At 38.7% G+C, this 57671-nt stretch carries 47 protein-coding genes and 1 pseudogene (2 of these 48 running past the window's edge); 11 read left to right on the top strand and 37 right to left on the bottom strand.

The annotated features are described in order from the left end of the window. From recG to B6D67_RS08420, 20 genes and pseudogenes are all read right to left on the bottom strand, one after another. Window positions 1-732: the start of an ATP-dependent DNA helicase RecG gene (recG, locus tag B6D67_RS08315; RefSeq protein WP_010922609.1), read on the bottom strand. The gene continues 1284 nt to the left of window position 1, outside the view; only the first 732 of its 2016 coding nucleotides appear in the window; it begins with the start codon at window positions 730-732; its stop codon lies beyond the left edge, outside the window. Between the two features lie 374 nt (window positions 733-1106). Next, window positions 1107-2561: an ABC transporter ATP-binding protein gene (locus B6D67_RS08325; protein WP_011285690.1), complete on the bottom strand. Its 1455-nt coding sequence runs from the start codon at window positions 2559-2561 to the stop codon at window positions 1107-1109. Continuing rightward, window positions 2498-3178, bottom strand: a complete 681-nt coding sequence (locus B6D67_RS08330) for an energy-coupling factor transporter transmembrane component T (protein WP_010922610.1) — start codon at window positions 3176-3178, stop codon at window positions 2498-2500. The genes B6D67_RS08325 and B6D67_RS08330 overlap by 64 nt, the downstream gene beginning before the upstream one ends. Further along, window positions 3175-3768, bottom strand: a complete 594-nt coding sequence (locus B6D67_RS08335; protein WP_010922611.1) for an MptD family putative ECF transporter S component — start codon at window positions 3766-3768, stop codon at window positions 3175-3177. The genes B6D67_RS08330 and B6D67_RS08335 overlap by 4 nt, the downstream gene beginning before the upstream one ends. Continuing rightward, window positions 3765-5435, bottom strand: coding sequence for an amino acid ABC transporter ATP-binding/permease protein (locus B6D67_RS08340; protein WP_010922612.1), 1671 nt, complete (start codon window positions 5433-5435; stop codon window positions 3765-3767). The genes B6D67_RS08335 and B6D67_RS08340 overlap by 4 nt, the downstream gene beginning before the upstream one ends. Next, the gene (locus tag B6D67_RS08345) at window positions 5428-7191 is read right to left on the bottom strand and encodes an ABC transporter ATP-binding protein/permease (protein WP_011018172.1); all 1764 of its coding nucleotides are present in this window, start codon (window positions 7189-7191) and stop codon (window positions 5428-5430) included. Before B6D67_RS08345 ends, B6D67_RS08340 begins: the two co-directional genes overlap by 8 nt. Beyond that, window positions 7188-8024: an ABC transporter ATP-binding protein gene (locus B6D67_RS08350; RefSeq protein ID WP_010922614.1), complete on the bottom strand. Its 837-nt coding sequence runs from the start codon at window positions 8022-8024 to the stop codon at window positions 7188-7190. Before B6D67_RS08350 ends, B6D67_RS08345 begins: the two co-directional genes overlap by 4 nt. After that, window positions 8021-9043 carry a FecCD family ABC transporter permease gene (locus B6D67_RS08355; protein ID WP_002995381.1) on the bottom strand — a complete coding sequence of 341 codons (1023 nt, stop codon included), beginning with the start codon at window positions 9041-9043 and terminating at the stop codon, window positions 8021-8023. Before B6D67_RS08355 ends, B6D67_RS08350 begins: the two co-directional genes overlap by 4 nt. Window position 9044: 1 nt before the next feature. Further along, window positions 9045-9929 (bottom strand): heme ABC transporter substrate-binding protein IsdE, encoded by an 885-nt coding sequence (gene isdE / locus B6D67_RS08360; RefSeq protein ID WP_010922615.1) that lies wholly within the window; start codon window positions 9927-9929, stop codon window positions 9045-9047. Beyond that, complete coding sequence (locus tag B6D67_RS08365; RefSeq protein ID WP_010922616.1) at window positions 9913-10788, bottom strand: heme-binding Shp domain-containing protein; 876 nt, start codon at window positions 10786-10788, stop codon at window positions 9913-9915. Before B6D67_RS08365 ends, isdE begins: the two co-directional genes overlap by 17 nt. A gap of 196 nt (window positions 10789-10984) precedes the next feature. After that, on the bottom strand, window positions 10985-14812 hold the full coding sequence (gene shr, locus B6D67_RS08370) for a heme-binding protein Shr (protein ID WP_010922617.1): 3828 nt from the start codon (window positions 14810-14812) through the stop codon (window positions 10985-10987). Window positions 14813-15300: 488 nt separating this feature from the next. After that, a complete protein-coding gene (locus B6D67_RS08375; protein WP_010922618.1) occupies window positions 15301-16812 on the bottom strand; it encodes a CHAP domain-containing protein in 1512 nt (503 codons plus the stop codon). 86 nt (window positions 16813-16898) lie between these two features. Then, window positions 16899-17999: an alanine racemase gene (alr, locus tag B6D67_RS08380; protein ID WP_010922619.1), complete on the bottom strand. Its 1101-nt coding sequence runs from the start codon at window positions 17997-17999 to the stop codon at window positions 16899-16901. After that, on the bottom strand, window positions 17996-18352 hold the full coding sequence (gene acpS, locus B6D67_RS08385; protein WP_010922620.1) for a holo-ACP synthase: 357 nt from the start codon (window positions 18350-18352) through the stop codon (window positions 17996-17998). The genes alr and acpS overlap by 4 nt, the downstream gene beginning before the upstream one ends. A gap of 115 nt (window positions 18353-18467) precedes the next feature. Further along, on the bottom strand, window positions 18468-20987 hold the full coding sequence (gene secA, locus B6D67_RS08390) for a preprotein translocase subunit SecA (RefSeq protein WP_002988523.1): 2520 nt from the start codon (window positions 20985-20987) through the stop codon (window positions 18468-18470). A gap of 165 nt (window positions 20988-21152) precedes the next feature. Continuing rightward, window positions 21153-22275: pseudogene (locus B6D67_RS08400) on the bottom strand (ISAs1-like element IS1548 family transposase). A 161-nt stretch (window positions 22276-22436) separates the two neighbouring features. Continuing rightward, window positions 22437-23390: a mannose-6-phosphate isomerase, class I gene (gene manA, locus B6D67_RS08405; RefSeq protein WP_002983189.1), complete on the bottom strand. Its 954-nt coding sequence runs from the start codon at window positions 23388-23390 to the stop codon at window positions 22437-22439. 94 nt (window positions 23391-23484) lie between these two features. Next, entirely contained in the window at window positions 23485-24369 is an 885-nt protein-coding gene (gene scrK / locus B6D67_RS08410; RefSeq protein ID WP_010922622.1) for a fructokinase ScrK, read from the bottom strand. A gap of 263 nt (window positions 24370-24632) precedes the next feature. After that, a complete protein-coding gene (gene endoS / locus B6D67_RS08415) occupies window positions 24633-27620 on the bottom strand; it encodes an endo-beta-N-acetylglucosaminidase EndoS (RefSeq protein ID WP_011285695.1) in 2988 nt (995 codons plus the stop codon). Window positions 27621-27850: 230 nt separating this feature from the next. Next, the gene (locus tag B6D67_RS08420; protein WP_011285697.1) at window positions 27851-29734 is read right to left on the bottom strand and encodes a sucrose-specific PTS transporter subunit IIBC; all 1884 of its coding nucleotides are present in this window, start codon (window positions 29732-29734) and stop codon (window positions 27851-27853) included. Between the two features lie 241 nt (window positions 29735-29975). On the opposite strand from B6D67_RS08420, the gene B6D67_RS08425 reads away from it, so the two are divergent. Both B6D67_RS08425 and B6D67_RS08430 read left to right on the top strand, forming a co-directional pair. Then, complete coding sequence (locus B6D67_RS08425; RefSeq protein WP_010922625.1) at window positions 29976-31415, top strand: sucrose-6-phosphate hydrolase; 1440 nt, start codon at window positions 29976-29978, stop codon at window positions 31413-31415. Between the two features lie 4 nt (window positions 31416-31419). After that, a complete protein-coding gene (locus tag B6D67_RS08430; RefSeq protein WP_002988504.1) occupies window positions 31420-32385 on the top strand; it encodes a LacI family DNA-binding transcriptional regulator in 966 nt (321 codons plus the stop codon). A 140-nt stretch (window positions 32386-32525) separates the two neighbouring features. Here B6D67_RS08430 and nusB read toward each other — a convergent pair whose 3' ends face one another. From nusB to uvrA, 6 genes are all read right to left on the bottom strand, one after another. Then, window positions 32526-32978 (bottom strand): transcription antitermination factor NusB, encoded by a 453-nt coding sequence (gene nusB, locus B6D67_RS08435; RefSeq protein ID WP_011285698.1) that lies wholly within the window; start codon window positions 32976-32978, stop codon window positions 32526-32528. Then, entirely contained in the window at window positions 32971-33360 is a 390-nt protein-coding gene (locus tag B6D67_RS08440; RefSeq protein ID WP_002983163.1) for an Asp23/Gls24 family envelope stress response protein, read from the bottom strand. Before B6D67_RS08440 ends, nusB begins: the two co-directional genes overlap by 8 nt. Window positions 33361-33405: 45 nt before the next feature. Then, complete coding sequence (gene efp, locus B6D67_RS08445; protein ID WP_002988496.1) at window positions 33406-33963, bottom strand: elongation factor P; 558 nt, start codon at window positions 33961-33963, stop codon at window positions 33406-33408. Between the two features lie 95 nt (window positions 33964-34058). Further along, window positions 34059-34520, bottom strand: coding sequence for a deoxycytidylate deaminase (locus B6D67_RS08450; protein WP_002988493.1), 462 nt, complete (start codon window positions 34518-34520; stop codon window positions 34059-34061). A gap of 34 nt (window positions 34521-34554) precedes the next feature. Further along, entirely contained in the window at window positions 34555-35628 is a 1074-nt protein-coding gene (locus tag B6D67_RS08455) for a M24 family metallopeptidase (RefSeq protein ID WP_010922627.1), read from the bottom strand. Between the two features lie 114 nt (window positions 35629-35742). After that, a complete protein-coding gene (gene uvrA / locus B6D67_RS08460; protein WP_015055996.1) occupies window positions 35743-38571 on the bottom strand; it encodes an excinuclease ABC subunit UvrA in 2829 nt (942 codons plus the stop codon). 202 nt (window positions 38572-38773) lie between these two features. Between uvrA and B6D67_RS08465 the strand changes: the two genes are divergently transcribed. Both B6D67_RS08465 and B6D67_RS08470 read left to right on the top strand, forming a co-directional pair. Continuing rightward, a complete protein-coding gene (locus tag B6D67_RS08465; RefSeq protein ID WP_002983147.1) occupies window positions 38774-39718 on the top strand; it encodes a magnesium transporter CorA family protein in 945 nt (314 codons plus the stop codon). 132 nt (window positions 39719-39850) lie between these two features. After that, a complete protein-coding gene (locus tag B6D67_RS08470; protein WP_010922629.1) occupies window positions 39851-40507 on the top strand; it encodes a DUF1129 domain-containing protein in 657 nt (218 codons plus the stop codon). A gap of 132 nt (window positions 40508-40639) precedes the next feature. Here B6D67_RS08470 and rpsR read toward each other — a convergent pair whose 3' ends face one another. The 4 genes from rpsR to B6D67_RS08490 all read right to left on the bottom strand — a co-directional run bounded on the left by rpsR (window position 40640) and on the right by B6D67_RS08490 (window position 42313). Continuing rightward, window positions 40640-40879 carry a 30S ribosomal protein S18 gene (gene rpsR, locus B6D67_RS08475; RefSeq protein WP_002983142.1) on the bottom strand — a complete coding sequence of 80 codons (240 nt, stop codon included), beginning with the start codon at window positions 40877-40879 and terminating at the stop codon, window positions 40640-40642. A 164-nt stretch (window positions 40880-41043) separates the two neighbouring features. After that, complete coding sequence (locus B6D67_RS08480; RefSeq protein ID WP_002983122.1) at window positions 41044-41535, bottom strand: single-stranded DNA-binding protein; 492 nt, start codon at window positions 41533-41535, stop codon at window positions 41044-41046. A 21-nt stretch (window positions 41536-41556) separates the two neighbouring features. Further along, window positions 41557-41847, bottom strand: coding sequence for a 30S ribosomal protein S6 (gene rpsF, locus B6D67_RS08485; protein ID WP_002983117.1), 291 nt, complete (start codon window positions 41845-41847; stop codon window positions 41557-41559). Window positions 41848-42019: 172 nt separating this feature from the next. Beyond that, on the bottom strand, window positions 42020-42313 hold the full coding sequence (locus tag B6D67_RS08490) for a hypothetical protein (RefSeq protein ID WP_002983113.1): 294 nt from the start codon (window positions 42311-42313) through the stop codon (window positions 42020-42022). A 167-nt stretch (window positions 42314-42480) separates the two neighbouring features. Here B6D67_RS08490 and mutY point away from each other — a divergent pair, with 167 nt between their 5' ends. Together mutY and B6D67_RS08500 are read left to right on the top strand one after the other, a co-directional pair. Then, window positions 42481-43635 (top strand): A/G-specific adenine glycosylase, encoded by a 1155-nt coding sequence (gene mutY / locus B6D67_RS08495; RefSeq protein WP_015055997.1) that lies wholly within the window; start codon window positions 42481-42483, stop codon window positions 43633-43635. A 75-nt stretch (window positions 43636-43710) separates the two neighbouring features. Beyond that, window positions 43711-44298 (top strand): helix-turn-helix domain-containing protein, encoded by a 588-nt coding sequence (locus B6D67_RS08500; protein ID WP_010922631.1) that lies wholly within the window; start codon window positions 43711-43713, stop codon window positions 44296-44298. A 51-nt stretch (window positions 44299-44349) separates the two neighbouring features. On the opposite strand, the gene trxA is transcribed toward B6D67_RS08500, so the two are convergent. From trxA to B6D67_RS08525, 5 genes are all read right to left on the bottom strand, one after another. Next, the gene (trxA, locus tag B6D67_RS08505) at window positions 44350-44682 is read right to left on the bottom strand and encodes a thioredoxin (protein ID WP_001932060.1); all 333 of its coding nucleotides are present in this window, start codon (window positions 44680-44682) and stop codon (window positions 44350-44352) included. A gap of 62 nt (window positions 44683-44744) precedes the next feature. Beyond that, entirely contained in the window at window positions 44745-45245 is a 501-nt protein-coding gene (locus B6D67_RS08510; RefSeq protein WP_015055998.1) for a phosphatase PAP2 family protein, read from the bottom strand. Between the two features lie 3 nt (window positions 45246-45248). After that, a complete protein-coding gene (locus B6D67_RS08515; RefSeq protein WP_010922633.1) occupies window positions 45249-47588 on the bottom strand; it encodes an endonuclease MutS2 in 2340 nt (779 codons plus the stop codon). Window positions 47589-47736: 148 nt separating this feature from the next. Next, window positions 47737-48282 (bottom strand): CvpA family protein, encoded by a 546-nt coding sequence (locus B6D67_RS08520; protein WP_010922634.1) that lies wholly within the window; start codon window positions 48280-48282, stop codon window positions 47737-47739. Between the two features lie 2 nt (window positions 48283-48284). After that, a complete protein-coding gene (locus tag B6D67_RS08525; protein WP_002993251.1) occupies window positions 48285-48593 on the bottom strand; it encodes a hypothetical protein in 309 nt (102 codons plus the stop codon). Window positions 48594-48749: 156 nt separating this feature from the next. On the opposite strand from B6D67_RS08525, the gene rnhC reads away from it, so the two are divergent. The 4 genes from rnhC (at window position 48750) to B6D67_RS08545 (ending at window position 53340) form a co-directional block, all read left to right on the top strand. Next, window positions 48750-49652: a ribonuclease HIII gene (gene rnhC / locus B6D67_RS08530; protein WP_010922635.1), complete on the top strand. Its 903-nt coding sequence runs from the start codon at window positions 48750-48752 to the stop codon at window positions 49650-49652. A 10-nt stretch (window positions 49653-49662) separates the two neighbouring features. Continuing rightward, entirely contained in the window at window positions 49663-50256 is a 594-nt protein-coding gene (lepB, locus tag B6D67_RS08535) for a signal peptidase I (RefSeq protein WP_002983074.1), read from the top strand. A 57-nt stretch (window positions 50257-50313) separates the two neighbouring features. Next, window positions 50314-52767 carry an SF1B family DNA helicase RecD2 gene (recD2, locus tag B6D67_RS08540; protein WP_010922636.1) on the top strand — a complete coding sequence of 818 codons (2454 nt, stop codon included), beginning with the start codon at window positions 50314-50316 and terminating at the stop codon, window positions 52765-52767. Between the two features lie 90 nt (window positions 52768-52857). Continuing rightward, window positions 52858-53340, top strand: coding sequence for a hypothetical protein (locus B6D67_RS08545; protein ID WP_002983066.1), 483 nt, complete (start codon window positions 52858-52860; stop codon window positions 53338-53340). Window positions 53341-53432: 92 nt separating this feature from the next. Here the strand turns inward: B6D67_RS08545 and dinB are convergent, their stop codons facing one another. Beyond that, on the bottom strand, window positions 53433-54527 hold the full coding sequence (dinB, locus tag B6D67_RS08550) for a DNA polymerase IV (protein ID WP_011285702.1): 1095 nt from the start codon (window positions 54525-54527) through the stop codon (window positions 53433-53435). Window positions 54528-54735: 208 nt separating this feature from the next. On the opposite strand from dinB, the gene pflB reads away from it, so the two are divergent. After that, window positions 54736-57063 (top strand): formate C-acetyltransferase, encoded by a 2328-nt coding sequence (gene pflB, locus B6D67_RS08555; protein WP_002988233.1) that lies wholly within the window; start codon window positions 54736-54738, stop codon window positions 57061-57063. Window positions 57064-57240: 177 nt separating this feature from the next. Here pflB and B6D67_RS08560 read toward each other — a convergent pair whose 3' ends face one another. Then, window positions 57241-57671 carry the final stretch of a serine hydrolase domain-containing protein gene (locus B6D67_RS08560; RefSeq protein WP_010922638.1) on the bottom strand. The gene runs 520 nt beyond the window's last position, so the window shows 431 of its 951 coding nt (coding positions 521-951); the start codon falls outside the window, past its right edge; its stop codon occupies window positions 57241-57243.

Below are 57671 nucleotides of genomic sequence, written 5' to 3' on the forward strand. Positions count from 1 at the left end.
TGTCTCCATAGCACGTTTACTATAAAGAATAGGCAAACCATTTGTTTCAGATTTATTTTCGGCTTTCAAAACTTGAAGGTTCATTTGAAAGTAAAATAATTCTTCAAATTTAATCCGACGGAGCGCTTGCTTATACTCTGTGATATCTTTTGGGAAATGCATAGCTAAACAAGCCTGACTACGACCCATCAATCGGTATTTTTCCAATAAAGTAGCTGGTAAATTTTCCTTCAATTCCAAATGCGCATCGATTTCAAAAGCTGACTTAATAGCTTTAATCAAAGTAGACTGTGAAATTCCCTGAGCTACGCGATAAACAGGTTGCATGTCATCTTCAACTTGAGCTAAAACCTTCATCCCAGTAATAGCCGATTTAGTGGCATCCCATTTACCAAAAACAGCTACCTCTTGACCAAGTTCTATTTTATCAGCTAAATAGGGTTGATTAAAAAAACTAACATTTAAGACAGCTTCCCCTTGACGCAATTTGAAACTTAAACGGTTACGTTTAAAACCATAATATTGTACATTAGCTGGAGTAACGACTAAGCCTGTAATGACTGCTTTTTCACCATCCACTAAATCAAAAACAGATTTTGATTTAAAATCTTCATAGCGAAACGGATAATAAAGCAGTAAATCTTCTACTGTATAAATATCTAATTTCTGAAATTTTTCTGCTGATTTTGGTCCAAATCCCTTTAAGTTGGACATAGGAGCTGTTAATATCATTATCTTTTTCCCTTCACAAAAACTCTTGTCAGATTGAAGACAAAGTTTGTCGTGATACTTTCCTTAGGTGGTGCTTACGGCAGCGACGTTCTTTGGAATTCCATGCCTTTATTTTTGAGCCTGAGGTCTCAAAAATCCCGAGTGGCGTCAATACGAGATTGACGCCACTCTTTTACCACAGCAAAAAGCATCTGTTTTGGCTCACTTTGTGTGTAAAAATCGGAAACCGAATGTCAAATCAGCAGAGCTATTCATGCTTTTTGAGCATAAAACTGGGGTTGTCTACGTTCTGACTCTTGTATCTATTATACAAGAGTTCCTATTTATTTTCAGATAAAAGCCTTTTAGTACTTTTAAACAGTTCTAGGGGCTCGTTAAGGTAGCATTTGATAAATGGTATCGCAGACACTACTTAGAAGTTCTTCATCATGTGAAATGAGGATGACAACCTTATGTTGGGTCTTCAGCTGCATGAGAAGATTAGCTAAAGCCTTCATTTGTAACAAATCAAGTCCGCTACTTGGCTCATCAAAAATTAAGATATCTTTATCAGCCAAAAGACTAGCGGCAATCATCACTCTTTGTTGCTCACCTCCTGACAAACTAGCTGGATGACGTTCTAAAAGAGTCGTTAAAGATAACCGCTCTATTACTTCTGTCGTCCGTGGATGTCGTTCATGGCCCAAGTTGACTTCCTTTGAAACCGATTCTGCAAATAGTTGCAAAGAAACTTCTTGCAAGACAATACTAGTCTTTGATAAACGTTGCTTGGCAGATAAAGGTATGCCTTGAAACTTAATAGTTGCTTTTTTATCGTCTAAGATACCAGCTATATAATAAACTAATTGCGATTTTCCAAGCCCGTTTGATCCTGTAATGCCAGAAATACTTCCTACAGCAAAACTAAGCTGTTCAATACATCTAAGTATTTTGCTTCCCGCTCTAACTGTTAGATGCTCAATACACAGGCTATCATCTGGGCGATAATGTTGACTCTCAATCTTACCAGCTAACACAGGTTTTAGGTCAGACAAGTCTAAGCGACGTAGTCCCATATCTTGCCGTTGTTCATCTGTCAAGGCTAGCAAATTTTGTGTTGTTAACTTATCTGTTAATCTACCATTTTTAAAGTAGAAAAAGTTATCTGCCAAATCCATCAAGTAATGTAAGCGATGCTCGGCTACAATAATGGTTTTTCCTGCTGCTTTTAATTGGGTAAGATAGGCTTTAACAGCAGCTATGCCTGCACTATCTAAGTTAGCAGTTGGCTCATCAAAAAGCATAATATTAGTACCTTGCATAATGGCCGTTGCAATAGCAACTCTTTGTTTTTGCCCTCCTGACAATCCAAACATATCCTTGTTAAGGAGCTCTGCAAAAGCAAAATCTTCTGCTAAAGTCCAAAGACGCTTCATGATAACCTTTGCATCTAAACCTTGATTTTCACAAGGAAAGACTAGTTCGTGTTGGACTTCGCGATAGAAAAACTGACTGGCTGGATTTTGAAAAACAGAGGCCACAGATCTAGAAAATGTTTCAACACTGTCTCTGCCTGCTTGGCAATCAGCCACATCTAGTCTACCTTCATATTTTCCAGCATAATAATCAGGAATTATGCCATTAAGAAGTTTTAAAAAGGTAGATTTACCTGAACCAGAAGGTCCACACAAAACAATGAATTGTCCAGAGGCAATTTGACAAGTCGATATCTGACAAGCTGGATTTTTTTGATCATGATAGGTAAAAACAAGTTGTTCTGCTGAAATCATTGCAGTATCGTGATGATTATGATAACAGTAATCCAAATCTGCACCCCCCAATCTTTCCATGTTAAGTGTGAGCTAAAGCATTCACTGGTGCCTTTGTTGACTGCTAGCCCTTTAGTTAGACTAGCGATAGTTAGTTCTTGGCTACTTCTTATCAAAGATAAAAGCAATGGAACCATTAAATACTCCAAGTATTGTTTAGGTCTGATCAAAATAGACCATTTTGTTAAAATAATCCCCCTGATTTTTAAAGAGCGATGAATAACACAACATTCTTGTCTAATCATTGGTATGAAACGGCACATAACGGCCAAGGTCAATAGCCAGACTTCTGGGAAACGCCATTTGCGTAATCCATGAACCAATTCGTAGATGGTAGTTGTCTTAATAGTAATTAAACCTGCTAGTAAAGAAGGGAAAACTAACCTTCCTGCTATTGAGACAAAACTCAATAAGTGGTCAAGATAAGAAGGGAAAATCGATAGCGGGATTACAGATAGACCGATCATTAACAGATAAACAACCGCCAACTTGAACGCTAGCTTTTTCTTATTTAAAGCAGACAAAAGTAATAAGAGAAAAATAACAATTATAAATTCTAAAAAGCCATCAACACGAAAAAAGAAGCAGGCATTGGCAAGTACCAACAAAAGCAGTTTGGTGCGAACATCAAGCCTCATGATAACAATCCTGATTTGATAAAATGTTTCTTTAGTAAATAATGTGCAAAAACTGACCCTAATAAGGCTCCTGCAAGAACAATTCCTACAAACCAAATAACATGCCCTAAACTAAAATCATACATAATGCGATTGACATAGGTCATACTTTTACCGCGGGCTAACAAACTTTCAACATAGGCATCTTTCAACAACCACATCAGCAAAATAGGGCCACTATTGACAAAAGCAAAAACCATATAAGATAGGTCATTAAAAAACCTTGACTTGTATTTTCCTAAAGACGCAATAATATCCGCTATTAAACCGAAAATAATGCTGGGAAACATCGCGGCAAAAAAGTGACCACTAAGGAAGAAAAAACCTCCCATCATCAATCCTAATAATGTTATTGGCCCAAATGTTTGCAATTTAGCAATCAAAAGAAAATAAATTGTTCCCCCCAGTAAAGCTGCAAAGGCAGGGGCATATAACATATTTCCTGAGCGATCAAAAAAGATGTTAATAAACGTGCCTAGACCAACACAAATAAAGTAGAGCGCGGCAAATGCGCCTGTTATCATAATATCTTTTATTGTTAACTGTTTCATTTTTTATTCACCTCTTTTAGGGAACCATTTTTTACGCAAAATAGATGATCAACACAAGCTAGGGTTGATGGCCTGTGAGAAATTAAGAAGACCAATCCTTGACAATGTGTTTTAATTAAATCAAGCAAGATAGCTTCATTTAGAGAATCTAAATTTGACGTGGGTTCATCAAAAATATAGCAACTCGCATCTTTCAATAAAGCTCGCATCAACTCTAAACGTTGACCTTCTCCAGCTGAAAAGTCAGAAGGACTCTTGATAATCGTATCCAAACCTTCCTTACAAGCTAACAGTCTGTCTTTCATACCACAAGCCTCAGCTAAATTCCAAATGGACTCATCTGAAATATCTTGACGGCCAAAGATAAGATTTTCACGGATAGACTGTTGGAAAAGCTGCGCTGTTTGTGGCACATAAGCAATAGTATCTTGTAATTTAGCAGCATTTAGTAAGCAACTATTCCTATCATTAAGAAAAATATCTCCTGTCTTCCAATTATACCATTTCATAATTAATTTCACCAAAGTTGATTTACCAGATCCTGATTCGCCTTTAATGCCAATAATCCCCTTTTCTTGAAAGGTAACTGTTAAATCCTTAAAAACCAGCTCTTGGCGCTTTGGATAAGCAAAACTGAGGTCCTCAAAAGAAACACTCCTTAAACGATCTATTTGTTTTGTGCCTTCATCTACTATGACATTTTCGTCTAGAAGGTCAAAAATATTTCGAGCCGCATTCATAGCACGCTTAAAACCTAATGGCAAACGTCCTAGTTCTAAAAAAGGAGAAAACGAAGCAGTGAAAGCAATAAAAGTTAATAAGCCTTTATCAAATGATAAGCTGTCATGGCATATCCCATCAAAAACCATATAAGAAAATGCTAAGATCATTAAGCCAAGCCAGAAAAAAGTCAATGCCATTTGCAAAAATTGGGCTTGCGCTACGTTACGATCAAGAGCATTTACATGATTACTTTTTTTTATTAATCGTTCAAATTGCTCGTCTAATACCTGAAATTGCAAAAGATCTTTGACTGATCGTAAACTCTCTAAAAAATAAGACAGGTAATCTTTTCGACCTTCATTTTGGCTTTTTAGTAAAACCTGTAAAATATTAGCAAAATAAATGGGTATAACAATGGCTAAACAAGCATAGGTTGCCAAAGCTAATAAGGCTAACTGCCAACTACTTTGACAAAAGTACCAGAACATTAAACCTGCAGACAATATTGCTGTACAAATAGGTGCGATTGTGTGGGCAAAAAAAACTTCTAATGCCTCAATATCTTCTCCAATCATTTTAAGCAAATAACCACTGTCTTGACTATCCAAGCAAGCTGGAGAAAGAGCTCTTAGTTTCTTAAAGATCAAGTTCCTAAAAGCTGCTAAACTATGAAAAGCAACAAAATGACCAAAATAATGCTCTCCATAACGAACAAAACCTCTTAAAAAGGCTAGAGCAATCAAAAGATATAAAGCTAATATTGGAATCACTTCTTGTCTAATAGCTAGTAGTCCTAAATAAGCTATTCCAGTTGGAATACTTACCGTGATGACAAAACCCATAACAGCAAAGCCAACAGCCAAGATAATCCAAGGTAGCAGAGTTTTCATTAGGGTTAATAAACGCCAAACCAGGCTTAAGGTAGATCTGTTAGGTTTAGCCATAAATACTTGCCTCCAGTCTTGCTTGAGTATCAACTAGGTGACGATAAGTTGGTTGGTCCCGATAAAGGTCGCAAGGTTTGCCTAAACAAGCAGGCTGCCCTGTGTTTAAAAAGAGTACTTGGTTAGCTCCTTTCAGTCGAGACATCTTATGAGTAATCACAATAACTATTGCTGTCTTAGCTAATCTCGTTATTAAATTGTCAATAATACGTTCATTTTCTGCATCTAGACTAGATGTTGCCTCATCAAAGATATAAAGAGACCTCTTACTTAATAGAGCTCTTGCGCAAATCACCTGTTGCTTTTGGCCTGGTGATAACAGGTTACCATTTTCACCAACTATTGTGTCAAGACCATCTGGTAGCCAGTTGATGAAGCTTAACAAACCATGTTGATCTATCCAATCTAAGATTTCTTTTTTAGAGAGATTTGCTGCTAACCTTAAATTATCGTAAATGCTACGGTTCAATAAGGTAGATTGGTCCGATACATAAAGAACCTGCTGGTTGATAGTTTCTTGCGACAAATTGTCACTGTCTAAACCGTCAAATAAAATATGCCCAGTCGTTGCAGACTGGCGTTTCAAGAGGAGTTGAGCTAGACTTGTTTTTCCTTGTCCTGACACCCCCGCGATAGCTGTTAGTTGGCCCTTCGTTAATGTCATGGTAACCCCACTAAGCACTGTTTTTTTCTCATAAGCTAAAGAAATATTTTGGATGTCAATCTGGTTAAAGTTTATTGCTGTTTTACTCTTGTTATCTTTTCTTGCTGGAACACTATCCAAGAAACTAAAGATACGGTCAGCCATTTTGGTATTCATCATGACCAAGTGCATGCCATAACCCTGCTCACGAATCGGTGTAAAAAATTCTGTAGCAATCAAGAGAAAAAATAGGAAATTAAAAAAAGATAACTGGCCTGTTGCCAAAGCTTGAACGGCTAAAAAACCTGACAAACCAATTCCCAGATACATAACTGCATCCATATAACCAACTGCTTGTAACTGAAAGCCAAGCAAAGACATGGTAGCCTTTCGAAACTGTTCTGCCTTACCCGAAAATTCTTGCTCGTAACGTTCTGTTGCTTGATAAGAATACAGTGTATTAAGACCTTTTAAGTCATCCATAAATAAATTACCAACATCCATATAAGAAGACCAATAATGACTCATAATTTGCTTAGACCGCTTTTGCATAGCAACGATTGAAAGTGGAATCAGAGGCAGAACTCCTAAAAAGACAAGGCCTGCCAATGGATAAATTAAAAAGACTAGTATCATAATAGTTGTGCAGTTCCACTTGGTTCTCATAGACAAAGACAAATAGTAACCATAATAAGTATCCAAACTATCAATCCCCTGTGAAGCCAACGTTAAAATATCAGCATCACTGGCATGAGCATCAAATTGCCCGTCTAAATCAATAAAAGCCTCAAAGAAAGATTGTTTGAGTGAATCTCTAGCAAATTGTGAAGCGATCCCTTGCAGTTGCTTGCCTAATATAGCAAGAACAAAGCCTACCACATTTAAAAGTAGGAGTAAACCTGCCAAGCGTCCTAAGGCAATAGCATGACCCAAAATAAAGGTCGAAAACGTTTTGGCAATGAGGTAAAAACTGATCATCCTCATCACAAATTGTAACCAAGATAAAAAGGCTGACACATAAAGCAAATACCTTTTTGGTGCAATTCGTTCACGTAATCGTTTTAACAGTCTTTTCCTTTTTCCCCTTGATATTGTATCTTCTGTTTCCATCATCTGTTCTTGTTCCTATCTCTCCTTTGAGTTCTAATACCATTGGTTTCATTGACCAATGAAGTGAGGACAAACTGTTGACCATTTCTCTCAACAAAGGGCAATTCAACACCAAAGACATCTCTGATAAACTGTTGATCAAGGAGGTCTCTTGGTTGACCTTGGGCATAAAGTCGCCCATCTTTCAGTCCAATAAGATGGTCTGAAAGAGACAAGGCCTGATTGATGTCATGTAATACTAACACAATCGTTAGGCCTAGCTCTTGGTTGATTTTAGTAATCAGCTTGAGAATGTCAAGCTGGTACTTAATATCCAAATAAGTCGTTGGCTCATCTAAAAAAATAATATCTGTATCCTGGGCAAGGGCCATGGCAATCCAAACCCTCTGCTGTTCACCACCAGAAAGGTGTTGGATATCACGATAAACATAATCACTCAAAGCCGTTACTTCTAAGGCCCAAGCAAGGCGCTCCTCATCTTCTTTGGTAGTAGTTTTAAAAAAAGAACGACGGGCAAGCCTAGCCATGGCTACCAATTCACCCACTAACAAACCTTCGACCACTTGATGGTATTGGTGTACCACTGCCACTTTTTTCGCAAAAGCCTTGAGAGAAATCGTTGCTAATTCTTCCTGCTCAAGCCAAACCTGCCCTTGTTTTAACGGAAGGTTTTTGGTTAATAATTGTAATAAGGTTGACTTGCCACTGCCATTTGCCCCCATAATAGTGGTAATTTTCCCTTTTGGAATGCTAAAGGTCAGGTCATCTAAAACAAGTTTTTCCTCATAAGCAAAGGAAAGGTTTTGCACCTGAATATGACTGCTGTTCTTACTCATATAATATCAGACCTCCTTAGCAGGTAAATAAAGTAAGGCCCGCCTACAATACTCATTATAATCGCAGGGCTAATTTCCAATGGGTAAGCAAGACTTCTTCCTAAAGTATCGGCTAGCAAAAAGACAAAGGCTCCAAGCAAAGCTGAAAAAGGAATTAAGATTTGGTGCTTACTTCCAACCAGCAAGCGGCTCATATGAGGGACAATCAAGCCTAGGAAAGAAACCACTCCAACGATCGAAGTGGCTACCGAAGCCAATAAAACAGCAACCAAGGAAATTCCCAACCGTAACGCTGTAGCATCGATTCCTAAATGACGAATCACCTGATCATCTAAAAGAAGAAGGTTACAAGTTTTTGACAATAACAAAGCTAGTAACAAGCCAATGAATGTATAAGGGAATAAAACCCCTACATCAGCCCATGTTTTTTGACTAATATGACCTGCTAAAAGAGCATTGACCATGGGACTAGCTGAGGTGAAAAAGCTGGTTAAAGCAGTTGATAACCCCATAAATAAAGCATTAATAGCAATCCCTGTTAGAATAAGCCGAATAGGATTAAGCCCTTTCTTCCATGCTAAACCATAAATCAGCAGGAAAGACACTCCGCCTCCTAAAAAGGATACGATTGGACCATACAGCAGCAACTGCGGCAGAAGTAAACTAGAGACTAAAACCATAAAACTAGCACCACTACAAATCCCTATAATAGCAGGGTCTGAAATAGGATTTTTCAACACTGCTTGAAAAAGAACTCCCGAAACAGCTATCCCTGCTCCTGCTAATAAAGCAATGACAATTCTTGGAAAACGCAAATCATAAATCAAAGCCACTTGGGGGTCATAAGCCACAAACAGTCCCTTGACAATTGCCCCATAAGAAACCGCCAAACCACCAAGGGATAAGGCAATAACCGCCAAAAATAGGAGGCTGAGAATTAAAAGAACTAGATAAAGACCACTTCTGAAACGTTTTTTAGCCAGTAGGGATTGATCCCTTTGTAAATCTGATGCTGTCATGTTACGGATGATCTCCCACGTGGTCAAAAAGCTGTGTTAAGGTGTCCAAGGCTTCTGGGTAGTTCAATTTAGCACTCATGCCAAACAGGGTATTGTCCAAATCATAGACTTTCCCTTCCTTGACTGCCGTAAAATGTTTCCAAATATCATTTTCAGCAAATTCTTTGTCAAACATCACTTTTACCTTGTCTGGAATGGCATGAGCTGTTCGTAAAATCAAGTCAGGCTCCTTAGCCAGCATGTCTTCAGGATTAGCTGATAGAAATTCTTTCTCATCTGACTGATAAACATTCTCACCACCTGCCAAGTCCAAAAGATTCCCTACATAAGATTGGTTCGTCGCCACCAAATAACTACCTGGCAAGCCCATAAGAATAAGCACTTTAGGCTTTTTCTTCCCCTTACGTTTAGCTTGGAAAGCACGATAATAGTCCTGGTATTGCTGGCGCAATTCTTTTGCTTCTTGTTGACGTTGGAAAAGGTTCCCTAAATCATCAATGGACTGGTACATGCCCTCAACACTTCGTAAGTTCAAAAAACCATACTCAGTATCCAATTTTTGATACTTGGGTTCCAAATCTTCTTGTAAAGAATTGGGACTCAAAATCCAAGTTGGTTTCAAAGAAGCAATCAACTCTATATCAGGATTCATGGGTAAACCCACACGCTTAACAGCATCATAGCGTTTAGGAAGGGTATATAATTTACTATCACAAACCCCAACGAGGTCTAAATTTAAACGGTCACAGATATCAACCACAGCAACCGAAGTGGCTACAATTCTCTGCTGTTCAGTCTCTTTAGCCGTTTTAGGGTGCTGATTCACACAAGCTACCAAAAAGAAGGCCATTAAGGCTAGACCAATTCCTTTACATCGTTTTATCATTTTTTTTCCTCTTTTTCCAAACCCATACAGCAAACCCTCCTAACATCAGAAAAAAAGTTGGAAAGTAGTAAATCATGATTGATAAGTCTTTTTTAGACCGAAACTTATCTTCTTTTTTTAACTCTAAAGAAGTCGTTAAGCCCATCTTAGAAGGAAGAATTTTTTTATCTGATAGACTCTTGTTATTTGATGAGTTGGCTTTAGGCTTATTCTGAGTTATCATAGCACCTGTGTGAGACTCATCTTGACTTTCTCCTAGTTTTGTATCAACAGGCTTTTGACTGTCTTTTACTTCTTGATTTTGAGAATTGTCTGTTTCAGTAACAAGCTGGGCCAACATATTACCTGAATACTTTTGTATTAACTCTGAAGCTGACAGGTAAAAGACCACTTCTCTGCCCATAGGTTCAACAAACATGCTGCCTCGAATGATACTATTTACAGTAGGCAAACTAATAGCAATATCTAGTGTTGTCCCATTGGTATCAGTACCTTTTTGGGTGATATTGTAATCAACTGCCTGAAAGCTTCCAGTTCCTCCAGGTTGTATCCAGAACTGATAATTGCCCGAATAATCAGCTAAGCTCATACGAAAAGTAAGAACGATCTTTCCAGCATCAGATACTTCTAGCATGGCATCACTATAGACAGTTCCTTCAACCATACCTTGACCAATATCAAAGGAATGCTCCCCTCCGCTATCTTCTATCTGCCCAGATATCGGATGACGATAATTTCTTTGAATAATACATCCATAAATTTGACCTTTATCTGCATACACAAGATTTGTCATTGTCGATAAACTTATCATGAACACTACTATTACCTGCAACAATTGCTTTATTACTACCTTTGTCATATGCTCCTCTTGTCTATCTTTTCTTAAACATCTTATTTCATTTTTTAAATGAATCCCATTTTATAACATCTCCAAATGTGAAAAACACACCTATCTTGCGACTACTTCAACCTGTATCAGGAGTCCTGTCGGAAATAGGTATGTTTTTAGCTCTTGCTGACTAGCTTTTTTGTTATTTCACTTGGTACTAAGTTTCTTATTTAAATAATGTCTTTCGACCAATAATGAATCCCAGAGCTACGATCATAAAGCTAGATAGACCTGCAATTAAGTGATAACGAGAGCTACTTTCTTCACCATTTGATTGTTGATTGGAACGATGTTTCTTATCAGATTTTTTAGTCTTAGTATCTTTTGCTGTTTTACCTTCAATTGATGTTTGATGGTCACGCACTAACTGCTTCAATTTCTCTGCCTTATCAGTATCATCTGTCTTAGAAGTTTCTTGAGTTGATTGGCCGGTTGCTTTTTTAGCCAGGAGATCAGTTAAGTTAGCAATACCAGTAGCTGCTGAAGGAGGACTTGTAGGTGTTTTTTCTTGTTGACGATTTTGAGGTCCTTTCAACTGATCTGTTGAAGTTAGATGGCTATTTTCTTGTGGATTATTAGTTTCTTTGACAACCTTTGCCTTCTCTGTTGTAAGGCTTGCCCAGTCTAAACGCATAAAAACGGTTTGAAGGCCAGACCCTTTTGAAATGGCATCCATGATAGGCACAAAGACCTGTAATGGCACAAGTCCGTCTTTCTTCGCTTGTTCAATCAATTTCATACGCAGCACTTTTGGATAGTTTTTTCCATAACGATCTGCCAATGGTAGGCCAGTTACATCCGTGAAATAAGACACAACCTCTGCCTTTTTTGTTCGACCAACTGGTTTACCAGCTAAATCTCTTTGGTAACCATCTACGAAATAGCTCAATTCACCAAGGTAGCCTAACATTTTACCAACCTTTATACCTCTAAACTCAACTTCTAAATAGGAAACACCTTTTTTAACTACCAAAGTCACTCGATGATTAATAGCCTTGTTTGACATGGACTCAGATGCTAAGTCAGTTTTTAACATGCTGGCATTTAAATAGTAAATACCATCACGCAATTGTTTTTGATTTAATGCTCTAAGGCCGTTCTCAACTAAATCTTTCTGATGTGAATGTGGTCCTTTCGCCACAAGGATATCATTAGATGTCAAATAGATATGTTCTTTTTGAGTAGCAAATTTCTTTGTTATTAAAGCTTTGCGAATCCGATATGTACCTGGATCTTTTAAAGAAAACTCTCCCGTTAAGTCATCTTTCGGATCATTTGAGAGAAGCTTTTCGTCAACCGTCACATACTGTCCATTGGAAGCTTTTTTTTGCAACTGAATCACAATACTCCAATCGACTTGCATATCATTAAGTAAAGAAACCGTATCTGAACCTTTTTCTTGTAACAATTGTTGATATTCTTCAACAGACACTAGTTCTTTATCAATGGCAGAATTTGTTTTTTGCTCCCAATAATACAAATCTAAAAGACTGAAAGCTTGATGATATTTTATTTTTTCGCCATCTAAGGAAGCTTCAAGTTTTGCAATATGTTTTTGTGGAGTCAGTTTGTGTTGTCCGATAAGAGCTCTTACTTTTGGACTCACACTTTTTATCTGATTGAACTTCACATCTAAATTAAGCGTTTCAACATCTGGAAATACTGATTCTTCAACCTGAGTAAGCAAGTTATTGAAAAAATCAAGTTTTGTTAATTGGTTATTCTGTTTAAATATACCATTTGGAAGATTTGAAATTTCATTAGTTGATAAATCGAGTACAGATAATTTAGGAAGATTTTTAAATGAAATATTATCAATACGAGTAATATGATTTCTACTTGCCACAATAGTGCTTAAGGCGCGCAATTTTTCTATTGTTTTTGGCAGTAGTGCTAAATTATTTTGAGATAAGTCGATAAAATTAAGTGATGTTAGAGGCTCTAGCGCTTTTTCAGGTATCTCCTCAAGACTATTTTCTGCGAAACCTAATGAAGTCAGACGAGACAATCCTTCAAATGGGTTATCACAAAGTCGGCCAATACGATTCTTGGAAAGATCAAGTTGCTCCAGGTGATGAAGCGACTGGAATAGTCCTCCTTCAAGAGAGTGAATAAAGTTACTTGATAAGTAGAGTTCTCTTAATTGAGCATTGCTTTTAAATGTATCTTTGTCTAGATAAGTTAAATGATTACTTCTTAAGTTAAGAAATCGAAGTTGCTTCATTTGACTAAATAACTCTTTTGGAATTTCCGTAATTTGGTTTCCATCCAGATGTAGTTCTGTAATATTTTTAGCATGTTTCAATAAAGAAATATCAGTTAACTCGTAATGGTCTAGACGCAACTCGCCTCGAATCTGTTCTAATTCCGTTTTTGATAATTTACCATCGCCGTCTAAATCTTTGCCAAGTTTAACTAAAACTTTTTCAAGACGTTCAGTCCCAACCCCTTTTTCTTTATCATCAGTTTCTACCTGATAACCACTCCAGCCTTTGGTAACGGTCTTACTAAAGGTCATGTCAAGTTTGGTGTATTTGTCATAGTGGTTTAAATCACTTTCTTGACCTCCCATGGCTGATACCAAAACAGCACCTTTGTGTAATTTATCCAAATCATCAATAGGCATGGTAAATTCGCTTCGAATATAGCTACCATTGATATCTTTTTGGCCAACTTGTTTACGCACTGCTGCTGGGTAGGTCCCTTTGCTTTCAATAGAAAAGTCAATCAAAAATTGTCCCAAAGCAGTATTAAGCATGGAAATTTCCATTGTACCATCTGCTTTAACCACTAATTTGGCTCTTTTATCAAAAGCACCTTGAAGCATGGAGGACTCTTCTGAGTTTTCTTTATTAGCTTTAAAGTTTAGCGTATAGGTTCCTTCTGTGAGATTGTTAATAGAAACCTCACCTGCTTGATAAGACTCGATGGTATCTTTTAACAGTCGATGAGTATCGGCGAGTAGCTTACTATCTTTGATTTCTTTGTAAGAATCCTTGATGACTTGAAGTTTCTCAGCCAGATCTTTGACCGCGTCTTTGTTGCTTTCTTTAGCAATAATCGCATCCGCTTCTTTGATAGCTTTTTCCAAAGTGGTGACATCCAACTTTGTTGATTGTCTGTCTTCAGCAGTCACATGTTGTTTTTGTTTGGCAGATACAAAATGGATTTGACCATCTTTCTTGGTAACGGTAATAGTAACGTCTTCAAATCCTTTTGAGGATATCACGATTGTATTTTCTCCATCTTTGAAAGCTTTTGTTCCAAGATGAAGCCCTGTCATATTCGAGACCCAGCCATTAGTATCTTTTACAGAATCTGAAATAAGATCTTTATAAACTGTACCATTGACTGTAACCTTTGTGATTTGCTGAGTCAATGCTTTTATCTGTTTGTTATCAGAATAACGATCAATTTCTGGAAATAAAATTGCACCATCTTCTTGACTCAATTTTGTTATTAATGACAAGTTAGCAGTATTTTTCCCAGATTTAACAACTTTTTGTGTGCCTTGGTTTTGTGGCACTGTTTTATCACTGAGCACATCTTTTTTTAATGAATCCTGATGATCTGTTGTTCCTAATTTTTGAGCTGAAATAAAGGTCACTTTATCGCCCTTTTTAATAAAGGTAATTAGGATATCACCATCTTTTTTATTAACAATAGTCAATTCATGCTTACCGTCTTTAATAAGGTCAGCATTGATCTTAATCCCTTGGTAGTTAATATCAAAGGTTCGCTCGCCCTCCAGGCTTTTTTCATAGACATCATTATCAACAATAATCTTTTCAATATGTTTATAATACTCTTTTCCAGCTGATTGACTAGCGTAAGGGCCTATCTCTTCAACTAAAAGTCGATTATCCTGAGTTAAAGCTACTGTTGTCACGAGTTGTGACTGAACTAAAGGCTCTTGTGATTTTACAGTTTGAGTAGCCTGAATGAGAACAAGGGCAGATATTGCCACAAACGCACATTTGCTGATTTTTTTCATTTTCAATCAACTTTCTAAAAATTTTATGAATAAGCTAACTTTTATATTAACTGAACTTAATCTATCACTTTGTGATTATTTTGTCAAGATTGTTTCCAATGGTCCAATTGTCTGTTAAATAGCTCCACTATGTGAGCTAAGACACTAGTAATAATCCTGGATTGATAATGAGGATATCTCTGATAAAAGAATTCCTCTACAATAATATTACTGAGATAAAGCTAGCCTTAGGATAGTTAATACTAGAGCTGATTCAATCATTACTTCATTCACAAAACATGTAACACGTTATAAGCTCCATAATTGTGTTAGGAGACAACATGAGATGTCACTACTGCATATTCATCACAATAAAAAAAGACAATAGCCCTAATCGTGCTATTGTCTCAAAATCATTTATTGACTTGAAACTTTATCGTGTTACACCAACAGTTTAAAAGGCCTAACTCCCGCTAAGAAAATTAAGCCTTAAGAAAAGTCATTAGTTATTAGTTTTTACTCTTGCCAATAACATATGTTAGCTGTTCAGCCTGCTGAGCTGTAAAGGTACGATAAGAAATCTTACCTAAGCCGATACAGTTAGACTCTGAAATAAGAATAGACCCATCTTTTCTAACATCTTCTACAATTGATACGTGGCCATAAGTGCCATCAGCGCCCGCTTGCCCTGGTGCAAATGAAATAGCATAACCTACTTTTGGAGTCTTTGAAAGGGCATACCCTACTTTATACTTCCAATCTCCACCATTTCCCATAAAAGGATCAAATTGGTAACCCAATTCTTTGGCGCGATTATACACATACCAAGTGCATTGTCCCCAAGCATAACTCGAAGCTTGATAACCCAAGACATCATAACTCTTAGAGAGCTTATAACCTGCTGGCACAGATGCAAAACTAGCTGATGACTGCACTTTCAATTCGGCTGGAATGGCTGGTGTGCCACCATGGTCATCAATCCACTTATCCAGGTCTTCCATAATTTGTGCGCGACGTTTACCACTACCAGTAGTATCAGTAAAATAAACACCCCCGTCACTTGCAAAGTTTAATTGACCTCGTGAAAACTTAGCCGCTTTTAAATCTTGAAGTGCAAAATTGCTATTTTTGTTTTTAATAATGGTGTCTTGTGTCATTTTGACAATAGCACTATCATCATTAAACTTACTTGCTTGAGTCGGATCTAGATCAAAAGCTGCATAGCCAAACATATTAGCTCCAAGCAAAGTTGCAATCCCTTGAGTTCCTAAAGAACTCTCAGACATCGCAATAGCTACGATAGCTCGAACATCCAGCCCACTTTTCTTTTCCCATTGCAATAGCTTCTCACCATTAATACGTGTGCTGTCATAGGCAATGCCTGTTGATTTTAAGTAACTATCAATCTGGTCAGCTTTAATACCATAACGGCGAGATAAAAGATGGTGGGTATAGGCATTTTTACCACTCCAATGCTCTACATATGCCGCGTATGTGTTGACAGAAGGGATATCTATCTCACTCAAATCTAAATCTGATACGTAAGGGGACAACGACTGAATAGGAGTTCTTGCCTCTGGCAGTTGTTTCGACAATGAAGAAGCAGGTGCCGTATCAACTTTAGATGGTGATGGTTTGGGCTGGTCAGTTGGTTTCGAATGATCAGTTGATTTCGAATGATCAGTTGATTTATCATCTACCTGGTTTTCTGCTTCTGCCTTGTTGTCCGAAGAGCCTATAGCAGACTGACTAGAATCGCTTCTTTTTTTATCATCCGCGTTAACAAGACTATTAGAGTTTGTTTCTGCAGAAGCATCAAGGGGACCTTGGTCAGTTTTATCTGATGTTGTAGGTGCTGCATTTTTATTATTTTCCTCTTTTGAAGAAGAATCACTGGTTTCATTTGTAGTTGCTTTATGCGTCTCAAGCATTACATCTTGAGCCAGCACTGTCATGCTTTCTGCTGTCGGGGCTAAGAGACTTAGTAGCATGGCAACTCTTAATAGTTTGTTTTTATTCATATATTAATTAGTCACTTCTTTCTAATGTCCTCACTTTATTATAACATTAAAGATAAGCACAATGCAATTATTTTTACATGATTTTCTTAATATATCCGAGGAATACGGTCACTTAAAAGGCATAGAACTTCATAATTGATTGTATTACGGTAATTTGCGATATCTGTTGTAGAAATATTTTTTTGCTGATTGCTGCCAATCAAAGTGACTTTTGTTCCTAAAGGATATGCTTTGGGAAGTCGTATGGTCAGTTGATCCATCGATACACGCCCTATAATTTCGCAGAATTGTCCATCAACTAACACCGAAAAGCCTTGCATGTTCCTGGTCCAGCCATCTGCATAACCGATTGGGACAGTCCCTACATATTCAGACTTTTTGGCAGTATAAGTAGCTCCATAACCGACTGTATCACCAGCTGAAATCATCTTGACATGCACTAAGCTAGATTCTAGAGATAAAGCCTCTTGCAGTGGAAACGGTAAGCTTAGATCAGAACCACTTGGATTCAAACCATAACTGACAATTCCTAAACGAACAGCATTAAAAATGGTATCACTATGCCAGATACTTGTGGCTGAATTACTAGCATGTACTAAACGAGGCTTATCCTCAAGTCCAGCTATCAGCTTTTTAAAAAACTGTAACTGCTGGTTAAATTTAGTATCATCTGCCTCATCAGCTGTGGCAAAATGAGTGAAAATACCTTCTACATCAGCACCCAACTCTTTTAGACTATCAATCAATAAATTGACTTCTTTTGAAGAACGAAGCCCGATCCGCCCCATACCAGAATCAACTTTTACATGAACTTTTAAGCCTTGACATTCTTTTTTCTCCAGTCTAGCTAAAGCTATCCAGTCTAAACTAGCGATTGTAACAGTAATAGCATTAGCAACTGCTAACTCTAATTCATTTGGCAGCAAAACCCCAAGAATTAAAATCTCTTTATCAATACCTGCTTGACGTAATTGCAAAGCCTCATCAAGATTTGACACACAGTACCCATCCACTTGAGGTAGGAGTGCTTTTGACACCTGGACAGCACCATGACCATAAGCATCAGCCTTGACAACTGCATACGTTTTTACCCCTAGTGGAATATGCTTTTGAACACTGGCAACATTCTCCTTAATAGCTTGTAAGTTGACCCTTGCAACTGTTGGGCGATGGAAACTTGAAATCATTTTTTATCCTCCAAAATAACACTAGCCTGTACATAATTGCCACTATGTGAGATGCTAATAAAACTATTTCCTTTAAACGGAGATTTTGTCAGAATGGGACATCCTCTAACATCATTTAAAATCTCAATATCTTGAAAGGTTAACCGCCCAATACCTGTCCCTATAGCCTTAGCAAAAGCTTCCTTACCTGACCAGCGTCCTGCCAAATAGTTGAGTCGACGTTTGTAAGGAAAACTCTCAAAAATAGCCAATTCCTGCTCAGTTAAAATTTTTTGAGCAAAGCGAGGATTTCTTTGATAAACTTTTTCAATAGCTGAAATCTCTTGTAAGTCTATTCCATGTCCAACAATCATTACTTTCCACCAAACCTTATTTCATCTTAATGTTAGAAGATTTAAACAGTGAGAAGCTGAGAATTATTCTCAGCTTCTTTCTATATACCTAACTTTGTCCTGTTGTGTCTCGTTCTTATGAGAAGGATTTACGACCGTGACAATTTTTGAATTTTTTGCCTGAACCACATGGACAAGCTTCGTTACGCTCCACTTTGGGTAAATCATCGGTGTTAGCTGACTGCTGCGATTGGATGTTTTGAGGTGCTGCTGTTGTGGCACGTTGACTTGCACGTTCACGTTCTTGTTCGTGAATTTGTGCTTTCATCATGGTACGTGTTACATCAAACTCGATAGCACCAATCATATCTTGGAACATCTTGAAACCTTCTGCTTGGTATTCCACCACAGGGTTATTTTGAGCATACCCCCGAAGTCCAACAGCATTACGAAGTTGATCTAAGGCATCAATGTGTTCAGTCCATTTGTTATCCACAATCATCAAAATGAGTACTTTTTGGAATTCAATAATAGCTTCTTGATCACGAAGTTTTGATAGTTGCTGGTCGTAGATAGCAAGCGCTCTTTGATAAAGCTTCTCTTTGATTTGATCATCTTTTAAACCACGTAACTCTTTAGCACTAATAGACTCTTCTGGTACCAGCGAGGTCCTAGCAAAAGTTACAATAGCATCTATAGCATCTTTACGATTGCTACGTGCATGAGCATCTACAGCACGGTCGATAGTACGCTTGATCATAGCTTTAATTTCTGGGCCAAGATCTCGATTAGCAGTTATGACATCACGACGGTTAGCATAGATAATTTCACGCTGTTCACGCATCACATCATCATATTGTAAGACCTGTTTACGGGTATCATAGTTATTTCCTTCAACCCGTTTTTGAGCAGATTCCACTTGACGCCCTAACATACCTGATTTAATAACAGTGTCTTCTTCATCTAATTTCATCCGATCCAAAAAGGCTTTTATACGATCAGAGCCGAAACGTCTCATCAAATCATCTTCTAATGAAAGATAGAATTGGGATTCACCTGGATCTCCTTGACGACCTGAACGTCCACGAAGCTGGTTATCGATACGACGGCTTTCATGACGCTCTGTACCAATGACACATAACCCACCAAGTTCACGAACACCTTCACCAAGCTTGATATCAGTACCACGACCAGCCATGTTAGTTGCGATTGTAACAGCACCACGTTGCCCAGCATTCATAATGATTTGAGCTTCTTTAAAGTGATTTTTAGCATTCAAAACCTCATGAGGAATCCCTGCTTCAACCAGCTTGCGTGAAATCAAATCACTAGTTTCAACAGCAACCGTACCTACAAGGATAGGTTGTCCTTTTGCATGACGCGTTTTAACGTCTTCCACAACTGCTCTAAACTTTGATTCTAAGGTCGGGTAAAGCAAATCAGTGTGATCAATACGGGCAATTGGACGATTGGTTGGAATTGGAATAATACGCATGTTATAAACTTCGCGAAATTCTTCTTCCTCGGTCTTCGCAGTACCAGTCATACCTGCCAATTTTTTGTACATACGAAACATATTTTGGTAAGTGATTGAGGCGCTGGTTTTTGATTCTTCCTGAATACGAACGCCTTCTTTTGCCTCAATAGCTTGGTGCAAGCCGTCTGAGAAGCGACGCCCTTCCATCGTACGACCTGTAAATTGGTCAACAATAAGAATCTCACCATCTTCGCTGACCACATAATCGATATCTAACAACATAATATAGTTTGCACGAAGGGCGTTGTCTATAAAGTGAGTCAAGGCTACATTTTCAATATCGTAAAGATTGCTCAAGTTAAAGTAACTCTCAGCTTTATCAATACCTGAATCGCTTAATCCAATCGTTTTAGTGGGCACATCAATAACATAATCCACTGACGTCAGAGTTTTTACAAACATGTCAGCACGAATATACAATTGATTGGTTTCAGAGCTAACAGCACCAGAAACAATTAAAGGTGTCCTTGCCTCGTCAATTAAGACTGAGTCCACTTCATCAACCAAGGCAAAATTGAGTGGGCGTTGTACCATGTCTTCCTGGCGAACAACCATGTTGTCACGAAGGTAATCAAAACCGACTTCAGAGTTGGTTGAATAAGTAATATCACAATTATAAGCTTCACGTTTTTCAGCAGGAGACTTAGCAGCTAGGTTGATCCCAACTGAAAGACCTAACCAGCTATACACTTCACCCATTTCGGTAGCGTCACGCGTTGAAAGATACTCATTAACAGTAATAACGTGAACACCCTCACCAGCAATAGCATTGAGATAAACTGGCATGGTGGCTGTAAGAGTTTTTCCTTCACCAGTACGCATTTCAGGGACATCCCCGTTATGAAGAACAATTCCTCCCATAATTTGAACACGATAAGGGAACAAGCCCAACACACGTTTTGCTGCTTCACGAACAACTGCGAAAGCTTCAGGTAATAGTTGTTCGAGGGTCTCACCTTTTTGATAGCGTTCTTTAAATTCAAGTGTTTTTCCTTGTAGATCTCTATCCGACAATGACGCCATTTGGTCTGCGTAGGATTCTACTTTTTTTGCAATTTTTTCTAATTTTCTTAGTTCGCCTTTGTCATTTTCGATAACTTTGCGTAGAATATTGGCCATTCTCTTTCCTTTCGATCATCTAATCATTTCATTTTAACATAAATATGCAGGCAGTTCAAGAAAGGTTGGTAAAGTTATCACGCCGTACGCATGAAAACTTTCTCTTCATCCTTTTGTGCCCGGACATCAATTTTGAAAAGATTCCTTTTTAAATCAATCATCTGCTTAGCCTCTTTCTCCAAATAATTGGACTAAATAATCTTCCAAATGGACAGAAATATACCGTTGTTTGCGACGATAACTGAGGTCTTTTTTAGGAAATACCATCACTTTGAGAAAATATAAGCACATTTTTCGGATAAGATTTAGGTTAAATGCGGCTCTTTTATCCAATGTCTGATGATGATCTTCATGATAAACAACGTCCAATAACCAGTGCATACTCTCTATCTGCCAATGACCTCGTACACAATTGGCAAATGTGAGGACATCCGGCTTAAAGCTAAAGATAAAATAACGATTCTCTTGACTCAGCTGACCATCCTTATCAATCGTGTTACGAGTCATCCCAATACCACGTAACTTATGCCATTTGGGATGGTTTTGACACAACCATTTGATATCGGAAGACACCCAGTATTCTCTAACTTCTAGATTTTTCAACAGTCTGATAATACTGTGCATTTTCTTGGAGTTCTTCCAATAAGTTGACATCACTAAAATAAAGAGCAATATCATCATAAAGTGTTTCTTGATTTCCTTTGACGGCTAAGCAATAGTCTGCTTTACCTTTTATAATCGTATCAACGATAGCCGTCTGCGTGCCCATTGCGTCTATCGTTACAATGCTTTTACGGATATCAATTGTCCGCAATAACTGAGGAATGGCAACAATTTCATTACTTTTCTCCTCAACCGCTACCTGTCCCAAACTAAGATGATGCCCCCCATCATAAGCCGTTACAATATGAACAGGCTTCTGATTTTTACCTCGATTGCCTCGAATCGTTTTACCGTCCACTGAAATCAGTTGATGAACGGCATCTAAGCTTGTCAATGATTGCTCAAATTGAACTTTAAGCTCTTTTAAACGGTCTGAATTAACAAGACTAATCACACGCTCTAAGGTATCATGAGACGGACAACCTTCACTCAAATCAACGTAGGTCGCAAACAATGGTTCATTCATTTCAATAAAATCTTCCATCTCCTTCCAGGTTTCAATGCCAGCTAACTGACAAACGAAGACAAGAAATAGAATGGTTGATAAGGGGTAGCGAATTTTCCAAGATTGACGACTATCCAATTCAACTGCGCAATCATCAATAGAAATAATAAAATCAATCATCGTAGTCACCTCATCTATAGTGTACTACTTTGATTGATTTTGTCATTATGAATCTAGTTTTCTGAAAACAAAAGTTTCTTCATGCGTTTGGCGTGGGTAAAGTTATCAGAGAAACAGAGAGTCATAATTTTATCCTTTTTTCTCATATTGATACCATGGTATTAAACGAGTTGATTGGGGTGACTCACAATCATTTCTAATTGACCATCAAATGACCACGATTTAACATCGTTAGGCAAGATAAAGTGCATGCCTTTTTCTAGCTCATAAGCCTTCTGGTCCACATAGAGTTTTCCTTGACCTTTTAAAACACTCACTAAAAGATAAGGCGCAGCTTGTTTCATGTCAACCATTTGACTAGTTACCCATTTGTAAACAGTGAAAAATGGTGTTGAGACTAAAGTTGTTGCTACCATATTATCCAAAACCATAGTGGCTGGCACGCTATTTTCTGGCTTACCAATCGTTAAGACATCAATAGACTTTTCAATATGAAGGTCACGAAGATTACCATTAACGTCCTTACGGTCAAAATCATAAACCCGATAAGTGGTATCAGATGACTGCTGGGTTTCTAAAATAAGAATTCCCTTGCCGATCGCATGCATGGTGCCACTTGGAACATAGAAAAAATCGCCTGCTTTGACTGGGACACGAGTCAGCAAATCATCCCAAGCGCCTGCTTCAATCATGGCACGAAGGTCTTCTTTGGACTTGGCCTGATGGCCGTATACAATTTCAGAACCCTCTTCGGCAGAAATAATATACCAGCATTCTGTCTTGCCTAATTCTCCTTCATGTTCACGTCCATAAGCATCATCAGGATGAACTTGGACACTTAGCCAGTCATTAGCATCTAAAATCTTAGTTAACAGTGGAAAAACTTCTTCCTTTGGATTCCCAAACAAGGCCGGCTCTTGCGCATATAATGTGTTTAAAGGTTGTCCTTGATAACGTCCATTAGTAACTGTCGAAACACCATTAGGATGAGCAGAAATAGCCCAATACTCACCTGTGGTGTCACTTGGGATGTTGTAAGCAAAGACATCTCTCAACTTGGTGCCACCCCAAATCCTGTCGTGCATGGTTGATTTTAGAAATAATGGTTCTGACATAATATTCCTCGCTTCTGATGTTAATCTCTGTTTATTATAGCATGTTCTAGCTGACTGCGCTTTCTTTTACTAGACAAGCAGGCAAAAACAGACCCTATTTTCCTTGTGCAGCCAACTTGGCCAAAGCAAAATTTCCCAGAGTAGCGGAGCCATTATCAGCAACAGCTGGAGTAACAATGTAGTCTGTCAAATCAGGGACTGGCAAATAACCGCTTAAAAGGGCAGTGAATTTATCATGCACGCGCAACACCATATGTTCTTGCGCCATGACACCTCCGCCAAAAACAATCACTTGAGGACGGTAAAGCATAGTTGCTTGCAGCGCTGCTTGGGCAATGTAGAAGGCTTGAATGTCCCAAACATCAGCTTCCTGATCAAGCCGTTCACCTCTCACTCCCGTTCTGGCCTCAATACTTGGACCTGCTGCCATCCCTTCCAGACACCCTTTATGAAAAGGGCAAACACCTAAAAATCCCTTGGCCATATCATCAGGATGGGGCATGACATAGGTATGACCCGCTTCTGTATGACCTAAACCCCCAATAAAGTGGCCATGTTGAATAGCTCCCGCCCCAATACCAGTACCTATGGTGTAATAGACCAAACTTTCCACACCAGGACGAGCAAGCACCTCACCATAAGCAGAGCTATTAACATCTGTTGTCACATCAAAAGGAATCTTAAAAGCAGCCGAAAGTTGTCCTAACAAATCCACATTAGCCCAGCCTGATTTAGGAGTGGTTGTGATATAACCGTAAGTCTCTGACGACGGATCAATATCAATTGGTCCAAAAGAACCAATCGCCATTCCAGCCAAATCTGCCTCAAAAGCTTTAAAATAAGCGATGGTTCGCGCGATGGTTTCTTCTGGTGTGGTGGTCGGAAATTGTGTTTTATCCACCACTGTAAACTCCTCATCACCCACGGCACAGACAAACTTTGTCCCACCAGCTTCAATGCTTCCATATAATTTTCCCATGTTTTCTCCTTTTTCTTGTTCTTTTTTATCTTTATGATGACACAGGCTCTTATCAAGACAGCCATGTCTCACGGACAAGCGCCACTTTCTGGTAGTCTAACGATTATTTAGCTTTATGTCATCAAAACCTATAAAAGACTAAAAATCTGGGACTATTCATCTCAGATTTTTAGTCTTTTGGTTAATCAATTCCAGCAAACCTTTATCATAGTCACATTTTGTTAATTTAATCTGAATGTTGCTATCTAAGAAAGTTACTTTGTTTATTTTTTTAGCAGCTGCCTTTTCTCAATACAATCTTTCAAAACTCCAGCATTAGCATTAATAGCAGTTACATCAAAAATCTTACTGTTCAAAGAAGTTTCTAAAGCCATCTCTTTTATTTTTAACTCATCAAGCATCTTTTGAGAAAACTTATCTTTTTGTTGAGATAACTCTTTAGCAGTAGTTACTGTTTTCATGATAGTGTCGGCGTTAGGTAACGGATAACCTAAAATTTGGAGTTCAGGGACTACTGGCGAACTATATCTATCTCCTTTAGTATCAAAGACAACTCGCCAATATTTACTAGTAATATTATTTAATGTATTACTGAATGCAGTAGCTCTCTCTCCTTGTGCACTGTAAGTATCTACAGTAATCCAATATTTTTCATCATCAAATTTATTGGGATTTTCCAACAAATTATCTAGATTATAATCTTTGATATTAAAAATTTGTAGACTTGCTTCCTGAATAGGTTTATTGGTTGTCTCAGGATTTCGGGCTGAATCATTGAAGAAACGCCAATGCTTTATTAATCCATCTTCTTTCAATTTAAATATAATACTTTGCTTAGAATCCCATCCTAAAGAGATATTATCAGTCTCACTGCCCAGTTGCCCATCAAATACCTTTCTTGCATTTACAGGATCAGCACTTCCTCCAATAACTGTTGCGCCTTCTGCCAAATTAACCATCATGGTTTTTTCGTCACCAACAATCACTTTAGCAGTATGAACAGCTTTTGTCTTATCTGCTGGGCTAAAGAAGTCAACCTTATAGGTCTCTTCTTTATCAGTTGCTAGCGTTTTGTCAGTAGTGGTTCCCAATGTGGAATCAGTTACTTTAACGGTATAGTTCTCATAAGAAACTTTAAAGTTATTGTAATGATAGTTTGAATCAACAAAGCTACGTCCAGCAATTTTATGATTTTGGTAAGCCTTATAGTCTGCTTCGCTATTGATTAGGGTTCCTTGATTTGTCACAGTCCCAAACAAAAGCTGGCTTTGCAAATCAACTTTTTCATTTGCCACTGGTAAGCGCAGACTAGTTTTCCCATAGGTATCTGGGTAATGCCCAGTTGGTTTTTGCTTGTCAAATTTCACTGTTTGTTCATTGCTTCCAACATGATTGCTGATAGTTGATAGCATAGTATCAAAAATTTGTCGATTTTCTGTTCCTGGAGCCAAATCAAGTTTGTTGCCAGAAATATCAACTTTTTCTAAAGACGTTAGAGTAGCGGCATCAAGACCAGCCAAGGTTTCACGGTCAAAACCTGACAAATCTAATTCTTTCAGACCAGTTAAACCAGAAACCTTCAAAGATACTGGTGGGATAGTAGCAGGTTCTTCTTTGTTATCCTTTTTATAGGTTTCAAGAACTGTTTCCAAGGTATCTTTGCCTGGCTTCATATTAGCGGGTAAAACAGAACGGTCGAGCTTTGTAATGCGAGATAAGCCAATCAAGTCTAATTGAGCTAATTTTTTAAATTTATTTAGACCTTCTAAACTTTGAATCGCTGGATTATCCAATCGTAATGTGCCATTGAAACGTTCCAAATCACCTTTTCTGGTTCCAACCTGCGCCATCACAGCTTCTCGCAAAGCCTTATCTGGGAAATCTTTCTCATCAATCAGATCATACGACTTATCTTTTAGCATAACTGTCTTTAATGCCTTGGAGACACTATAATCTGAGTGGAAGATGTTATCAGTTGCGTCCTTAAACTCTTTCTGTTTAGCATATTTTTTAGGTTGATGAGCTACACCATCTCGGTCAATAGCGTAGGAGAAGATACCTCCCTTAACCCCACCTGTCTTAGGTTGCCACCTTGCATACCGTTCGGCACGCGTTCCAGTTATGTCAGTGTTAATTCCATTTGCTTTGTCCTCGTCCTTGCGAGAATTAATATCATACCAAAGATTCCCTTCTTGAGCATTTTCCTCATAGAAAGAAAAACCAATCATGTATTGTTCAGGACGAATATACTTGCTATAACCTTGCCATCGTTCTTCCATTGTTTTTTCAGGTCGATTAGAAACAGGCTCCCAACCACCTTTCTCTCCTTGTGAACCATAGACCTGTACCAGTAATAAATTAATATAAGGAGCTCCTCGCTCAATCAATGGGTTTTTATCAGCCATGTAGGTGCTATCCATAATAAATAACCGCGATTTATCAACACCTTTTGGTCCAATTAATTTCCCAATTTCTTCAAACACTTGAATAGAGCGTTCTACGCCTGCTGTATCTTCTTTTTTGTCAACTTTTGGAATACTATCATGTTCAACATCCACATCTAAGCCATCAAGGTTGTATTTATAAACATATTCATCAACAATAGCTTTGGCTAAAGCTTTATTTCCCTCTGGTGTATTTGGGTATTTACTGGTATCTTCTGCAATACCACTGTTATCACCCCCAGCTAGGAAACGCCATGGAATGGTACGAATGACACGTGTCCCTTGCTTGTTTAACTTTGGCACATGTTTGGTGGCCAATTCTTTCCAAAAAAGGCTATAATCTTTTGTCCAATCGTGGAAAATAAAGGCTAGATCTACTTCTTTAGGAAGCTCTCCCATCGAGTTAACTTTGTCTTTTTCTGTTGGATCTGATGTTTTGTCATGCCAAGTTCTAAAGTAACCACCGTAGAGAGGACCATGTAACGGTTTCATCGGTATTTTCTCAGGAATTTTCATTTTGGCAAGTTCTTGAGCTTGTTTATCTGCCTGCTGAGCTTTTGCTAATATCTCTTTGACCTTTTGAGATTCTTGCCCCGCTTTTGAGAGTTCTTCTTTAAATTCTTTTTTGCTATTCTCTGACAGATAATGCAAGCTATCGATAGAAGGTAATCCTTTCTGAACCTGAACAGTCTTCTCCTCCGCTTTTACAGTATTGAGTGAATCATGGTGGGTCGCTAAGGCAGCTCCCATCAACGTTGCAGCACAAACACACCCTAGTGTTCTTTTTACCAACAAATGTTTATCCATTTGGACACTCCTTATTTTTGGTACTAAGTCATGGCTTCCCAGTTGATATACCATCCATGTAAGCGCATTCCTATAGTTCGCCTTAAGTATAACAACACTTTATTAAAAAAAACAAGGTACAAAGTATAGGTAAAATAACACAAATTTAAGGTTTTTAGGCTTTTCTCATTTTTTTGCCAACCTGCCATCCATGGCAGGACAAAAGAGCTGCTTAGTTAGCTCTTTTGTCCTTATTTGATAAGTGCCACTTGATCACCAATCAAAACATGTCCTTGAGCAAGAATGTCCACGCTTTGATAGTCAGCGCTATTGGTCACAATCATCATGGTGGTGTCATCTAGTCCAGCTTCTGCAATCTTGCTAGGATCAAAGTGTCCAAGAAGATCACCTTTTTTAACCGCCTGACCTACTGCTACAAGAGATTCAAAGCCATCTCCTGCCATCGACACGGTATCAATACCAATATGAAGTAACACTTCTGCTCCTTGACTTGACGTTATAGCATAGGCATGACCTGTTTCAAAGACAATTTCAACTTTACCATCAACTGGTGAGTATAGGGTATTATCTTCTGGCTTAATTGCTAAGCCTTGACCCATAGCACCTGATGAAAAAACAGGGTCTGAAACCGCAGATAAGTCTACAACTGTTCCATTCAAAGGACTATATAAAGTTTCCTCTGCTAAGGCTGGCTGATCAGCCGTTTGATCAACTTCGACAGCTGGTAACGGAAGGGTTTCTCTATCTTGATAACCCCAAGTATAAGCAATTGCAAAGGCTACCCCAAGACCGACAAGCATAGTCACAAGGTATTGTAATAATTGGCCATTCAAGTAAAGGAGAGTTCCTGGTAAGACCGTAATCCCAAAACCAGTTCCTGCAATGCCAAAGAGCCCAGCGACCCAACCACCTAAGGCACCACCAATAAGACCTGAAACAAAGACTTTTGGATAACGGAGGTTGACCCCAAAAATAGCTGGTTCAGTAATCCCTAAAAGAGCTGACAAGGTTGATGGAAAGGCCAGACCTTTTAGTTTTGTTGATTTGGTTTTAACAGCAACAGCTAAGGTAGCTCCAGCTTGAGCAGCTGTTGCTGCTGTTAGGTAAGCATTGAAAGGATCTTTTCCGGTATTGGCAATCAGCTGCGCTTCTAGGAAGTTAAAGATATGGTGAATACCAGTCACTACGATTAATTGTTGGATTCCCCCAACAATCAAGCCTGCAATGCCAAACGGCAAATGCAAGACGGCCTGTGTCCCAGCCAGAACAAGGTTTTCAAGAGAATGGAAAACTGGTCCAATCACAAATAGTCCCAAGGTACTCATAATAGCAAACGTTAAAAACGGTGTGACCAATAAGTCCAAAGCTTCTGGAACCTTTTTGTGCAACCATTTCTCCAACTTAGCTCCTACCAGACCAACAAAGAAGGCGGGTAAAACGGTACCTTGATAACCAACAACAGGAACAAATCCAAAGAAGGTTAGCGGCTTAACATCTCCACCAGAGGCAACTACCCAAGCATTAGGCAACTCATTGGAAACCAGCATCAATCCTAAAACAATACCGATAATAGGATTACCCCCAAAGACCCTAAAGGCTGACCAAGCCACCAAAGCTGGCAAGTAGACAAAGGCTGTATCCGTTAGAATACGAGTGTACATGAGAAAATTTTCCCCGTACTCATGCACCCCAAATAAATCCATAATAGCTGGCTGGGTCACCAAACCACGAACCCCCATAAAGAGACCCGTTGCTACAATAGCTGGAATAATGGGAACAAAGACATCTCCAAACGTACGAATCGCCCGTTGGAAGATATTGCCATGTTTGCCTGCTTCTGCCTTTTGCTCACTGGTTGATGACGTGGGTAAACCAAGAGCAACAACTTCGTCATAAATGTTATTAACGGTACCAGTTCCAAAAATCATCTGATATTGACCAGAGTTAAAGAAAGCTCCTTTAACCTTGTCAATAGCTTCTGCTTTTTCCTTATCAATCTTTCCTTCATCATAAACCATCACGCGAAGGCGAGTTGCACAGTGGGCAACACTTCTCACATTTTCTCGGCCACCTAAAGCCTCAATCACTTCAGCTGCAATCTGACGATTATCCATGCCTAAAAGTCTCCTTTTTCATTTGGTGTTAGTCCCTCATCCATTCTGCCAGCTTTGTGGCTAAGAATGTGCAGGACCAACGCTAGTGAATCCGCTTCACTTCTTGACTATCATTTTATCACTAATATTTTTTATGTCAAGCGTTTAACATATTTTTATTTTATATGCTTTAAATTCTTGATTTTTAAACAGAAAACGTTTAGTATATTCTTGAAGACGACTATAAAACAAGGAGATTTTGATGGATCTACCACAAGCTATTCGCTACCGCCCTTACAAAGAGTGGAGCTCAAAAGACTACCAAGCTATTACTGAAAAAATGGCCCAATCCCCATGGCACAGCCAATTTCATGTCGAACCTAAGACAGGATTACTCAATGACCCCAATGGGTTTTCTTATTTCAACGGTCGCTACCATCTTTTTTATCAAAACTGGCCTTATGGCGCTGCGCATGGTCTGAAACAATGGGTACACATGACATCCACAGACCTCGTCCATTTTACGGAAACAAGGAGCCGCCTTCTGCCAGACCACGCTCACGATAGTCATGGGGCTTACTCAGGTTCTGCATATGCTATTGATGACAAGCTCTTCCTCTTTTACACTGGTAATGTTCGCGATGCCAATTGGGTCAGAACACCATTACAGGTTGGCGCATGGATGGATAAACAAGGAAATATTTCCAAAATACCACAGGTTTTGATTGAACAGCCCGATGATGTTACAGAACATTTTCGGGATCCTCAGCTTTTTTCTTATCAAGGTCAATTCTATGCTATTATTGGCGCCCAAGGTTTAGATGGCAAAGGAAAAATCAAACTTTACAAAGCTGTGGACAATCATGTGGACAACTGGCGATTTATAGCCGATTTGGACTTTGACGATTCTGGTACGGAATACATGATTGAATGCCCCAACCTTGTGTTTGTCGATGACAAGCCTGTTTTGATTTTCAGCCCACAAGGACTGGCTAAAGCTGATTTAGATTATCAAAATATCTACCCCAATACCTATAAAATTTTTGAAAGCTTCAATCCAGAAACTGGCCAATTGCTGGGTGGAGGGGCCCTTCAAAATCTTGACTTTGGTTTTGAAGCTTATGCCACTCAAGCCTTTAGTAGTCCAGATGGCAGGGTTCTAGCCGTGTCTTGGATTGGGTTACCAGATATTGATTATCCGACAGATCGTTATGACTATCAAGGAGCTCTTAGTTTAGTGAAAGAATTAAGGATTAAAGACGGAATTCTCTATCAAACACCTGTTTCAGCCCTACAAAATCTTCGAGGGCCAGCAGAATTATTTCATAATAAAATAGACAGTTCTAACTGTTATGAATTGGAATTGACGATTCCAGGCCAAAAAAAGCTTGACCTGCTCCTATTTGCCGACCAAAAAGGGAATGGCCTAAGATTGAAAGTGGATACAACAAAAGGACAGTTAAGCATTGACCGAAGTCGGGCAGGGGTTCAATATGCCCAAGACTATGGTACGGTGCGCTCTTGCCAAATCCCACAAGGCCATGTTACACTTAATGTCTATGTGGACAATTCCATTCTTGAAATCTTTATTAACCAAGGGCAAAAAGTCCTAACTAGTCGGGTTTTCCCAACCCACGGACAAACAGGTATCCAAGTAGTAGAAGGACAAGCTTTTGGACATTATTATGAAATGAGGTATTAGGCAAGTGGTCGCAAAATTAACAGACGTGGCAGCCTTGGCGGGTGTCAGTCCAACAACTGTTTCGCGAGTAATCAACAAAAAAGGCTACCTTTCCCAAAAAACAGTGAATAAGGTGAATAAGGCCATGCGTGAATTGGGCTACAAGCCTAACAATCTCGCTAGAAGTTTGCAAGGTAAATCAACCCAACTCATTGGGCTTATCTTCCCCAACATTAGCAATATCTTTTACGCTGAATTAATTGAACATTTGGAAATTGAATTGTTTAAACAGGGCTACAAAACTATTATTTGCAATAGTGAACATAATCCCGTCAAAGAACGCGAATATTTAGAAATGCTTGCGGCCAATCAAGTGGACGGCATTATTTCTTCCAGTCATAATTTGGGAATTGAGGATTATGAGCGTGTCGAAGCTCCTATTGTAGCTTTTGACCGTAATCTAGCGCCAAATATCCCGGTTATTTCTTCAGATAATTTTGAAGGTGGTAAATTAGCCGCACAAACTTTGCAAAAACACGGTTGCCAAAACATTGTCATGATTACAGGTAATGACAATTCTGATTCGCCCACAGGGTTGCGCCAGCTAGGGTTTAACTACCAGCTCAAACGAAGTGCAGAAATCATCAAATTACCAAATAACCTATCTCCTGTTAGACGCGAAATGGAAATTAAATCCATTTTGGCAACCCGAAAACCTGATGGCCTTTTCGTTTCTGATGATTTAACTGCTATCCTCATTATGAAAGTAGCCAAACAACTTCACATTACTATTCCAGAGGATATGAAAGTCATAGGTTATGATGGAACGACATTTATCCAGCAATATGTTCCTCAATTAGCGACCATTCGTCAACCTATTGATGAGATTGCTAAATTGAGTGTCGAAATACTCATCAAAAAAATTAAAAAAGAAAAAACCAGTAAAGACTATATTTTACCGATTACGCTACTTCCAGGAGCAAGTATTTAAACAAAACATAACCAATCACTAATTACTCTAAAAGACAAACAAGCTTACTCTTTCTAGATGCGAGAGTATGCTTGTTTGTCTTTTAATATTCGTACATAAATTGAAAAAATCGGATACAATCCTAAGATTGCTCCGACTTATTATGATTTATTTGCTGAAGGAGCTCCCGAGACATATTGGCTAAGTAAGCCATTAATAAATTTAGCAGAGGTTTCATCAGAATATTTTTTAGCTACTTCAATGATTTCGTTTAGTGCAACACGATCTGGTGTTTCGTCAAAATACTTGATTTCAAAAAGACCTAGTCGTAATAACGTTTTGTCTGTTAGTGTCAAGCGTTCTAACGACCAACCTTTTTTCAAATGAGTTGATATCAAGTTATCCAACTCTTCTTTATGATTATTGACACCCGTCACAAGACTTAATAAAAAAATCGGCAGCTCCAATACTTGAGCGTCCTCCCCTGTTACTTTATCATAACCATAGGCAAACTGAGAAGCTGCCAATAACTCAGCTCCCATCTCTATGTTAAATAAAGCCTGAAAGGCACGTTCACGCAAATCTCTTCTTGAATTTTGAAAGCTGTTAGTCATCCAAGAAATCCTCATCAAAAAGTGACTTCAAATCTGGTTTTGGTGTCTTTTCCGCAACAATACCTTCAACATGGATATTAACTGCAGAAATAGGCACTTCTGCCATATCGTACACAGCAGATTTGACTGTTTTTTGAATATTCATAGATACAGTCGGGACCTTGACTCCATATTGCAAGTAAACATAAATATCTGCTGTAACACTTCCATCTTCTTCTGTCTGGAGATAAACCCCTTTACCAAGACTTGCTTTGTTAAAGCTATCTGCCATTTTCTTGTTATGGAGTGAGTGGACGCCCTCAACTTGTGTCGTAGCAATCCCCGTAATAACCTCAAGCACTCGTGGTGAAATGACGATTTCACCGATATATTCAGTTGTCATAGCATTTCCTTTCTCTTTTTTAGACTAATCTGTTTTGACAAAGGATTAAGCACGAGAAACGTAAGTACCTTCTGCAGTGTTAATGATTAGTTTTTGGCCAGCTTCGATAAAGTCTGGAACGTTAACAACAAGTCCTGTCTCAAGAGTTGCAGGTTTCCCTGAACCCGTCACTGTCGCTCCTTTAATAGATGGTTGTGTTTCCGCAACGGTCAATTCAACAGTTGTTGGAACCGTTACCCCAATCACTTCACTTCCATAAAATTGGATTTTCACGTCTGAGTTTTCAAGAATGTAAAGCAATTCTTGCTCAACGTTAGCAACTGGAATTTCGTACTGATCATAAGTGTCAGTGTTCATGAAGTAAGCAGTGTCATCCATTTTGTATAGGTATTGTGCTGGGACAGTTTCAATGATGGCTTGCTCAAATTTTTCATCTGGGCGGTAAGTTGTGTCAAAAGTAGAACCTGTACGCACATCACGTAGTTTCATACGCATGATAGTGTTTCCTTTACCTGGTTTGTGGTGGCTAGCTTCAAGGACACGGATTAATTTTCCTTCTGCTTCAAATGTCATACCTGCTTTAAGCTTACTTGCTTCAATCATTATTATTACCTCTTACTAAAATATTTATCACTTCATTTTACCACAAAAGTGGCCTTGGCTCAAATCTTTTATGACCGTCCTTTTAGGTACACTTTCTATTGTTCCTTATCGCCTCCTAAAACAATTTGAGGCACATCATGTTGCACATAGGCAACCCCTTTTTTCTCCATCAGTTCAATGGCAAAGGGGTGCGGACGGTAATGTGCTTTATAGGTAATCTTTGTAATCCCCGCCTGCAAAAGCGCCTTAGTGCAGTTAATACAAGGAAAATGAGTCACGTAAATTTCAGTTCCGTCCGTTGAAATTCCTTCTTTCGCACATTGAATCAAAGCATTCATTTCAGCATGAACAGTGCGAATACAATGTCCGTCTTCCATATAATGACCCGCTTCGTTGCAGTTATCCGTAGCAGAAACTCCGCCATTGTAACCTGTGGCAATAATGCGGTTATCCTTTACCAAAACAGCTCCCACAAAGGCGCGATCACAGGTAGAGCGCTTGGAAATCAGCTCTGCATTGGCCATAAAATAGTCTTGCCATGATAAACGATTTGTCATTGCTTCTCCCCTAATCCTTTCCTGAACCATTCTTTTACAATACAATTAATTCTTTGGGTGCCAAGGTCAAGACTTGACAACCAGTTTTTGTGATAACCAAGTCATCTTCAATACGGACACCATATTTGTTATCCAAATAGATACCTGGCTCATCTGTTACCACCATTCCAGCTTGGAGAAGTTGCTCAGATTTCCCAAAAAATGGATTCTCATGGATGTCAAGCCCGATGCCATGACCAATGCCATGTGTGAAGCGACTGCCATAACCCGCCTCAGTGATGAGTTGGCGCGGAATACCGTCAAAGTCACTATAAGTCATGCCAGCGCTAGCTTTAGCAATTAAAGCCTTATTAGCAGCAAGAACAAGAGCATAAATCTCACGTTCTTCATCAGTAACTTGGCCAATATGAATGGTCCTCGTCATATCACTAACATAGTGATTGTAGTAACACCCAAAGTCCATGGTCAAGCTCTCTTTATTCTGGATAACCTTGTCACTGGCGCGTCCATGAGGCATGGCAGAGAGATAGCCTGAAGCTACAATGATATCAAATGATGTGCCGCTGGCACCATACTGACGCATACGAAAATCTAAAAAATTAGCCAGGTCACGTTCAGTGGTTGTCCCTGGTTTAATAAAATCAAGAGCATCTTCAAATGCTTTGTCTGAGATCGAGCACGCTTTAGCAATGGTATCGATTTCAGAGGCGTCCTTAATAAGACGTAAATGCTCCACAAAACCTGACTGAGCAAGCAAGGTTATTCCTGACAGTTCTGCTTGCATGGCCTGGTAAAAAGAAAACGATACCTGGTCCTCAAAACCAAGGCAATCTATTTGATCAGCCTCTAACAATTCTGCCACAACCTTAAGCGGCGTGCGGCTTTCGATAATATCAAATCCCTCAACACTAGCTTTAGCAAGCAAGGTATAACGTGAATCTGTGATCAAAACACGACGTTTGGCCGTTATCAAAACAGTTGCTGCAGTTCCAGAAAAACCTGTCAAGTAATAACTATTGGTTAAATGGGTGACTAGAAGAGCCTCTAGCCCCTTCTCTGCCATCTGCCTTAGGCAGTGACCTAATCGTTGTTCTAAAAATCCTGACATCGCGAACTCCTTTGGTAACTTTTGAGAATATTGTAGCATGAAAAAACTACTTTAAGTTTACCATGATTTGAGAGCATTTAAAAGATTAAAAGGAGCTCAAACGAACTCCTAATCCTATTGTTGTAGTTTTACTTTCAAATAATGACCAGTATAGCTTTCTTTAACTTGAGCTACCTCTTCTGGTGTCCCCGTGGCAACAATCTGACCACCTCCGTCACCACCTTCTGGTCCTAAGTCAATAATATGGTCAGCAGATTTGATAACGTCCAAATTATGCTCAATCACAAGAACCGTATTACCATCGTCTACAAAGCGTTCCAAAACTTTTAATAGCCTTGCAATATCATCTGTGTGTAAACCAGTCGTTGGCTCATCTAGGATATACAAGCTCTTACCTGTCGAGCGTTTGTGCAATTCACTAGCCAACTTCATCCGTTGAGCTTCTCCCCCAGAGAGGGTGGTAGCTGGTTGACCTAAGGTCACATAACCAAGTCCAACATCCTTAATCGTTTGAATTTTTCGAGCGATTTTAGGAATAGCAGAGAAAAATACCAAGGCATCATCGACAGTCATATCAAGGACTTCTGCGATATTTTTTCCTTTGTAATGCACCTCAAGCGTCTCAGAATTATACCGTCTGCCGTGGCAAACCTCACAAGGCACATAAACATCTGGCAAAAAGTGCATTTCGATTTTGATAATCCCATCACCTGAACAAGCCTCACAACGCCCACCTTTGACATTAAAAGAGAAACGGCCTTTTTTGTAACCACGAATCTTAGCTTCGTTGGTTTGGGCAAACAAGTCTCGAATATCATCAAAGACACCCGTATAGGTGGCTGGATTTGACCGTGGCGTCCTTCCAATCGGACTTTGGTCAATGTCAATCAAGCGTTCAATATGTTCAATACCAGAAATAGAGTGATATTTACCAGGCTTATCAGCATTACGGTTTAATTTTTGGGCGACAGCCTTTTTCAAAATACTATTAACCAAGGTTGATTTCCCTGAGCCTGATACCCCTGTGACCGCAATAAATTTACCCAGTGGGAATCTCACGTCGAGGCTTTGAAGATTATTCTGCGCTGCTCCTTTTATTTCAATGAATCGGCCATTACCAGAACGGCGCTCTAAAGGCACTGGAATGAATTTTTTACCAGACAAATATTGACCCGTGATGGATTTTTTATTCTTAGCCACTTGTTTCGGCGTTCCAGAGGCAGTAATTTCTCCACCGAACTCACCTGCCCCCGGTCCCACATCAATCAGCCAGTCTGCCTGCATCATGGTGTCTTCATCGTGTTCTACCACAATTAACGTATTACCCAAATCACGCATTTTTTTCAGGCTCTCGATCAAACGGTCATTGTCTCTTTGATGCAATCCAATAGAAGGCTCATCCAAGATATAGAGCACCCCTGATAGGTTAGAACCAATTTGTGTTGCTAACCTGATTCGTTGACTTTCACCACCTGATAAAGTCCCAGCAGCCCGTGACAAGGTCAGATAATTCAGTCCCACATTATTTAAGAATGTCAGACGGTCATGGATTTCTTTGACAATCGGTTTAGCAATGGTACTTTCATTTTCTGTGAGTTCCAATTCTTCCAATAACTGCAAGTGGTCGGCAATCGATAATTCTGAAATTTGACCAATATGAGGTCCTTCTTCGCCACCCACATGCACACACAAAGCTTGGTCATTCAAACGGTAACCATGACAAGTCGCACAGGTCAATTCGTTCATATAACCACGCATCACATTGCGCGTATAATCACTATTAGTTTCGTGATAACGGCGATTAACATTAGTTACAACACCTTCAAAAGGAATGTCAATGTTACGCTCACCACCAAAATCATTCACATAGTGAAAATGAAATTCTCTATCACCTGAACCATAAAGCACTAAATCTCTTTCTTCCTCAGTCAAGGCCTCAAAAGGTGTATCCATATCCACCCCAAAACTTGCCATAGCTTGCTCAAGCATGGTTGGGTAATAATTGGAGGAAATAGGATTCCAAGGCGCCAAAGCTCCCTCTCTCAAAGACTTACTTGGGTCAGGAACAACCAAGTCCAAATCCACTTCCAACTTAATGCCTAGCCCATCACAGGTCGGACAAGAGCCGAACGGCGCATTAAAAGAGAAGAGTCTTGGTTCTAATTCAGGAACCGTAAATCCACAGACAGGACAGGAATAATGCTCAGAAAAGAGCAGTTCATTGCCATCCATAGTGTCAATCATAAGGTAGCCATCTCCCAGCCTTAAAGCTGCTTCAACCGAATCAAATAAACGGCTACGAATACCATCCTTATTAACCAGACGGTCAATAACCACCTCAATGTTGTGCATCTTACTTTTGGACAACTCTGGCACTTCTGTCACGTCAAAAATATCCCCGTCAACGCGCACACGGACATAGCCGTCTTTTTGAATTTTCTCAAAAACTGTTTTGTGTTGCCCCTTCTTCCGACGAACAACAGGAGCTAAAATCTGCATGCGTGTCCGTTCAGGGAGGGCTAAGACCTGCTCTACAATTTGTTCTGCAGAAGACGCCGTGATAGCACCATGCCCATTGATACAGTAAGGTGTGCCCACACGCGCATATAGTAGACGTAAATAATCATTGATTTCCGTAACCGTACCAACCGTTGAGCGAGGGTTCTTACTGGTGGTTTTTTGGTCAATGGAAATAGCAGGGCTAAGACCGTCAATGGAATCCACATCTGGTTTTTCCATATTACCCAAGAACTGTCTAGCATAAGCTGATAAACTTTCTACGTAACGACGTTGCCCTTCCGCATAAATAGTATCAAAGGCTAGACTAGATTTTCCTGACCCTGATAACCCTGTCACGACAACTAATTTGTCTCGTGGAATTTCCACGTCAATATTTTTTAAATTGTGGGCTCTTGCCCCATGAATTATTATTTTATTTTGCATCTTGAATGTGCCTAAAGGCACCCTCCTCATCGAGCTTTCTTATATTATAACAAAAATTTCTGATAACCTATTGCCCCAAACTTTGCGAATTTTGGTATAATAGATAAGTATTGAGAATTTTTCAGAAAATCCTTGAGAAGACTTTATTATCAAGGTTTGATGTCAATCTCTACCAGTTAATCATCAAAAAGGAGGGCTTGTCATGAAACAAATGTTTCTTTCATCGGCAATTGAATTCAAAGAAATAGAAACATTCGAGCCAGGAGCTTGGATTAAACTGGTTAACCCTTCCCAAGAAGAGTCTATGAAGATCGCCGATCAATTTAACATTGATATTTCTGACTTGCGCGCCCCTTTGGACGTGGAAGAAACCTCACGTATTGCCGTAGAAGATGATTATACCCTAATTATCGTAGACGTCCCGATATACGAAGAACGTAACAATAAAAGTTACTATATTACTATGCCTTTAGGCATTATTGTAACGGAAAATGCTGTTATCACAACTTGTCTGCATGACATGACCCTTTTCGATCATTTTCACAACCGCCGGGTCAAAAATTTCTATACCTTCATGAAGACACGTTTTGTTTTTCAGATTCTATATCGCAACGCCGAGCTCTTTCTGACTGCCTTGAGGACCATTGATCGCCAAAGCGAACGTTTGGAAGCTCAGCTTGAAGCAGCTACTCGAAATGAAGAACTTATCGACATGATGGAACTTGAAAAATCCATTGTCTACTTAAAGGCTTCCTTGAAATTCAACGAACGCATCGTCAAGAAATTATCCAGCTCAACAAGCTCTCTCAAGAAATACATTGAGGACGAGGATTTGCTAGAAGATACCTTGATTGAAACCCAACAGGCGATTGAGATGGCTGGCATTTATGAAAATGTCTTGAATGCCATGACCGAAACCACTGCTTCTATTATCAACAATAACCAGAACACCATTATGAAAACACTGGCCTTGATGACCATGGCTTTAGATATACCAACTGTGATTTTCTCCGCCTATGGTATGAATTTCCAAAACAACTGGTTACCACTAAATGGCCTAGAACATGCTTTTTGGTATATCACCTTGATTGCTATGCTCCTTAGTTCCTTTGTTGTGATTTACTTTATTAGAAAAAAATGGTTCTAGAGTGGAGTAAGCTGCAGAATGCGGTTAAGACCTGACAAAACTCTGTGTCAGACGACTGGCTCCAAAGTCTCATTTGACACTAACTAATATCATTGACTTACTTTAACTAACCCATATAAAGAAGGGATTCCCATGGAATTACAAGAACTTACCAAAAAAAATCAAGAATTTATCCACACCGCTACGAACAAATTAATCCAAGACGGCAAGTCTGATGAGGACATTAAGCTGATTCTCGAAGAAGCCATTCCAGCTATTCTCGAAAACCAGAAAAAAGGAGTCACCGCTCGAAATCTATTAGGCACTCCGACTGCTTGGGCAGCTTCTTTTAGCCAAGACCCTAGTCAAAAAGCAGCAGAAACTGACAAAAACACCAATCCTTGGTTGATGTGGCTAGATACCTCTTTGCTATTCATCGGAATTGTTGCCCTTTTAAATGGCATCATGACCTTCTTCAACACAAACGCTACAGTTACAGGATTGATTTCCTTACTGGCACTTGGTTTTGGTGGAGGAGCATCCATGTACGCTACTTATTACTTTATTTACCGTCATCTCGGAAAAGATAAGAGCCTTCGTCCAAGTTGGTTCAAAATCATCGCAGCCTTATCATTAGCCATGTTGATTTGGATTGCCTTGTACTCTGCAACTGCCTTTTTACCAACCTCTCTTAACCCACAGTTGCCTCCTCTTGCCTTGCTCATTATTGGTGGTGTTTCCCTTGCTTTACGCTATTACCTACAACGCAAATACAACATTCAAAACACTATGTCACCTGTTAACAAATAACAATCATTTCATCCTTGCTGTCTACGCAAGGATTTTCGTTTACTATCATTCTCTCTTTTAGAAAAAACTCACCTATACGCCTAGACTAGTCCTAGTCAACTAAAAAACAGTCCGAAATGGACTGTTTGTTTATTAGTCTTCGTTTACGTAAGGCATAAGAGCCATAACGCGAGCACGTTTGATTGCTGTTGTTACTTTACGTTGGTTTTTAGCTGAAGTTCCTGTTACACGACGAGGAAGAATTTTTCCACGTTCTGAAACGAAACGGCTAAGAAGCTCAGTATCTTTGTAATCAACATATTCAATTTTGTTAGCTGCGATGAAGTCAACTTTTTTACGGCGTTTGAATCCGCCACGACGTTGTTGAGCCATGTATTTTCTCCTTTATAAATTATGATGTTAAGGGCTCTTAAAAAACGACTGAATTTTAGAAAACTGGCAAGAAATCTTGATTTCCTAGGGAGTTGATCTAAATTCTAAGTTCTAAATTTTTAGCCCGAACTCAAATAATTTCGTATTCGTTCAATCCATTCTGACTAGAATGGAAGATCGTCATCTGAGATATCCATCGGGTTTGAGTTCCCAAATGGGCTATCATCTCTTCCAAAGTTAGGCGTTTGTTGTGCAGGCGCTGAGTAACTGTTTGATGATGAAGTGTTATTGTTAAAACCACCATTAAATGAGCCAGTTGAGCCACCTTCACGTGTAGCACGACTTTCCAACATTTGGAAATTATCTGCAACAACTTCTGTTACATAGACACGTTGTCCTTGTTGGTTTTCGTAGTTACGTGTCTGAATACGACCCGTAACTCCGATCAAAGCACCTTTTTTAGCCCAGTTCGCTAAATTTTCAGCCGGTTGACGCCAGATCACACAGTTAATGAAATCTGCCTCGCGTTCACCATTTTGGCTTTTAAAGGTACGGTTAACAGCAAGTGTGAAGGTAGCCACAGCTACTTGACTTGGTGTGTAACGAAGTTCTGCATCCTTGGTCATACGACCAACTAGTACTACATTATTAATCATAAACTACCCTCTTAGTTGGAATTAAGCGTCAAGTTTAACGATCATGTGACGAAGAATGTCACCATTGATTTTTGAAAGACGGTCAAACTCGTTAAGAGCTGCTGCGTCAGTCGCTTCAAGGTTAACGATGTGGTAAAGTCCTTCACGGAAATCGTTGATTTCGTATGCAAGACGACGTTTTTCCCAATCTTTTGATTCAACAACAGTTGCACCGTTGTCAGTCAAGATAGAGTCAAAGCGTGCTACCAAAGCGTTTTTAGCTTCTTCTTCAATGTTTGGACGAATGATATAAAGAATTTCGTATTTAGCCATTGATATTTTCCTCCTTTTGGTCTAATGACTCACTACTTTTGGAGTGAGTAAGTGAGGTATACTCACAGAATCTTATTGTACACTAATAGTCAATTAAAAGCAAGGAACTTTTTCTACTTGACTAAGTTTTGTCAAACATTTTCTTTCACGAGTTTTAAAAATTGGCACTTAGTCAGACTCCTAAAAAATAGGTGAAAAAAGAAAAAGCAAGGAAAAGTTTTAACCAAAGTGCAAAATATAAAATTAGGGCCAAAACAAAAAGGTTAAACTTTTTAAAAATAATAGCAACCATGGCACATACGATACCTAATCCAGGAAAAACTTGCGTCATGATCAGCCATTCCAACTGTAGTCCGCTCAAAGAAGGATCAAATGGATAAATATAGTTAAGAAATAACACAAGAATCATCATTATAAAAACGAACCACGAATACCGATCAATAAGATTCTTTAATTTCTGGAACATGTCCCCTCCAAATTAAAACCTGTCTGCTTCTATCGTTAATTTCAGTTATTCTAAATCAACATTTAGATGAGGTAAACCTAATATTATTATAATATTTCCTTTTCTTTTTCGCAAATACCTAAAATCTTTTTTTACTCTTTTTAAGACTCCTGTGTTACAATAACAACATGATTGAATTAAAAGATTATGGTATTAATATGTGGGATAATGAGACAATCGCTTCTTTTCGTCGCACACTTTTAGAGTGGTATGACCAAGAAAAACGTGATCTCCCTTGGCGAAGAACTACTAATCCATATTATATTTGGGTTTCTGAAATCATGTTGCAACAAACACAAGTTAATACGGTAATCCCTTATTATAAACGTTTTCTAGAGTGGTTTCCTCAAATAAAAGATTTGGCAGACGCTCCTGAAGAACAATTACTAAAGGCATGGGAGGGACTAGGCTATTATTCTCGGGTGCGTAATATGCAAAAGGCTGCACAGCAAGTGATGGTTGATTTTGGTGGCATATTTCCTCACACTTATGATGATATTGCTTCATTAAAAGGGATTGGTCCTTATACTGCAGGTGCTATCGCCAGCATCTCATTCAACTTACCAGAGCCTGCTGTTGATGGCAATGTGATGCGTGTCATGGCTCGTTTGTTTGAAGTTAATTATGATATCGGTGACCCTAAAAATCGTAAAATTTTTCAAGCTATTATGGAAATACTAATTGACCCTGACAGACCCGGTGATTTTAACCAGGCACTTATGGATCTAGGTACAGACATCGAATCCGCTAAGACACCTAGGCCTGATGAAAGCCCTATTCGTTTCTTTAACGCTGCTTATTTGAATGGTACTTATGGTAAATACCCCATAAAAAATCCAAAGAAAAAGCCTAAACCAATGCGAATTCAGGCTTTTGTCATTCGTAACCAAAATGGCCAGTATCTACTGGAGAAAAATACTAAAGGGAGACTTCTAGGAGGATTTTGGTCATTTCCTATTATCGAAACATCACCTCTTTCTCAACAATTAGATTTATTTGATGACAATCAATCCAACCCCATAATCTGGCAAACCCAAAATGAAACTTTCGAAAGAGAATATCAATTAAAGCCACAATGGACTGATAATCACTTTCCAAATATTAAGCACACTTTTAGTCACCAGAAGTGGACAATAGAACTCATAGAGGGGGTGGTCAAAGCAACAGATTTACCTAATGCTCCTCACCTAAAGTGGGTAGCAATTGAGGACTTTTCTCTTTATCCCTTTGCAACACCACAAAAGAAAATGCTAGAGACCTACTTAAAACAGAAAAATGCTTAATCGCAAGTGAACTATAACGGTTCACTTTTTGTTTACAATTCCTTTACGCCGCTGTAAAGTTTTTCGGTGATATTTATGGAAATTGGTCAGCAAATTATTCGCTACCGTAAACAACAAGCGCTCTCGCAAGAAAAATTAGCCGAGAAAGTCTATGTAAGCCGTCAGAGCATATCTAACTGGGAAAATGACAAAACTTACCCAGACATCCATAGCCTCTTACTCCTAAGTCAAATTTTTCAAGTGAGCTTAGACCAACTCATTAAAGGAGACATTGAGAAAATGAAATATACCATCACTCAGGTTGATAAAAAGAATTTTAAACGAGATACCAAAGTAATGGTAACATTGATGATACTATTAATGATTTCAAGTTATCCATTAGTCTATTTCTTAGAGTGGCTAGGACTTGGCATTTTTGTTTTATTATCGATAATTACTATGACTTATGCTAATCGTGTGGAACGTTTTAAGAAAAAATATGATGTGCAACCTTATAAGGAAATCCTAGCTGTTTCAAATGGAAAATTATTAGACGAAATCGAAAAACGAGAAGAAAGAGCAACACTTCCTTATCAGAAACCCCTTATTGTCACTGTATTTTTCCTCATTACTGTTGCTTTTGCTTTTGCAAGTCGTTTTATGTTTACATGGTTATTCCATTGAAGTTAGTAGGTCATAAAATAAAGCTCAGCGTGACGCTGGGCTTTATTTTAGTTAACTCAATTCAGCAATAATAGCTTTCAATTGGTCTTTAGTATGAACACCTGCAACTTGTTTAACCACTTCTCCGTCTTTTTTAAACATCAATGTTGGAATTGACATAATACCAAACTGACGAGCAGTTTCCGGATTTTCATCAACATCCATTTTCAAAATTTTGAGTTCATCTTCATCGATTTCTTGAGATAACTGTTCTAAGATTGGTGCTTGCATACGACATGGACCACACCAAGTTGCCCAAAAATCAATGAGTACTAAACCTTCTTTAGTTTCTTCTACAAATGTAGCATCTGTTACTTCTAATGCCATCTTTTTTCTCCATTTCATCTTAATGATAAGCCTATTGTACAAGAATTTAGTTGTTTTTGAAACTATTTGCTACGAACTCGCTAAATCAATAAACAAAGCCCTAACATCAAGCCAATAAGGTAACCTACAATAACATCCTTAGGATAGTGAATACCTGCTATCACACGGCAAATTGCCAATAAAGCCGATAATATTAAACAAACTATTCCAAAGTAAACATAATATCGTAACAAACACATACTAATCATCGTAGCTGAAAAAACATGTCTGCTAGGCATTGACCTTCCCTTTGTATCCTTATCAATTAAAGGTTTAATATTCCATTTTTCATACGGTCGTGGAAAATCAAAGCGTTTCCTAATGTAAGACAAAGCTATAAAGCCAACAGCAGGAATAATTAATAACCTTAACCATAATTGAAATGTCATCCCTTGCCAAAGCGTAAATATCAGAAAAGATGGATAAAGTATGTACATCACTCCTGTGATTATTTTTAGTAAAACATTTAAAAGAATTATTAACTGTGGGGTTTTTCTAAAAGGTTGAGATAGTTTGGCATAAAAGTGTTCATATGATTCCATCATTTACCCTAACGTTACAATTGTGGCACCAGATCCCCCTGCATTTTGTGGGGCATAAGCAAAATGCTTAACATGCTTATTACGACGAAGATATTTTGTCACTCCCTCACGAATAACGCCTGTACCAATACCATGAATGATATCAACTTGTCCCATATTGTTAAGCAATGCTTGATCAATAAAATGATCTAACTCTTGCATTGCTTCTTCGTATCTTTTACCTCTAAGATCAAGTCGAGCCCTTGGTCCAGAACCATCAGCCTTTTTAACCACATTAATCTGTTTATTTTTGACTTTCTGTTCTTCTTGGACTCTAACGAGGCTAAATTCATCTTGTGTTAATGTCATTTTGATAATTCCCACTTGTGCTTCCCAACGGCCATCTTTTAATTGACTAGTTAAGGTACCTCGCTGTCCATAACTAGTCACTATAATATCATCACCAATTCTAGGGGCACGAGCTGCTTTGATTTTTTTAGCCTTATTTAAGACTTTATTTTTTGATAAATCAACTTGAGGTGCTAATTTTTTTATTTGTGCCTTAGCATCTATAATTTCGTGAGGTTTTAATTGGCTCTTATCATTGAGTTTTTTTAAGATAGTATCACTCTCATTCAAAGCCATATCTACAATTTCTTGAGCTTCTTGATAGATTTTTTCTAACTCTTTATCGCGTTCATGTGAAAATTCATTATAGAGTTTCTTAACCGCACGATTGAATTTGAGGTTTTCTTGTTCAACTTCTTTAATATGATCCAGTCTTCTACGTGTCTCAAGTGTCTGTGCCTCTAACTGTTCAATAATACGGTTAACATCTGAGTCAGAATCTGTCATCTGCTTAGCTTGTTTAACAATAAATGGAGCTAAACCAAGGCGAGAAGCAATTTCAAATGCATTTGAGCGTCCAGGAACTCCTTGCATAAAGCGATATGTGGGGCTAAGCGTTTCTGCATCAAATTCCATGCTCGCATTCTCTACAAAATTTGTCTCAATCCCATAAGCTTTTAATTCTGGATAGTGCGTGGTCGCCATCGTTTTGATATGACTTAACCTAAGGTGTTCTAAAATAGCCATGGCCAAACTAGCACCTTCTTGAGGATCCGTTCCTGCTCCTAGTTCATCAAAGAGAACTAAACTATTGTGGTCAGCCTCGTTTAAAATACTGACTATGTGCGTCATATGACTAGAAAAAGTTGATAGACTTTGTTCAATAGATTGCTCATCGCCAATATCTGCAAAGATATTGTTAAATACTGCAATTTTACTACCTTTATCCGCTAATACTGGCAAACCAGACTGTCCCATTAATTGTGCTAAACCGAGTGTTTTTAGCATAATCGTCTTACCACCAGTATTGGGACCAGTGATGACAATTGCAGTTAAATCGTGATCAAAATGTAAGTCATTAGCCACAGGATTACTTAACAGAGGATGACGAACATTGATTAATGCTAACGTGCTGTCATTAGAAATCTTAGGTATCGTCGCCTTATTATCAGACATAAAAAGATATTTAGCCCTTACAAAATCAAGATGCCCAAGAATCCATGCATTATTTCTAATAGTGGCGACATGAGGTCTTAACAAGTCTGAAAATGCGTGTAAAATACGACCTTCTTCGTGGCGTTCGTCAGCTCTAAGCTGCGTTATCTCTTCGTTTAGTGTAACTACAGCACGAGGCTCAATATAAACAGTACTTCCTGAAGAAGAGATGTCATGAACCACACCAGAAATACGATTCCGATAAGTATTTTTTACTGGTAGGACACTTCGTCCACTACGACTAGCGATTAGATTCTCTGATAAAAGCTCTGCTTTTTCCTTAAGCATATCCTGTAAAATCTGACGAACCCGTCGTTCACTATTTGTTAATTGACGACGGATACGCTCTAATTCTGGACTCGCAAAATGTTCTAAAAAACCACCATCATTGATAGCTTGAAAAGACCCTTGCAGATTAGGGAATTGTTCCAAATTTTCAAACAAACGATCCAAAGATTGGAAAGAAACATTATCCAAATCAGAATAAAAGTGAATCATATCCGAAGAACTCTGTAAAACTTTTTTGATAGCCAAAAGTTCTTGAATATTAAGATCAGTTGAAAGCTCTAAGCGTTTTAAACTCTCAGAGATTGAACTTAGGCTGACTATGCCAAATGAGTGATGTTCAACAAAAATCTGTTCCATGTCAGAAATTTCATTAAAACTTTTTTCTATTTTAGGAGCCTCCGTCATCGGCTCCAGCTCTAATAATTCTTCTTGTGATTGTTCTGTCTTGAGATAAGGTAATAGCAATTCCTTAACTTTGTTAAATTCTAACTGCTCTAAAATCTTGTTATTCATACTCTTCATTATACCTAAAATGATGGAAAATGGGGCAAGAAAGTCACTAAGTTCCCATGCGTTCTCTTTATTTCTAAACAGTTTCTCGTAAATAAAGAACCTAAAGGTGAAACTCACTCCAGGTTCTTATATTAGTCACAAAACGATATCAAATAATGGCTTGAATCCACAATTTTTGAATAATTATTGTCAATGGTGGAAGGTGTTCGATCACCAAACGAGCAAGAAAACTAGAGTGCAAATAGTGCTGTAAAAAAGGCATAGGGACCGTTGCAAAAATAGACAGTAACATGTTCAAAAAAAGAAGCGATACTAGAAACGCTAGTCCGCCACTCAAACATTTTGTCCACTGGTTATCAAAATAATTTAGCAAAAGGAAATGAACAAAAATCCCAAGAAAGCGACTCAATGCATACCCCAATAAGAAAATGATAAAAAAGGCAAGGCCTGCATAATAAACCTTATCTAAAACAAAGATATCAACTGATTTAAAGAAAAAGACTGATGTTCCTTCTACCGGGTTAGAATAAGGAATCCAAAGCGTTAGCTTATGGGCTAATCCAATATAAAATCGATTAGCTACCAAAAGAGAAAGTAGGGCTCCTAAGACATAAAACGATTGAAGAATAATACCTCTACTATAACCAATATAAAAATTCCAAGTTAAAATAAGCACTATCAATAAAGATAACATGATTAAACCTCATTCACATCTATTTGATTAGCTTTTTCTTGAAGACCAACCAAGGTTTTTTGACGTAAATCTAAAATTTCAGCTTCCATTTTTTCAATGGCAATCTCTCTGCTTAATTGTGTTGACAAGGTATTGATAGCCATTAAAATAGCGATAGTCTCGTCATCAGCTTCTGGTAAATGATTTTTAAGAGCCTGATACTTTTCTTTAGCTACCCGCTCAACTTCTTCCATAAAGAGATTGTCTTTGTCAGTTGTCAATGTTAATGTTTTTTCACCAAAGGTGAATTTATAGCGATTAATACTTTTCATAGGGTCACCTCATTAGCATTATACCGTAAAATGAAACTTTCGTAAAATAGTCAACACCATTGCCCTAACCCGTCTAAACATTCGAGTCTCTGTTTTCTTTGTTAAATAAACTTATGAATTAACCATAGTCAACTATTTTATGTTAAAATAATTATTATGAATACCTTAGTTTTGAAAATAGATGCTATACTGAGTAAACATTTAAAAAAACAGCTAGCCCCCTACACCATCAGTAGCCAAAATACCTATGTAGCCTTTGCTGCTAAAAAAAATGGGGTTACTGTTTTGCTGTACAAATCCGGAAAATTAGTTCTCCAGGGAAACGGTGCAAATGCTTTAGCTCAAGAGCTTAATCTTCCAGTAGCTAAGACAGTTTTTGAAGCAAGCAACAATAGCCAAGATATACCTATAATCGGCAGTGATGAGGTGGGTAATGGCTCTTATTTTGGTGGGATTGCTGTTGTGGCAAGTTTTGTCGATCCTAAAGATCATTCCTTCCTGAAAAAGCTTGGGGTTGATGATTCTAAAAAATTATCGGATAAAACCATTCAACAGATTGCGCCTCTGTTAGAGAAACAAATACCTCATCAATCACTTCTCCTATCACCTAAAAAATATAACGAATTGGTTGGTAAAAGTAAACCATATAATGCCATTTCTATCAAAGTTGCTCTTCATAACCAAGCTATTTTTTTGTTGTTACAAAAAGGCATTCAACCTAAACAAATTGTTATTGATGCTTTCACTAGCCAATCAAATTATGAAAAGCATCTAAAAAAGGAAAAAAACCATTTCCCAAATCCTCTAACCTTTCAAGAAAAGGCAGAAAGTCACTATTTGGCTGTGGCTGTTAGCTCTATCATTGCTAGAAATCTATTTTTAGACAATCTCGATCAATTAGGTCAAGATTTAGGTTACCAACTCCCAAGCGGTGCTGGTTCAGCTTCAGATAAAGTTGCTAGCCAACTCTTAGCCGCTTATGGTATGTCTAGCTTAGAATATAGTGCTAAACTTCACTTCGCCAACACTCACAAAGCGCAAGCGCTTCTCACTAAATAAAAGGAATCATATGAAACAGTTTATTAAAGAATGGGGCCCATTCACTCTCTTTTTAATTCTCTTTGGTCTATCTCGTCTTTTTTTGTGGCAGGCTGTTAAAGTAGACGGCCATTCTATGGACCCAACTCTAGCTCATGGCGAACGCCTTATCGTTTTTAATCAAGCTAGAATTGATCGCTTTGATATTGTAGTTGCTCAGGAAGAAGAAAACGGACAAAAGAAAGAAATCGTAAAAAGAGTTATTGGATTGCCAGGCGATACCATTTCTTATAATGATGACACACTTTATATTAATGGTAAAAAAACAGTTGAGCCGTATTTGGCTGAGTATCTAAAACAATTTAAAAACGATAAACTCCAAAAAACTTACGCCTATAATACCCTATTCCAACAGTTAGCAGAAACATCTGATGCTTTTACAACTAATTCTGAGGGACAAACACGCTTTGAGATGAGTGTTCCAAAAGGAGAATACCTTCTTCTTGGTGATGATCGTATTGTTTCCAGGGATAGTCGCGAAGTTGGTAGTTTCAAAAAAGAAAACCTTATCGGTGAAGTGAAAGCTCGTTTTTGGCCACTCAATAAAATGACCGTTTTTAATTAGAAAAAACCTGCCTTTGGGCAGGTTTTCAGTTATCTTGTATAAATAGAAAGAGTTACTATGGAATACGTTTTTACAGGTACTGTTGATCGTATCATTTTTGAAAACCAGGCTAATTTCTTTAAAATTCTCCTCCTTGCCATTGAGGATACAGACAGTGACATTGACGACTTTGAAATCATTATCACAGGAACGATGGCTGACATTATTGAAGGAGATGACTACACCTTTTGGGGGGAATTGACCCAGCACCCTAAATATGGACAGCAACTCAAACTAAGCCGTTACCAAAAAATCAAACCTAGTTCATCTGGTTTGGTTAATTATTTCTCTAGCGACCATTTTAAGGGGATTGGTAAAAAAACAGCGGAGAAAATCATTGCGCTATATGGTCATAATACCATTGACCATATTTTAGAAGACCCAAGCAAATTAGAAACTATCTCTGGCCTATCTAAGGCTAATCGTCAAGCCTTTGTCGCTAAACTAAAATTGAATTACGGCACAGAGCAACTGATTGCTGGTCTCGTCGAACTTGGCCTTAGCAACCGTTTTGCCCTTCAAGCGTTTGAAAAGTATAAAGAAGAGGCTCTTGACCTTGTTAAAGAAAATCCCTATCAGTTAGTCGAAGATCTACAAGGTTTTGGGTTTAAAATGGCAGATGCTCTCGCTGAAAACTTAGGGATTGAAAGCGACTCTCCGAAACGTTTTCGTGCAGCCCTCCTTCACTGTCTCTTGGAAGAATCCATCAATCGAGGAGATACTTATGTCCAAGCACGACAATTATTAGACTTTGCCATCACACTCCTTGAAGATGCACGTCAAGTAGAATGTGATCCTGCTGCTGTGGCTGAACAACTAAGCGAGTTAATCATAGAGGGCAAAATCAAAAACAGTGACACCAAACTGTTTGATGCTAGCCTTTATTTTGCTGAAGAAGGGATTGCTAACAACATCTCTCGTCTCTTAGATACTCCTTTAAGTCAGTCATTTAGTCATGATACCATTCAAACAACCATCCAAGCCGTTCAAAAAGACTTTGCCATCACCTATGACCAAGTGCAGCAAGAAGCCATTACTAAGGCTTTAACCAGCAAGGTCTTTCTCCTAACAGGTGGTCCCGGAACAGGAAAAACAACTGTTATTCGAGGCATTTTGCAGGCTTACGCGAACCTGCATCAGATTGATTTGGATAAAAAAGACCTTCCTATCTTGTTAGCAGCTCCAACAGGTCGGGCTGCACGTCGCATGAATGAGTTGACTGGACTTCCTAGCGCAACCATCCACAGGCACTTAGGCCTCAATGGCGACAACGATTACCAAGCCATGGAGGATTATCTAGACTGCGACCTGCTGATTGTCGATGAATTTTCAATGGTGGATACCTGGCTTGCCAACCAGTTGTTAGGAGCTATTAACTCAACAACTCAAGTGATTATTGTCGGAGATAGTGACCAGCTTCCTTCGGTTGGACCCGGTCAAGTCCTGTCAGATCTTTTAAAAGTCAATAGCCTGCCCCAAATCGCCTTGCAAAAGATATTTCGTCAATCCCAAGAATCTACTATTGTCAATTTGGCAGACCAGATGCGTCGAGGAATCTTAGCTGCTGACTTTCGTGATAAAAAAGCTGACCGTTCTTATTTTGAAGCCCAAGCAGCCTTTATCCCTGACATGATTCAAAAAATTGTCCTATCTGCTATTAAAAGTGGCATCCCTGCTGAGGAAATTCAAATTTTAGCACCTATGTACAAAGGACAAGCTGGCATCAATCATCTTAATCAACTCATGCAAGAACTTCTCAATCCCTTGCAAGGACAAACAGAATTTCTGTTCAATGATACGCATTTTCGTAAAGGTGATAAAGTCCTGCACTTAGTCAACGATGCTCAGTTGAATGTCTTTAACGGAGATATTGGTTATATTACAGATTTGATTCCTGCTAAATACACCGAATCTAAGCAAGACGAATTAATCTTAGATTTTGACGGTAGCGAAGTCACGTACCCTAGAAATGAATGGCTAAAATTAACCCTGGCCTATGCCATGAGCATTCATAAATCGCAAGGGAGTGAGTTTCAAGTGGTGATTTTACCTATCACACGCCAAAGCGGCCGACTCTTGCAACGAAATGTGATTTACACGGCCATTACTCGGTCTAAAAGTAAGTTAATTCTGTTGGGAGAATATACTGCCTTTGAGTATGCTATTAAACACGAAGGCGATAAACGCCAAACCTACTTGATCGAACGCTTCCAAGAACAATCCGACTTAGCCTCCTCTCAACCTAACCAAGAGCTAAAATCAAAAGAGCAGACCTCCCTTTTTTCTAATACGGCAACCCTTGAGGACGACTCTCAAAAATCTTCCTCTCAATCAACAAACTCTAACCCCACTGAGAACTCTCAGTCAGATAATGATGATTTTAGGTTAACACCTGAGAATTATTCGACTATCGATTCGATGATAGGGCTTACAGAATCAGATATTGCCCTCTTTTTCCAGAAAAAATCCTAGAAAAACGGACATTTTTGATTAATCTATGGTATAATATTTTTGTATTAAACACATTGTACAATTTCGGATTAAGGACTCTAGGAGGATTATATGATTTCTTATGAAAAAGTGCGTCAGGCACTCAAAACGTCTACTATTGCCATTATTATTCTAAACGGGCTTGGAGTTGTACTGTCATTAATGGGATTTGCAGGGATTTTCTACTTACAAAGCCAACTCAAGAATGAAGCATTTCGGGCCCAATTAACAACTGAGCAATTGGCACAGCTACAAAGCAGCATGACACCATTTATGATTTTCTTATCTGTCTTAAATGTCCTTGCTATTATTGCTATCATTGTCTTTTGTGCTCAAAACTTATCTAAATTAAAACAAGGTCTAACGGTTAGTTATATTCCTTATATCTTAGGCCTTATCCTTTCTGTTATCGGCTTGGTTAACCAGTTCACAACAACCATGTCAATGGTTGGAACTATCCTTATCCTTATACAAGCTGCTCTTTATGGCTTTGCTTTTTACAAGGCTAAAACCCTTAACGAAAAAGGTGATGATACAGACCAAGCTATGCTGTAATAAAATAATGGACCAAAGAAGCTGATTAGGGAAATCCCTAATCAGCTTCTTTTTTCTCCAAAATGAGGCGGACGGATAGAGCACTCTTTCTCCTATAGGTCCAAGGAAATATCAGCTACCTTATCCTCCAAATTGGTCATGGTTACCCCTAACAGGCGGATACCAGCAGGATTTTCGCTTAAGCTGTCAAAAATATCCCCAGCTACTTGCTCAATTTGTGCGGCATTTCTGGTTAATTCTGGCAAGGTGACACGTTTTGTCAAGGTGGTAAAATCAGCATAACGCACTTTGAGCACAATGGTCTTGCCTAACTTTTTATGGTCTTGTAAGAGAGCGGCCACGCGCTTAACATTTTTACTGATCTCTGCCTTGATGTCTGTTTCTTGATAAAGCAGTTTAGCGTAGGTTCTCTCACTGCCAATTGACTTGCGTATCCGATCAGACTTGACAGGAGAATTGCTGATGCCTCTCGCTTTACGGTAAAGGTCAAAACCAAACCGACCAAAATGATCAATCAAGGTCATTTCAGGAACTGCCAACAAATCCTGTCCTGTATAAATCCCCATGTCATGCAGTTTTTTAACTGATTTTTTACCAACACCATGAAACTTTTCAATGGGGAGTTTGGCTAAAAAGCACAGGGCATCTTCTTTCAAGACTAGAGTGAGGCCATGAGGTTTTTCAAAATCACTAGCCAATTTAGCCAAAAATTTGTTATAAGACACACCTGCTGAACAGGTCAATCCTACTTCTTTCCAGATATCATGCTGAATCAGCTTGGCTATTTTGACGGCTGACTTAATCCCCAACTTATTATCAGTCACATCAAGGTAAGCCTCGTCAATGGACATAGGCTCTACCACATCAGTATAACGCTTAAAAATACGGCGGATCTGGTCTCCAACTGTTCGATACTTTTCATAATTTCCTGAAATAAAAATGGCTTTGGGACAACGCTCATAAGCTTCCTTAGAGCTCATGGCCGAATGAATGCCATATTTTCTCGCTTCGTAATTACAAGTGGAAACAACTCCGCGACCACCTGTTTCTCTTGGATCTTTCCCAATCACAACAGGCTTTCCTTTTAAAGCAGGGTTATCCCTTTCCTCAACTGCAGCAAAAAAGGCATCCATGTCAATATGGATGATTTTTCGTGACGTGTCATTAATCAGTGGAAAAATAAGCATAAGTCCCTCCTTTCTCTATTATACCTTTTAGGCTATCTAAAGCCAAAAAAATACATTCTAATACAGTTTGTGACTGTTTCAACAATCTGTATTATAAAAGAATCTTAATTTTGTCAAGAATTTTGCTTGGGAAAACGTTTCCTATGTGTTAAACTTAGAATTGTAAATGTAACAGATCGCTTTGTTACTAGAATTTAAGGAGAAATTTATGGCAACTGTTAAAACCAATACAGATGTTTTCGAAAAAGCTTGGGAAGGCTTTAAAGGAACTGACTGGAAAGAAAAAGCAAGTGTCTCACGTTTTGTACAAGCTAACTACACCCCATACGATGGCGATGAATCTTTCTTGGCTGGTGCTACTGAACGTTCACTTCACATCAAAAAAGTTATCGAAGAAACAAAAGCACACTATGAAGCTACACGTTTCCCATACGATACTCGTCCAACTTCAATTGCTGACATTCCTGCTGGTTTCATCGATAAAGAAAATGAATTAATTTATGGTATTCAAAACGATGAATTGTTCAAATTGAACTTCATGCCAAAAGGTGGTATCCGTATGGCGGAAACGACCCTTAAAGAAAACGGCTATGAACCAGACCCAGCAGTACATGAAATCTTTACTAAGTATGTGACAACTGTTAACGACGGTATCTTCCGCGCTTATACTTCAAATATTCGTCGCGCTCGTCATGCCCACACTGTAACTGGTCTTCCAGATGCTTACTCACGTGGACGTATCATCGGTGTTTACGCTCGTCTTGCTCTTTACGGTGCTGACTACTTGATGCAAGAAAAAGTCAATGACTGGAATGCTATCACTGAAATCGATGAAGAATCCATTCGTCTTCGCGAAGAAGTTAACCTTCAATACCAAGCTCTTGGTGAAGTGGTTAAACTTGGTGACCTTTACGGAGTTGATGTTCGTCGCCCAGCACAAAACGTTAAAGAAGCTATCCAATGGGTAAACATCGCTTTCATGGCTGTATGTCGTGTGATCAACGGTGCTGCTACTTCTCTTGGACGTGTGCCAATCGTTCTTGATATCTTTGCAGAACGTGACCTTGCTCGCGGTACCTTTACAGAATCAGAAATCCAAGAATTTGTTGATGATTTTGTCCTTAAACTCCGTACCGTAAAATTTGGTCGTACGAAAGCTTACGATGCGCTTTACTCAGGTGACCCAACATTCATCACAACTTCTATGGCTGGTATGGGTAACGATGGTCGTCACCGTGTAACTAAGATGGACTACCGTTTCTTGAACACGCTTGATAATATTGGTAACTCTCCAGAACCAAACTTGACTGTTCTTTGGACTGACCAACTGCCAGAAACATTCCGTCGCTACTGTATGAAAATGAGCCACAAGCACTCTTCTATCCAATATGAAGGTGTGACAACAATGGCTAAAGAAGGTTATGGTGAAATGTCATGTATTTCATGTTGTGTGTCACCACTTGACCCAGAAAATGAAGAACAACGTCATAACATCCAATACTTCGGTGCTCGTGTAAACGTTCTTAAAGCCCTTCTTACTGGTCTTAACGGTGGTTACGATGATGTTCACAGAGACTACAAAGTGTTTAACGTTGTTGAACCAATCACATCAGAAGTTCTTGAGTACGACGAAGTTATGGCTAACTTTGAGAAATCTCTTGACTGGTTGACAGATACTTATGTAGATGCGCTTAACATCATCCACTACATGACTGATAAATACAACTACGAAGCAGTTCAAATGGCCTTCTTGCCAACACACCAACGTGCTAACATGGGATTCGGTATCTGTGGTTTCGCTAACACAGTTGATACCTTGTCAGCTATTAAATACGCAACTGTTAAAACTATCCGCGATGAAAATGGCTACATCTATGACTACGAAGTAACAGGTGACTTCCCTCGTTACGGTGAAGATGACGACCGTGTTGATGACATCGCGAAATGGTTGATGGAAGCTTACCACACACGTCTTGCAAGCCACAAACTTTACAAGAATGCTGAGGCTTCAGTATCACTTCTTACCATCACTTCAAACGTTGCTTACTCTAAACAAACTGGTAACTCTCCAGTTCACCGCGGCGTCTTCTTAAACGAAGATGGTACAGTTAACACTAGCCAAGTGGAATTCTTCTCACCAGGTGCTAACCCATCTAACAAAGCAAAAGGTGGCTGGTTACAAAACCTTAACTCACTTGCTAAACTGGAATTCTCACATGCTAACGATGGTATCTCATTGACTACTCAAGTATCACCTCGTGCTCTTGGTAAAACATTTGACGAACAAGTTGACAACTTGGTAACAGTGCTTGACGGTTACTTTGAAAATGGTGGTCAGCACGTTAACTTGAACGTTATGGACCTTAACGATGTTTATGACAAAATCATGAACGGCGAAGACGTTATCGTACGTATCTCTGGTTACTGTGTCAACACCAAATACCTTACACCAGAACAAAAAACTGAATTGACACAACGTGTCTTCCACGAAGTGCTTTCCATGGACGATGCTGCTGAAGCTATTTCAAGTAAATAGTAGTATCTAAATGATCAATAACTTATAAAAAAGAACAGCCATCTCATTTGATTCAAAATGAGATGGCTATTCTTTTTTCACTTATAATCACTCTAATCGCATCAGACAAATGAAATGGCTATTTTAGAAGAAACTTTAAAAACAGTAATAAGATCACTAAAACTGCCCCTTTAGACGTTACGATACGGGGGTTGTCAGATCATGCTTTAGTGCATTGTAAAGCAACTGACGTTCTTTTAACCATTTACTTTTATCATCCTCGTCGTAAGTACGGTTGGTCAAAAAAATAGCTGCCGTTTGCTCTTTTTTATTAAGCATTAGAAACGGCCCTGTGTAACCTGTATGACTAATCCAATCGCCATCTAAATTCCACCCTAGTGACCGCTCAATTGTTTGTTGGCTGTAGTTGCGCCACAGACAATCTGAAAATGGATCATTAAGATAATGATTGCTAAAACTTTCTAAATCTGCAAGAGTTGAAAATAGCCCCGCAGATCCAGAATGTTTTTTTAAGATTTTTGCTTTGGGATCATGAACTTCTCCATCACTCACACCCTTTAATGTTGGTACAGCTTCTGGACGAGGGCCAAAAGACGTATGATACATCC

Origin of the sequence: Streptococcus pyogenes (genome assembly GCF_002055535.1) — a bacterium.
In the GTDB taxonomy this organism is placed as follows: domain Bacteria; phylum Bacillota; class Bacilli; order Lactobacillales; family Streptococcaceae; genus Streptococcus; species Streptococcus pyogenes.

Coding starts and splice junctions, on each gene's coding strand:
- B6D67_RS08515 (WP_010922633.1), bottom strand. CDS start 47,588: ATGAATAACAAGATTTTAGAGCAGTTAGAATTTAACAAAGTTAAGGAA.
- recD2 (WP_010922636.1), top strand. CDS start 50,314: ATGGAATACGTTTTTACAGGTACTGTTGATCGTATCATTTTTGAAAAC.
- scrK (WP_010922622.1), bottom strand. CDS start 24,369: ATGGGAAAATTATATGGAAGCATTGAAGCTGGTGGGACAAAGTTTGTC.
- B6D67_RS08455 (WP_010922627.1), bottom strand. CDS start 35,628: ATGTCAGGATTTTTAGAACAACGATTAGGTCACTGCCTAAGGCAGATG.
- B6D67_RS08470 (WP_010922629.1), top strand. CDS start 39,851: ATGGAATTACAAGAACTTACCAAAAAAAATCAAGAATTTATCCACACC.
- B6D67_RS08420 (WP_011285697.1), bottom strand. CDS start 29,734: ATGGATAATCGTCAGATTGCAGCTGAAGTGATTGAGGCTTTAGGTGGC.
- uvrA (WP_015055996.1), bottom strand. CDS start 38,571: ATGCAAAATAAAATAATAATTCATGGGGCAAGAGCCCACAATTTAAAA.
- rnhC (WP_010922635.1), top strand. CDS start 48,750: ATGAATACCTTAGTTTTGAAAATAGATGCTATACTGAGTAAACATTTA.
- pflB (WP_002988233.1), top strand. CDS start 54,736: ATGGCAACTGTTAAAACCAATACAGATGTTTTCGAAAAAGCTTGGGAA.
- rpsR (WP_002983142.1), bottom strand. CDS start 40,879: ATGGCTCAACAACGTCGTGGCGGATTCAAACGCCGTAAAAAAGTTGAC.
- B6D67_RS08335 (WP_010922611.1), bottom strand. CDS start 3,768: ATGAAACAGTTAACAATAAAAGATATTATGATAACAGGCGCATTTGCC.
- manA (WP_002983189.1), bottom strand. CDS start 23,390: ATGTCAGAACCATTATTTCTAAAATCAACCATGCACGACAGGATTTGG.
- B6D67_RS08525 (WP_002993251.1), bottom strand. CDS start 48,593: ATGAAAAGTATTAATCGCTATAAATTCACCTTTGGTGAAAAAACATTA.
- B6D67_RS08545 (WP_002983066.1), top strand. CDS start 52,858: ATGATTTCTTATGAAAAAGTGCGTCAGGCACTCAAAACGTCTACTATT.
- B6D67_RS08520 (WP_010922634.1), bottom strand. CDS start 48,282: ATGTTATCTTTATTGATAGTGCTTATTTTAACTTGGAATTTTTATATT.
- lepB (WP_002983074.1), top strand. CDS start 49,663: ATGAAACAGTTTATTAAAGAATGGGGCCCATTCACTCTCTTTTTAATT.
- shr (WP_010922617.1), bottom strand. CDS start 14,812: ATGAAAAAAATCAGCAAATGTGCGTTTGTGGCAATATCTGCCCTTGTT.
- B6D67_RS08365 (WP_010922616.1), bottom strand. CDS start 10,788: ATGACAAAGGTAGTAATAAAGCAATTGTTGCAGGTAATAGTAGTGTTC.
- B6D67_RS08510 (WP_015055998.1), bottom strand. CDS start 45,245: ATGGAATCATATGAACACTTTTATGCCAAACTATCTCAACCTTTTAGA.
- B6D67_RS08330 (WP_010922610.1), bottom strand. CDS start 3,178: ATGAGGCTTGATGTTCGCACCAAACTGCTTTTGTTGGTACTTGCCAAT.
- isdE (WP_010922615.1), bottom strand. CDS start 9,929: ATGATAAAACGATGTAAAGGAATTGGTCTAGCCTTAATGGCCTTCTTT.
- B6D67_RS08480 (WP_002983122.1), bottom strand. CDS start 41,535: ATGATTAATAATGTAGTACTAGTTGGTCGTATGACCAAGGATGCAGAA.
- B6D67_RS08425 (WP_010922625.1), top strand. CDS start 29,976: ATGGATCTACCACAAGCTATTCGCTACCGCCCTTACAAAGAGTGGAGC.
- B6D67_RS08375 (WP_010922618.1), bottom strand. CDS start 16,812: ATGAATAAAAACAAACTATTAAGAGTTGCCATGCTACTAAGTCTCTTA.
- B6D67_RS08340 (WP_010922612.1), bottom strand. CDS start 5,435: ATGGCTAAACCTAACAGATCTACCTTAAGCCTGGTTTGGCGTTTATTA.
- efp (WP_002988496.1), bottom strand. CDS start 33,963: ATGATTGAAGCAAGTAAGCTTAAAGCAGGTATGACATTTGAAGCAGAA.
- B6D67_RS08325 (WP_011285690.1), bottom strand. CDS start 2,561: ATGGAAAGATTGGGGGGTGCAGATTTGGATTACTGTTATCATAATCAT.
- secA (WP_002988523.1), bottom strand. CDS start 20,987: ATGGCCAATATTCTACGCAAAGTTATCGAAAATGACAAAGGCGAACTA.
- nusB (WP_011285698.1), bottom strand. CDS start 32,978: ATGACTAACAGCTTTCAAAATTCAAGAAGAGATTTGCGTGAACGTGCC.
- endoS (WP_011285695.1), bottom strand. CDS start 27,620: ATGGATAAACATTTGTTGGTAAAAAGAACACTAGGGTGTGTTTGTGCT.
- B6D67_RS08465 (WP_002983147.1), top strand. CDS start 38,774: ATGAAACAAATGTTTCTTTCATCGGCAATTGAATTCAAAGAAATAGAA.
- B6D67_RS08500 (WP_010922631.1), top strand. CDS start 43,711: ATGGAAATTGGTCAGCAAATTATTCGCTACCGTAAACAACAAGCGCTC.
- acpS (WP_010922620.1), bottom strand. CDS start 18,352: ATGATTGTTGGACATGGAATAGACTTACAAGAGATTTCAGCTATTGAA.
- B6D67_RS08490 (WP_002983113.1), bottom strand. CDS start 42,313: ATGTTCCAGAAATTAAAGAATCTTATTGATCGGTATTCGTGGTTCGTT.
- mutY (WP_015055997.1), top strand. CDS start 42,481: ATGATTGAATTAAAAGATTATGGTATTAATATGTGGGATAATGAGACA.
- B6D67_RS08440 (WP_002983163.1), bottom strand. CDS start 33,360: ATGACAACTGAATATATCGGTGAAATCGTCATTTCACCACGAGTGCTT.
- B6D67_RS08355 (WP_002995381.1), bottom strand. CDS start 9,043: ATGACAGCATCAGATTTACAAAGGGATCAATCCCTACTGGCTAAAAAA.
- trxA (WP_001932060.1), bottom strand. CDS start 44,682: ATGAAATGGAGAAAAAAGATGGCATTAGAAGTAACAGATGCTACATTT.
- alr (WP_010922619.1), bottom strand. CDS start 17,999: ATGATTTCAAGTTTCCATCGCCCAACAGTTGCAAGGGTCAACTTACAA.
- B6D67_RS08350 (WP_010922614.1), bottom strand. CDS start 8,024: ATGAGTAAGAACAGCAGTCATATTCAGGTGCAAAACCTTTCCTTTGCT.
- B6D67_RS08450 (WP_002988493.1), bottom strand. CDS start 34,520: ATGACAAATCGTTTATCATGGCAAGACTATTTTATGGCCAATGCAGAG.
- dinB (WP_011285702.1), bottom strand. CDS start 54,527: ATGCTTATTTTTCCACTGATTAATGACACGTCACGAAAAATCATCCAT.
- rpsF (WP_002983117.1), bottom strand. CDS start 41,847: ATGGCTAAATACGAAATTCTTTATATCATTCGTCCAAACATTGAAGAA.
- B6D67_RS08345 (WP_011018172.1), bottom strand. CDS start 7,191: ATGATGGAAACAGAAGATACAATATCAAGGGGAAAAAGGAAAAGACTG.